Origin of the sequence: Nocardioides sp. GCM10030259 (genome assembly GCF_042666375.1) — a bacterium.
GTDB lineage: Bacteria > Actinomycetota > Actinomycetes > Propionibacteriales > Nocardioidaceae > Nocardioides.
In genome coordinates this window covers 167,284-222,765 of sequence record NZ_JBHTDF010000003.1, presented here as the reverse complement: position 1 = coordinate 222,765, position 55,482 = coordinate 167,284, and the positions used below count along the sequence as shown (strand labels likewise).

54 protein-coding genes and 1 tRNA gene (1 of these 55 only partly in view) are annotated in these 55,482 nt (G+C 72.2%); 23 read left to right on the top strand and 32 right to left on the bottom strand.

The genetic code is table 11. The features are described 5' to 3' along the window. Window position 1: 1 nt before the first annotated feature. Window positions 2-1,624: a GMC family oxidoreductase gene (locus tag ACFQQI_RS03750; protein ID WP_378558126.1), complete on the bottom strand. Its 1,623-nt coding sequence runs from the start codon at window positions 1,622-1,624 to the stop codon at window positions 2-4. Window positions 1,625-1,718: 94 nt separating this feature from the next. Between ACFQQI_RS03750 and pdxY the strand changes: the two genes are divergently transcribed. Next, on the top strand, window positions 1,719-2,570 hold the full coding sequence (pdxY, locus tag ACFQQI_RS03745) for a pyridoxal kinase PdxY (RefSeq protein ID WP_378558123.1): 852 nt from the start codon (window positions 1,719-1,721) through the stop codon (window positions 2,568-2,570). 3 nt (window positions 2,571-2,573) lie between these two features. On the opposite strand, the gene frdD is transcribed toward pdxY, so the two are convergent. The 7 genes from frdD to ACFQQI_RS03710 form a co-directional block, all read right to left on the bottom strand. Then, window positions 2,574-2,948 carry a fumarate reductase subunit FrdD gene (frdD, locus tag ACFQQI_RS03740; RefSeq protein ID WP_378558120.1) on the bottom strand — a complete coding sequence of 125 codons (375 nt, stop codon included), beginning with the start codon at window positions 2,946-2,948 and terminating at the stop codon, window positions 2,574-2,576. Continuing rightward, window positions 2,945-3,334: a fumarate reductase subunit C gene (locus tag ACFQQI_RS03735; RefSeq protein WP_378558117.1), complete on the bottom strand. Its 390-nt coding sequence runs from the start codon at window positions 3,332-3,334 to the stop codon at window positions 2,945-2,947. The genes frdD and ACFQQI_RS03735 overlap by 4 nt, the downstream gene beginning before the upstream one ends. Continuing rightward, window positions 3,331-4,074: a succinate dehydrogenase/fumarate reductase iron-sulfur subunit gene (locus tag ACFQQI_RS03730; protein ID WP_378558114.1), complete on the bottom strand. Its 744-nt coding sequence runs from the start codon at window positions 4,072-4,074 to the stop codon at window positions 3,331-3,333. The genes ACFQQI_RS03735 and ACFQQI_RS03730 overlap by 4 nt, the downstream gene beginning before the upstream one ends. A gap of 2 nt (window positions 4,075-4,076) precedes the next feature. Then, window positions 4,077-5,831, bottom strand: a complete 1,755-nt coding sequence (frdA, locus tag ACFQQI_RS03725; RefSeq protein ID WP_378558111.1) for a fumarate reductase (quinol) flavoprotein subunit — start codon at window positions 5,829-5,831, stop codon at window positions 4,077-4,079. Further along, entirely contained in the window at window positions 5,824-5,982 is a 159-nt protein-coding gene (locus ACFQQI_RS03720) for a hypothetical protein (protein ID WP_378558108.1), read from the bottom strand. The genes frdA and ACFQQI_RS03720 overlap by 8 nt, the downstream gene beginning before the upstream one ends. A 178-nt stretch (window positions 5,983-6,160) precedes the next feature. After that, window positions 6,161-6,233: transfer RNA gene (locus ACFQQI_RS03715), tRNA-Thr, on the bottom strand. Window positions 6,234-6,257: 24 nt separating this feature from the next. Further along, the gene (locus ACFQQI_RS03710; RefSeq protein ID WP_378558105.1) at window positions 6,258-6,989 is read right to left on the bottom strand and encodes an SDR family NAD(P)-dependent oxidoreductase; all 732 of its coding nucleotides are present in this window, start codon (window positions 6,987-6,989) and stop codon (window positions 6,258-6,260) included. Window positions 6,990-7,127: 138 nt separating this feature from the next. Between ACFQQI_RS03710 and soxR the strand changes: the two genes are divergently transcribed. Genes soxR through ACFQQI_RS03695 form a run of 3 tightly spaced genes read left to right on the top strand, consistent with a single transcriptional unit; the run spans window position 7,128 to window position 10,640 of the window. Beyond that, the gene (soxR, locus tag ACFQQI_RS03705) at window positions 7,128-7,574 is read left to right on the top strand and encodes a redox-sensitive transcriptional activator SoxR (protein ID WP_378558102.1); all 447 of its coding nucleotides are present in this window, start codon (window positions 7,128-7,130) and stop codon (window positions 7,572-7,574) included. After that, window positions 7,571-9,421: an alpha-amylase family glycosyl hydrolase gene (locus tag ACFQQI_RS03700; RefSeq protein ID WP_378558099.1), complete on the top strand. Its 1,851-nt coding sequence runs from the start codon at window positions 7,571-7,573 to the stop codon at window positions 9,419-9,421. The genes soxR and ACFQQI_RS03700 overlap by 4 nt, the downstream gene beginning before the upstream one ends. Window positions 9,422-9,431: 10 nt before the next feature. Continuing rightward, window positions 9,432-10,640, top strand: coding sequence for a DUF4032 domain-containing protein (locus ACFQQI_RS03695; protein ID WP_378558096.1), 1,209 nt, complete (start codon window positions 9,432-9,434; stop codon window positions 10,638-10,640). A gap of 6 nt (window positions 10,641-10,646) precedes the next feature. Here ACFQQI_RS03695 and ACFQQI_RS03690 read toward each other — a convergent pair whose 3' ends face one another. Beyond that, window positions 10,647-11,555 carry a homocysteine S-methyltransferase family protein gene (locus tag ACFQQI_RS03690; RefSeq protein ID WP_378558093.1) on the bottom strand — a complete coding sequence of 303 codons (909 nt, stop codon included), beginning with the start codon at window positions 11,553-11,555 and terminating at the stop codon, window positions 10,647-10,649. Between the two features lie 75 nt (window positions 11,556-11,630). On the opposite strand from ACFQQI_RS03690, the gene ACFQQI_RS03685 reads away from it, so the two are divergent. From ACFQQI_RS03685 to lysA, 4 genes are all read left to right on the top strand, one after another. Further along, window positions 11,631-12,221, top strand: coding sequence for a TetR/AcrR family transcriptional regulator (locus ACFQQI_RS03685; protein ID WP_378558090.1), 591 nt, complete (start codon window positions 11,631-11,633; stop codon window positions 12,219-12,221). A 97-nt stretch (window positions 12,222-12,318) separates the two neighbouring features. Beyond that, on the top strand, window positions 12,319-13,752 hold the full coding sequence (locus tag ACFQQI_RS03680; protein WP_378558087.1) for an amino acid permease: 1,434 nt from the start codon (window positions 12,319-12,321) through the stop codon (window positions 13,750-13,752). 15 nt (window positions 13,753-13,767) lie between these two features. Then, the gene (locus tag ACFQQI_RS03675) at window positions 13,768-14,682 is read left to right on the top strand and encodes a universal stress protein (RefSeq protein WP_378558341.1); all 915 of its coding nucleotides are present in this window, start codon (window positions 13,768-13,770) and stop codon (window positions 14,680-14,682) included. 6 nt (window positions 14,683-14,688) lie between these two features. Continuing rightward, the gene (gene lysA / locus ACFQQI_RS03670; protein ID WP_378558084.1) at window positions 14,689-15,957 is read left to right on the top strand and encodes a diaminopimelate decarboxylase; all 1,269 of its coding nucleotides are present in this window, start codon (window positions 14,689-14,691) and stop codon (window positions 15,955-15,957) included. A gap of 13 nt (window positions 15,958-15,970) precedes the next feature. On the opposite strand, the gene ACFQQI_RS03665 is transcribed toward lysA, so the two are convergent. The 9 genes from ACFQQI_RS03665 to cysS form a co-directional block, all read right to left on the bottom strand. Next, on the bottom strand, window positions 15,971-16,540 hold the full coding sequence (locus ACFQQI_RS03665) for a hypothetical protein (RefSeq protein ID WP_378558081.1): 570 nt from the start codon (window positions 16,538-16,540) through the stop codon (window positions 15,971-15,973). Next, window positions 16,540-18,291, bottom strand: a complete 1,752-nt coding sequence (locus tag ACFQQI_RS03660; RefSeq protein ID WP_378558078.1) for a choice-of-anchor P family protein — start codon at window positions 18,289-18,291, stop codon at window positions 16,540-16,542. The genes ACFQQI_RS03665 and ACFQQI_RS03660 overlap by 1 nt, the downstream gene beginning before the upstream one ends. After that, the gene (locus ACFQQI_RS03655; protein WP_378558075.1) at window positions 18,288-18,995 is read right to left on the bottom strand and encodes an ABC transporter ATP-binding protein; all 708 of its coding nucleotides are present in this window, start codon (window positions 18,993-18,995) and stop codon (window positions 18,288-18,290) included. Before ACFQQI_RS03655 ends, ACFQQI_RS03660 begins: the two co-directional genes overlap by 4 nt. Beyond that, window positions 18,992-19,753, bottom strand: a complete 762-nt coding sequence (locus tag ACFQQI_RS03650) for an ABC transporter ATP-binding protein (RefSeq protein WP_378558072.1) — start codon at window positions 19,751-19,753, stop codon at window positions 18,992-18,994. Before ACFQQI_RS03650 ends, ACFQQI_RS03655 begins: the two co-directional genes overlap by 4 nt. Further along, entirely contained in the window at window positions 19,734-21,704 is a 1,971-nt protein-coding gene (locus tag ACFQQI_RS03645) for an ABC transporter permease (RefSeq protein ID WP_378558069.1), read from the bottom strand. Before ACFQQI_RS03645 ends, ACFQQI_RS03650 begins: the two co-directional genes overlap by 20 nt. A 6-nt stretch (window positions 21,705-21,710) precedes the next feature. Next, window positions 21,711-23,228 (bottom strand): ABC transporter substrate-binding protein, encoded by a 1,518-nt coding sequence (locus ACFQQI_RS03640; RefSeq protein ID WP_378558067.1) that lies wholly within the window; start codon window positions 23,226-23,228, stop codon window positions 21,711-21,713. 74 nt (window positions 23,229-23,302) lie between these two features. Next, window positions 23,303-24,829, bottom strand: a complete 1,527-nt coding sequence (locus ACFQQI_RS03635; RefSeq protein WP_378558064.1) for a metallophosphoesterase — start codon at window positions 24,827-24,829, stop codon at window positions 23,303-23,305. A gap of 14 nt (window positions 24,830-24,843) precedes the next feature. Then, window positions 24,844-25,788, bottom strand: coding sequence for a 23S rRNA (guanosine(2251)-2'-O)-methyltransferase RlmB (rlmB, locus tag ACFQQI_RS03630; RefSeq protein ID WP_378558061.1), 945 nt, complete (start codon window positions 25,786-25,788; stop codon window positions 24,844-24,846). A 60-nt stretch (window positions 25,789-25,848) separates the two neighbouring features. Next, complete coding sequence (gene cysS / locus ACFQQI_RS03625; RefSeq protein ID WP_378558058.1) at window positions 25,849-27,222, bottom strand: cysteine--tRNA ligase; 1,374 nt, start codon at window positions 27,220-27,222, stop codon at window positions 25,849-25,851. A gap of 22 nt (window positions 27,223-27,244) precedes the next feature. Here cysS and ACFQQI_RS03620 point away from each other — a divergent pair, with 22 nt between their 5' ends. Further along, a complete protein-coding gene (locus ACFQQI_RS03620; RefSeq protein ID WP_378558055.1) occupies window positions 27,245-28,399 on the top strand; it encodes a C39 family peptidase in 1,155 nt (384 codons plus the stop codon). Between the two features lie 115 nt (window positions 28,400-28,514). Here ACFQQI_RS03620 and ACFQQI_RS03615 read toward each other — a convergent pair whose 3' ends face one another. After that, on the bottom strand, window positions 28,515-29,294 hold the full coding sequence (locus ACFQQI_RS03615) for an SDR family NAD(P)-dependent oxidoreductase (RefSeq protein WP_378558052.1): 780 nt from the start codon (window positions 29,292-29,294) through the stop codon (window positions 28,515-28,517). Beyond that, window positions 29,287-30,861 (bottom strand): molybdopterin-dependent oxidoreductase, encoded by a 1,575-nt coding sequence (locus ACFQQI_RS03610; protein WP_378558049.1) that lies wholly within the window; start codon window positions 30,859-30,861, stop codon window positions 29,287-29,289. Before ACFQQI_RS03610 ends, ACFQQI_RS03615 begins: the two co-directional genes overlap by 8 nt. Before the next feature lie 23 nt (window positions 30,862-30,884). Here ACFQQI_RS03610 and ispF point away from each other — a divergent pair, with 23 nt between their 5' ends. Further along, window positions 30,885-31,364, top strand: coding sequence for a 2-C-methyl-D-erythritol 2,4-cyclodiphosphate synthase (gene ispF / locus ACFQQI_RS03605; RefSeq protein ID WP_378558046.1), 480 nt, complete (start codon window positions 30,885-30,887; stop codon window positions 31,362-31,364). Window positions 31,365-31,433: 69 nt separating this feature from the next. On the opposite strand, the gene nirD is transcribed toward ispF, so the two are convergent. Beyond that, window positions 31,434-31,787 carry a nitrite reductase small subunit NirD gene (gene nirD, locus ACFQQI_RS03600; RefSeq protein ID WP_378558043.1) on the bottom strand — a complete coding sequence of 118 codons (354 nt, stop codon included), beginning with the start codon at window positions 31,785-31,787 and terminating at the stop codon, window positions 31,434-31,436. A 121-nt stretch (window positions 31,788-31,908) separates the two neighbouring features. Between nirD and ACFQQI_RS03595 the strand changes: the two genes are divergently transcribed. Further along, a complete protein-coding gene (locus tag ACFQQI_RS03595) occupies window positions 31,909-32,589 on the top strand; it encodes a 2-C-methyl-D-erythritol 4-phosphate cytidylyltransferase (protein WP_378558040.1) in 681 nt (226 codons plus the stop codon). Here ACFQQI_RS03595 and ACFQQI_RS03590 read toward each other — a convergent pair. Further along, the gene (locus ACFQQI_RS03590) at window positions 32,576-33,127 is read right to left on the bottom strand and encodes a 2-C-methyl-D-erythritol 4-phosphate cytidylyltransferase (RefSeq protein ID WP_378558037.1); all 552 of its coding nucleotides are present in this window, start codon (window positions 33,125-33,127) and stop codon (window positions 32,576-32,578) included. The genes ACFQQI_RS03595 and ACFQQI_RS03590 overlap by 14 nt on opposite strands. A gap of 65 nt (window positions 33,128-33,192) precedes the next feature. After that, a complete protein-coding gene (locus tag ACFQQI_RS03585) occupies window positions 33,193-33,678 on the bottom strand; it encodes a CarD family transcriptional regulator (RefSeq protein WP_275746066.1) in 486 nt (161 codons plus the stop codon). A gap of 199 nt (window positions 33,679-33,877) precedes the next feature. On the opposite strand from ACFQQI_RS03585, the gene ACFQQI_RS03580 reads away from it, so the two are divergent. The 3 genes from ACFQQI_RS03580 (at window position 33,878) to ACFQQI_RS03570 (ending at window position 36,073) form a co-directional block, all read left to right on the top strand. Further along, complete coding sequence (locus ACFQQI_RS03580; protein ID WP_378558033.1) at window positions 33,878-34,699, top strand: hypothetical protein; 822 nt, start codon at window positions 33,878-33,880, stop codon at window positions 34,697-34,699. Between the two features lie 77 nt (window positions 34,700-34,776). Further along, window positions 34,777-35,307 (top strand): hypothetical protein, encoded by a 531-nt coding sequence (locus ACFQQI_RS03575; protein WP_378558030.1) that lies wholly within the window; start codon window positions 34,777-34,779, stop codon window positions 35,305-35,307. Between the two features lie 19 nt (window positions 35,308-35,326). Next, window positions 35,327-36,073, top strand: coding sequence for a phosphoglyceromutase (locus ACFQQI_RS03570; protein WP_378558027.1), 747 nt, complete (start codon window positions 35,327-35,329; stop codon window positions 36,071-36,073). Between the two features lie 95 nt (window positions 36,074-36,168). Here the strand turns inward: ACFQQI_RS03570 and phoU are convergent, their stop codons facing one another. Next, on the bottom strand, window positions 36,169-36,825 hold the full coding sequence (gene phoU, locus ACFQQI_RS03565) for a phosphate signaling complex protein PhoU (protein WP_378558024.1): 657 nt from the start codon (window positions 36,823-36,825) through the stop codon (window positions 36,169-36,171). Between the two features lie 123 nt (window positions 36,826-36,948). On the opposite strand from phoU, the gene ACFQQI_RS03560 reads away from it, so the two are divergent. From ACFQQI_RS03560 to ACFQQI_RS03550, 3 genes are all read left to right on the top strand, one after another. Next, a complete protein-coding gene (locus tag ACFQQI_RS03560) occupies window positions 36,949-38,097 on the top strand; it encodes a sensor histidine kinase (RefSeq protein WP_378558021.1) in 1,149 nt (382 codons plus the stop codon). After that, a complete protein-coding gene (locus tag ACFQQI_RS03555) occupies window positions 38,094-38,771 on the top strand; it encodes a response regulator (RefSeq protein ID WP_378558018.1) in 678 nt (225 codons plus the stop codon). Before ACFQQI_RS03560 ends, ACFQQI_RS03555 begins: the two co-directional genes overlap by 4 nt. A gap of 87 nt (window positions 38,772-38,858) precedes the next feature. Continuing rightward, window positions 38,859-39,821 (top strand): DMT family transporter, encoded by a 963-nt coding sequence (locus tag ACFQQI_RS03550; protein ID WP_378558015.1) that lies wholly within the window; start codon window positions 38,859-38,861, stop codon window positions 39,819-39,821. 24 nt (window positions 39,822-39,845) lie between these two features. Here the strand turns inward: ACFQQI_RS03550 and ACFQQI_RS03545 are convergent, their stop codons facing one another. From ACFQQI_RS03545 to ACFQQI_RS03535, 3 genes are all read right to left on the bottom strand, one after another. Next, entirely contained in the window at window positions 39,846-40,346 is a 501-nt protein-coding gene (locus ACFQQI_RS03545) for a YbjN domain-containing protein (protein WP_378558012.1), read from the bottom strand. Beyond that, complete coding sequence (gene mshA / locus ACFQQI_RS03540; protein ID WP_378558009.1) at window positions 40,343-41,617, bottom strand: D-inositol-3-phosphate glycosyltransferase; 1,275 nt, start codon at window positions 41,615-41,617, stop codon at window positions 40,343-40,345. The genes ACFQQI_RS03545 and mshA overlap by 4 nt, the downstream gene beginning before the upstream one ends. Before the next feature lie 65 nt (window positions 41,618-41,682). Further along, the gene (locus ACFQQI_RS03535) at window positions 41,683-42,060 is read right to left on the bottom strand and encodes a hypothetical protein (protein WP_378558006.1); all 378 of its coding nucleotides are present in this window, start codon (window positions 42,058-42,060) and stop codon (window positions 41,683-41,685) included. A 106-nt stretch (window positions 42,061-42,166) separates the two neighbouring features. On the opposite strand from ACFQQI_RS03535, the gene ACFQQI_RS03530 reads away from it, so the two are divergent. Further along, window positions 42,167-42,922 carry an SDR family NAD(P)-dependent oxidoreductase gene (locus ACFQQI_RS03530; protein ID WP_378558003.1) on the top strand — a complete coding sequence of 252 codons (756 nt, stop codon included), beginning with the start codon at window positions 42,167-42,169 and terminating at the stop codon, window positions 42,920-42,922. A 19-nt stretch (window positions 42,923-42,941) separates the two neighbouring features. Here ACFQQI_RS03530 and ACFQQI_RS03525 read toward each other — a convergent pair whose 3' ends face one another. Then, window positions 42,942-44,255: a protealysin inhibitor emfourin gene (locus ACFQQI_RS03525; protein ID WP_378558000.1), complete on the bottom strand. Its 1,314-nt coding sequence runs from the start codon at window positions 44,253-44,255 to the stop codon at window positions 42,942-42,944. Next, window positions 44,252-44,722 carry a PPOX class F420-dependent oxidoreductase gene (locus ACFQQI_RS03520; RefSeq protein WP_378557997.1) on the bottom strand — a complete coding sequence of 157 codons (471 nt, stop codon included), beginning with the start codon at window positions 44,720-44,722 and terminating at the stop codon, window positions 44,252-44,254. The genes ACFQQI_RS03525 and ACFQQI_RS03520 overlap by 4 nt, the downstream gene beginning before the upstream one ends. Before the next feature lie 70 nt (window positions 44,723-44,792). Here ACFQQI_RS03520 and typA point away from each other — a divergent pair, with 70 nt between their 5' ends. From typA to ACFQQI_RS03505, 3 genes are all read left to right on the top strand, one after another. Next, window positions 44,793-46,685 (top strand): translational GTPase TypA, encoded by a 1,893-nt coding sequence (gene typA / locus ACFQQI_RS03515; protein ID WP_378557994.1) that lies wholly within the window; start codon window positions 44,793-44,795, stop codon window positions 46,683-46,685. Window positions 46,686-47,026: 341 nt separating this feature from the next. Further along, window positions 47,027-48,010, top strand: coding sequence for a sulfotransferase family protein (locus ACFQQI_RS03510; RefSeq protein ID WP_378557991.1), 984 nt, complete (start codon window positions 47,027-47,029; stop codon window positions 48,008-48,010). Next, window positions 47,989-48,912 carry a hypothetical protein gene (locus tag ACFQQI_RS03505; protein ID WP_378557988.1) on the top strand — a complete coding sequence of 308 codons (924 nt, stop codon included), beginning with the start codon at window positions 47,989-47,991 and terminating at the stop codon, window positions 48,910-48,912. Before ACFQQI_RS03510 ends, ACFQQI_RS03505 begins: the two co-directional genes overlap by 22 nt. On the opposite strand, the gene ACFQQI_RS03500 is transcribed toward ACFQQI_RS03505, so the two are convergent. After that, window positions 48,895-50,862, bottom strand: coding sequence for a glycosyltransferase (locus tag ACFQQI_RS03500; protein WP_378557985.1), 1,968 nt, complete (start codon window positions 50,860-50,862; stop codon window positions 48,895-48,897). The genes ACFQQI_RS03505 and ACFQQI_RS03500 overlap by 18 nt on opposite strands. Window positions 50,863-50,930: 68 nt before the next feature. Between ACFQQI_RS03500 and ACFQQI_RS03495 the strand changes: the two genes are divergently transcribed. Together ACFQQI_RS03495 and ACFQQI_RS03490 are read left to right on the top strand one after the other, a co-directional pair. Beyond that, complete coding sequence (locus tag ACFQQI_RS03495) at window positions 50,931-52,766, top strand: glycosyltransferase (RefSeq protein ID WP_378557983.1); 1,836 nt, start codon at window positions 50,931-50,933, stop codon at window positions 52,764-52,766. Then, window positions 52,763-54,214, top strand: a complete 1,452-nt coding sequence (locus ACFQQI_RS03490) for a glycosyltransferase (protein WP_378557980.1) — start codon at window positions 52,763-52,765, stop codon at window positions 54,212-54,214. The genes ACFQQI_RS03495 and ACFQQI_RS03490 overlap by 4 nt, the downstream gene beginning before the upstream one ends. Window positions 54,215-54,220: 6 nt before the next feature. On the opposite strand, the gene ACFQQI_RS03485 is transcribed toward ACFQQI_RS03490, so the two are convergent. Together ACFQQI_RS03485 and ACFQQI_RS03480 are read right to left on the bottom strand one after the other, a co-directional pair. Next, a complete protein-coding gene (locus ACFQQI_RS03485) occupies window positions 54,221-55,375 on the bottom strand; it encodes a family 16 glycosylhydrolase (RefSeq protein WP_378557977.1) in 1,155 nt (384 codons plus the stop codon). Further along, a protein-coding gene (locus tag ACFQQI_RS03480; RefSeq protein ID WP_378557974.1) for a family 16 glycosylhydrolase crosses the window boundary here: on the bottom strand, window positions 55,372-55,482 show its final stretch. 1,062 nt of this gene lie beyond the right edge of the window; the window shows 111 of its 1,173 coding nt (coding positions 1,063-1,173); its start codon lies off the right edge, out of view — the gene reads right to left on this strand; its stop codon occupies window positions 55,372-55,374. Before ACFQQI_RS03480 ends, ACFQQI_RS03485 begins: the two co-directional genes overlap by 4 nt.

Genomic DNA, 55,482 nt, shown 5'->3' with positions numbered 1-55,482 from the left:
CTCAAGCCCTCCCGAGCACGAGGTCGGCGCCGCGCTCTCCGATCATGATGGCGGGCGCATTGGTGTTGCCGCCGGTGATCGACGGCATGATCGAGGCGTCGCAGACCCGCAGGCCCTCGACGCCGCGGACCTTCAGGTCCGGCGCGACGACCGCCAGGTCGTCGACGCCCATCCGGCAGGTGCCGACGCCGTGGTAGACGGACGTGGCCCGGTTGAGGATCTGGTCGCGCAGCTCCTGCCCGCGCACGACCGTGCCCGGGTGGATCTCCTCCTTGACCGCACCGCGGAACGCCGACGACGAGAAGATCTCGCGGGTCATCTCCGATCCTTCGGCGAGCACGTCGAGGTCGGCCTTGTCGGCGAGGTACTGGAAGTCGATCAGCGGGGCCGCCGCCGGGTCGGCCGACGCGAGCCGCACCGTGCCGCGGCTCTTCGGGTAGATCAGCGTCGCCAGCACGGTCAGCGCGGTGCGCTTGTCGACGTCGTGGCGGATCGGCTCGTCCTGGTTCGGCGAGACGTAGGCCCACGGCAGCAGGTGCAGCTGCAGGTCCGGTACGTCGGTCGCCTGCGACGTACGCAGGAACGCGACAGACTCGAAGACCGAGTTCGCGAGGAACGTCCGTCCGGGCCGCACCGTCTCCTGCAGCACGCCCTTGGCGAAGTACGCCGGCGTGCCGCGCATCTTCGTCGACGTGACGTGGAAGGTCAGCGCGTGGAACAGGTGGTCGTGCAGGTTGTCGCCGACCGGGAGGTCCGCGAGCACGTCGAGCCCGTGGTCGCGCAGGTGCTGCGCCGGGCCGACGCCGGAGAGCATGAGCAGCTGCGCGGACCCGACGAAGCCGGCGGAGAGGATGACCTCCTTGCCGGCGCGGACCGTCCGACGAGAGCCGTCCTTGTCGGTGACCTCGACCCCGGTGGCACGACCGTTCTCGATGACGACCTTGCGGACCAGCACCTCGCTCTGGAGCTCGAGGGTCGGTACGTCGAGGTGGTGGAGGTAGCCGCGCGATGCCGAGTAGCGCAGCCCGCGCGCGGCGTTCTGCTGCATCCGGCTGACGCCCTCCTGGGAGGCCGCGTTGTAGTCGTCGAGCACCGGTACGCCGAGCGTCTCGGAGGTCGCCTGCAGGAACTGCAGGGTGCCCTCCTGCGGCATGCCGTTGCGGGTCACCTTGATCGGCCCGCCGGCGCCGCGGAACTCGTTGGCGCCGTCCTCGAAGTCCTCCATCCGCCGGTACGCCGCGTTGACCTCGTCGGCCGACCAGCCGGTGCAGCCCTCGGCGGCCCAGGAGTCGTAGTTGGCGCGGTTGCCGCGCACGTAGACCATGCCGTTGATCGAGCTCGAGCCGCCGACGACCTTGCCGCGCGGCACCGGCATCCTCCGGTCCAGCAGGTGCTTCTGCGGCGTCGAGTACAGGCCCCAGTCGACGCGCCGCTTGAGCTTCGGCTCGGCATGCATCGGGCCGATCATCCCCGGCTTCTTCACCAGGTACTGGTTGTCGCTCCTGCCCGCCTCCAGCACGATCACGCTGGCGCCGGACTGCGCCAGGCGCCCCGCGATCGTCGCGCCGGAGCTGCCCGAGCCGACGACGACGTAGTCGGCCTCGCTGCGGTGGTTCTTCGCCACGGGTACCTCTTCACATACCGAGAGAATGTCCGGAGAAGGCAACTGTAACTTGTTCTAGTTTGCGGGTACAGGGCGACCCCGGAAGGATCGGCGCGTGAAGATCCTGTCGATCCAGTCCTCGGTCGCCTACGGCCACGTCGGCAACTCCGCGGCGGTCTTCCCGCTCCAGCGGCTCGGCCACGAGGTCTGGCCGGTGCTCACGGTGCACTTCTCCAACCACACGGGGTACGGCGCGTGGCGCGGACCGCTGCTCGCGGCCGACGACGTCCGCGAGGTGATCGCCGGCATCGGCGACCGCGGCGTGCTCGGCGAGGCCGACGCGGTGCTGTCCGGCTACCAGGGCGACCCGGCCGTCGGCGGGATCGTCCTCGAGACCGTCGCGCGCGTGATGGAGCTCAACCCGGACGCTGTCTACTGCTGCGACCCGGTGATGGGCGACGTCGGCCGCGGCATGTTCGTGCGGCCGGGCATCCCGGAGTTCATGCGCGACACCGTCGTACCCAGGGCCGACATCGTGACGCCCAACCACTTCGAGCTGGACTTCCTCGCCGGTCGCGAGACCTCGTCCCTGGCCGAGGTGCTCGCGGCCGCCGACGAGGTGCGCGACCGCGGCCCCCGCGACGTGCTCGTCACGAGCGTGGTCCACGGGGACGTCCCCGAGGGCCGGATCGACATGGTCGCGGTCTCCCCCGAGGGAGCCTGGGCGGTCGAGACACCACTGCTGCCGATCACCCCGAACGGCGGCGGCGACGTCACCGCCGCCCTCTACCTGGCCCACCTGCGCACGACCGGGTCGGCCCCGACCGCGCTCGCCCGCACCGCCTCGTCGGTCTTCGCGATCTTCGAGAAGACCTTCGCCGCCGGCACCCGCGAGCTCCAGATCGTCGCGGCCCAGGACGCCATCGCCGACCCGCCGATGACCTTCGAGGTGCGCCGGCTCCGCTGAGGGTCAGTTCACGGCGGACCACAGGACTGCGACCGCGGCGACCGAGCCGACGACGGCCGACCCGTAGCAGAGCACCGCGACGGTCCGCTCGCTCTTGATCTGGAGCCCGTCGTACAGCGTGTACCGGAAGCGATGGGCACTGTGGACCAGCAGGACCACGAACACGCCCAGCAGCACGATCGCCGTGAGCGGATGGCCGACGACCGCGAGCAGGTGCTGGTGGTCCGGTGGGTCGAGCCACCCCAGCGGGAAGGCCAGCGCGAACAGGAACGCCAGCACGGGCAGCAGCACCGCCGCGAGCACGCCACCGCCGCTGAACATCAGCCACACCAGCGGCTCGATCCGCCGTTTCGTCGGCATCGCCGGCGCGGTGGTCATCGGGTCACCAGCCAGATCACGAAGGCGGACACCACCGCGAGCCCGGCGTACTGCGAGGCGACGACCAGCGCGGCCGGCGCCTGCTGGCCGCGGACCCGCACGTCCATCGCCTGCGGCGTGAGGTTGAACCAGGTGACGACGTGCAGCACCAGGAAGGCCGATGCCACGACGTCGAGCACCACGACCCATGGTGTCGCCGCCCAGTCGAGGAAGTCCTCGTACGCCGACGAGCCCTGCCCCACGGCGTACACGAGCATCAGCAGGTAGACCACGAGCCAGGCGATGAAGATGCTGCTGAGCTCTCGCATCACGAAGACGAAGTAGGTGCGCTTCCGCGTCCACCACCACGTCGAGACTCGCGGACGGTAGACGCGCACCTCGGTCATCGCGCACCCCGCGGCAGCAGGAAGGCCTTGACGTTCTCCTTCGCGGCCTTCAGCTTGTAGCGCTGGATCGCGCCCGCCGGATCGACGTGCTTGGGGCACACCCGCGTGCACTCGCCGACGAACGTGCAGCCCCAGACGCCCTCGTGCTCGATGAGCACGTCGAGCCGCTCCCGCGCTCCCCTGTCACGCGAGTCGAGGTCGTACCGCTCGGCCAGGGCGATGGCGGCCGGCCCGATGAACTCGGGGTCGAGGCCGTAGACGGGGCAGGCGGCGTAGCACAGCATGCAGTTGATGCACATGCTGAACTGCTTGTAGGCATCGAGCTCCTCGGGCGTCTGGAGGTACTCGCCGTCGACCTCGGTCACGTCGTCGTCGCGGATGATCCACGGCTTGACCCGCGGGAGCTTCTCCATGAAGTCGTCGAGGTCCACGACGAGGTCGCGCACGACCGGGAAGTTCGCGAGGGGCTCGACCCGCACCGGCCCGGGCTGGTAGTCGCTCAGGAACGTCGCGCAGGTCAGCCGGGGCTCGCCGTCGACGTTCATGCCGCAGCTCCCGCAGATGCCCATCCGGCAGGACCACCGGAACGAGAGGGTGGTGTCGACCTCGTCCTTGACGTGGTTGAGCCCGTCGAGGACCGTCCACTCCTTGCGCAGCGGTACGTCGTACTCCTGGAGTCGTGGTGCGTCGTCGCTCTCGGGCCGGTAGCGGGTGACCTCGAGCCGGATGCTGTCCGACATGACTACCTCCCGTAGACGCGCTCGCCCGGCGGCCAGCGCGTGATGGTCACCGGATGGGGTTCGATGCGCGACGTCCCGTCGTCGCCCCGGCGCGCCAGCAGGTGATGGAGGAAGCGCTCGTCGTCGCGCTTCGGGAAGTCGGTGCGCTGGTGCGCCCCGCGCGACTCCTCGCGCTGCAGGCCGGACTGGAGGATGCACTCGGCGATGTCCAGCATGTTGGCCAGCTCCAGCGCCGCCAGCAGCTCGGTGTTGAACGACCTGCTCGTGTCGGCGATCCCGACCTTCCGGACGCGCTGCTGCAGCTCGCGGATCGCGTCCAGGCCCTTGGTCATGGCCGGTCCCGTCCGATAGATGCCGGCCGCCTCCTCCATGGTCGCCTGCATCTCGTCCCGGATCGTCGACGTGGTCTCGGCGCCCGGATCCCTGCCCAGGAGGTCGCGCTCGAGCCGGCGCACCTCGTCGGCGGCCTGGGCCTCGATCGTCGGCGACGTCGGCCCGGCGGTCGAGGCGAACTCCGCCGCGGCCCGGCCGGCACGAGCCCCGAAGACCAGGCACTCCGGCAGCGAGTTCGACCCGAGCCGGTTGGCGCCGTTGATGCTGACGCACGCGGTCTCGCCGGCGGCGTACAGACCCTCGACGGGCGTCGCGCCGTCGATGTCGGTGTGGACCCCGCCCATCATGTAGTGAACGACCGGGCGGACCGGGATCAGCTCGTGCACGGGGTCGATCCGCTCGTACTTCAGGCACAGCTCCCGGACGAACGGGAGCTTGCTGTCGATGAGCTCCTCACCGAGGTGTCGCAGGTCGAGGTGGACGATCGGGCCGTACGGCGAGTCGGACGTGCGGCCCTTCTCGACCTCGTGGACGAAGGCCTGGGAGAGCCGGTCGCGGGGGCCGAGCTCCATGCTCCGCAGCTCGGGGGTCGGCGACGGCTTCCCGAGGTCGTAGTCCTGGAGGTAGCGGTAGCCGTCCTTGTTCAGCAGCCAACCGCCCTCGGCCCGCGTCGCCTCGGTGATCAGGATGCCGGTGAACGGCAGGCCGGTCGGGTGGTACTGGACGAACTCCATGTCCTTGAGCGGGGCGCCGGTGCGGTAGGCGAGGGACATGCCGTCGCCCGTGTTGATGTTGGCGTTGGTGGTGAACGGGAAGACCTTGCCGCACCCGCCCGTGCAGAGGATCACCGCCTTCGCGGCGACCGCCTGGATCTTCCCCGTGAACAGGCCGATCGCGACCGCCCCGTGCACCCGCCCGTCGTCGACGAGGAGGCGGGTGACGAAGACCTCGTCGTACCGCGTGACCTCCCGGTACTTGAGCGTCGTCTGGAACAGGGAGTGGAGCATGTGGAACCCGGTCTTGTCGGCGGCGAACCAGGTGCGCTTCTTCTTCATGCCGCCGAAGGCCCGCACCGCGACGTGGCCGTCCGGCTGCCGGCTCCAGGGGCAGCCCCAGTGCTCGAGCTGCAAGAGCTCACGGGGAGCCTCGCGGACGAACGCCTCGATCGCGTCCTGGTCGCCGAGCCAGTCGCTGCCCGAGACCGTGTCGTAGCAGTGCTCGTCGAGGGTGTCGCCGTCCGCGATGACCCCCGCGGCGCCGCCCTCGGCGGACACCGTGTGGCTGCGCATCGGGTAGACCTTGGAGATCACGGCCACGTCGAGCTGCGGGTCGGTCTCCGCGATCGCGATCGCCGCCCGCAGGCCTGCAGCGCCGCCGCCCACGATCAGCACGTCATGGGCGGCGCGTACAAGGCCGTCACTCACCGCGCAGCTCCTCGTCGAGCAGCACCTTCCCGTGGTGGCTCACCACCATGAGGTGGACGCTGCCGTCGTGGAACTCCTCCTTGGTGGTCCGGCATCCGCACGAGTACCGGCGGTCCTCGGTGATCAGCCCCTGGAGGTCGGTGGTCGTCACGCTCTCGCCATCGTGGGACTTTCCGCAGGGCGCGGACTGGGCCGGGAAGCGGGCCACGGTTGTGGTCACGATGCACCTCCGTCGCGAAGGCCGTTCCCTTGTCAGCGTCCTCCGTCGGGGGCCGATTGGGAAGAGGTGCCGATCAGTCGGACCGGCTCGGGGACGACTGATCGCGAAGAGCCGGTGACAGGAGTCGAACCCGCGACATCCTCTTTACAAGAGAGGCGCTCTACCAACTGAGCTACACCGGCAGCGCGCACATGCTAGTTGATGGGTCAGCTCATGCCGCCGTCGTGGGCGATGACCGCGCCGGTGATCATCCGGGCGGCCGGGGAGGCGAGCCAGACGATGGTCTCGCCGATCTCGGCCGGCTTGATGGCGCCGCCCGGGAGCATCATCATCAGCCGGTCGGCGACGCGGGTGTCGAGGTCGTCGGTGATCTTGTGGAAGACCTGCTCGACGATCGGGGTGTCGACGGTGCCGGGGCAGATCGCGTTGACGCGGATGCCCTCGGGCGACAGCTCGAGCGCGAGCGCCTTCGTGAGCTGGGTGAGCCCGCCCTTGGCGGCGGCGTACGCCGTGGCGTATGGCTGCGGCGCGTTGCCGGCGACGGACGAGACGTTGACGATCGTGCCGGTGCAGGCGCGGAGGTGCGGCAGTGCGGCCTGGATCAGGAAGAACGGGCCACGGAGGTCTACCGCGTGCACCCGGTCCCACTCGGCCTCGGTCACGGTCTCGATGCGGCCGAACTGCACGATGCCGGCGACGTTCGCCAGCACGTCGATGCGCCCCTCGGCCGCACAGGTCGCGATCGCCGCGTCGACGGCGGCCTTGTCACCGACGTTGCACTCGACGTACGTCACGCCGACGGGGACCGTCGGGTTGATGTCGAGCCCGTAGACGGTGTCGCCGAGGTCGCGGAAGAGCTCCGCCGTGGCGTAGCCGATGCCGGACGCGGCCCCGGTGATGACGACGACACGACTGCCGGGCTGGTTCGACTGCTGCACGAGCGGGACGGTACTAGAACGCGTTCTATTGGGATAGTCCGTCACCTTCTGGTCGCCGATCGGCCGTGGAGGGCGACCAGAACGTGACGGACTATCCCAAAACTTGAACGATGGTTGAAGTTCGGGAAGGCTGGGCGCATGACGCAGCTGACCATCGGCCACCTGGCCGAGCGCGCCGGGGTGGCGACCTCGGCGATCCGGTTCTACGAGTCCCGCGGCCTGATCTCGTCGGTCCGGACGGCCGGCAACCAGCGACGGTACGCACAGTCGACGCTGCGCCGCATCGCGTTCATCCGTACGGCGCAGCGCGTCGGGCTGACCCTCGAGGAGATCGGCGAGGCGCTGGCGACGCTGCCCGACGGCCGGACGCCGACGAAGTCCGACTGGCACCGGCTGAGCCTCGCCTGGCGGCCGCGGCTGGACGAGCAGATCGAGCGGATCGAGCGGCTGCGCGACCGCCTCGACAGCTGCATCGGCTGCGGCTGCCTGAGCCTCAAGACCTGCGCGCTGAGCAACCCCGGCGACGAGATGGCGGCGTTCGGCCCCGGGCCGGTGTTCCTCGAGCCCCGCGGAGCCGCCCGATGACGTTGCTCCGCGAGCCGCACCACGACGGCTCCCCGATGTACGTCAACGACGAGGCGCCGGCACCCGGCTCCGTCGTCACGGTCCGACTGAGGACCGACCCCACCGACCCCGTGGAGCAGGTCTGGCTGCGGACGACGTACGACGCGGAGCCGACGTACCACCCCTGCGCCCGCACCCGGCATGACGGGCACGACGGGCACGACGAGCACGCCGTCTGGTGGGAGGGCGAGCTGCCGGTGCACAACCCCGTGACCCACTACCGCTTCCTGCTCCACGGCCCCGACGGCCAGCGCTGGCTGACGGCGACGGGGGTCGTCGACCACGACCCGCCCGACGCGTTCGACTTCCGGCTCAGCTCCCACGACGCGCCGCCCGACTGGGCGCGCGACGCGGTCGTCTACCAGGTCTTCCCGGACCGCTTCGCCCGCTCGGCGGCGGCCGACGAGCGCGAGGTCCCGGCGTGGGCGGTGCCGGCCGGGTGGGACGACGAGGTGGTGTTCGAGGGCTTCGACCCGCGCACGCCCCTGCAGTTCTACGGCGGCGACCTCGACGGCATCACCGAGCGACTCGACCACCTCGCCGAGCTCGGCGTGAGCGTCGTCTACACGACGCCGGTCTTCCCCGGCGAGAGCAACCACCGCTACAACGCCTCGACGTTCGAGTCGGTCGACCCGCTGCTCGGCGGCGACGCGGCGTACGTCCGGCTCGCGACAGCCGTCCACGAGCGCGGCTGGCGCATCCTCGGCGACCTCACGACCAACCACACCGGCGACACCCACGAGTGGTTCGTCGCCGCGCGCGACGTCGAGGGCGCGCCCGCGCGGTCGTTCTACTACTTCCTGCCCGACGGCTCCTACGAGTGCTGGATGGGTCACGGCACGCTGCCGAAGCTCAACCACGCCGATCCCGCTCTCCGCGCGGCGATGGTCGACGGGCCGGACTCCGTGGTCGCGCGCTGGCTGCGCCCGCCGTTCGACCTCGACGGCTGGCGGGTCGATGTCGCCAACATGACCGGCCGCCTGGGCACGACCGACGTCAACCACGAGGTCGCGCGCCTGGTACGCCGCACCGCGCAGGCCGAGCGTGCCGACGCCTTCGTGATCGGCGAGCACAACCACGACGCCTCGACAGACCTCGACGGCGACGGGTGGCACGGCACCATGAACTACTCCGGCTTCTCCTGGCCGGTCTGGTCGTGGCTGCGCGACCCGGACTCGTCGGCGCGGGCGTTCGGGCGACCGGTGCCGGTGCCGCGGCGCCCCGGCGGCAGCCTCGTGCGCAGCCTGCGTGAGTGGCAGGGCCGCTACGGCTGGCGGGCGACCACCTGCTCCTGGAACATCCTCGGCTCCCACGACAGCGCCCGGATCCGCACCGTCGTCGGCTCGGGTGCGGTGCACCGCGTGGCCGCCGGACTGCAGTTCACGCTGCCGGGCGTGCCGATGCTCTTCGCGGGCGACGAGATCGGCCTCGAGGGCGTGCTCGGCGAGGACTCGCGGCGCCCGTTCCCCTGGGACAGCCCGGGCGCGTGGGACGACGAGACGCTCGCGACGTACGCCGGGCTGGCGCGGCTGCGCCACGCGACGGAGGCGCTGCGCCGCGGAGGCCTGCGCTGGGCGCACGTCGACGACGACGCGCTGGTCTACGTGCGCGAGCACCCGTCCGGCTCGGTTCTCGTCGCCGCCCGCCGGGACGCCACTGCCGCTGTCGACCTCGACGCCGGTCGGCTCGGGTTCGGCGACGGCTCGCTGCTGCACACGACCGGCACCGACGGCGACCTGGTCGAACGTGACGGCGTCGTCACGCTGCCGGCGGTCGACGGGCCGACGTTCTCGCTGTGGAGCCTCTAGCGTTGGTGCCGTGGCACTCCGCATCGTCGCCAACCGACCCGACCCCGCGCTCCTCGGGCTGCCCTGGTCGACCCCGCTCGAGGAGTGGACCGAGCACGTCGTGCCGCTCCCCCGCGGGCTCTCGCGCCACGTCGTGCGGATCATCCGGCTGGGCGAGAACACCTACGCGGTCAAGGAGACCGTCGAGGCGATCGCGTTCCGCGAGTACCGCATGCTGCGCGACCTCCAGCGGATCGGGCTGCCCGCCGTCGTGCCGCAGGGCGTGGTCACCGGCCGCGTCGACGAGAACGGCGAGGAGCTCCCGGCGGCGCTGCTCACCCAGCACCTGCAGTTCTCGCTGCCCTACCGCAGCCTGTTCTCCCACGGCCTGACCGCCGACAACCTCCCGTCGCTCGTCGACGCGATGGTGGTGCTGCTCGTGCGGCTGCACCTGGCCGACTTCTACTGGGGCGACGTGTCGCTCTCCAACGTGCTGTTCCGCCGCAGCGCGGGCGGCTTCGCGGCGTACCTCGTCGACGCCGAGACCGGCGAGCTCAAGACGTCGCTGTCCGACCGGCTGCGCGAGCACGACCTGAACGTCGCCGGCGAGAACGTCTTCGCCGAGCTGCTCGACCTCCAGGCCAGCGAGTCCCTCGACCACGAGGTGCAGGCGCTCGACATCGTCGAGATGCTGCGCGAGAGGTACGACGCGCTGTGGTCGGAGCTCACCGAGGCCGAGGAGTTCTCGACCACCGAGATGTGGCGCATCGAGCAGCGCGTGGAGCGCCTCAACGACCTCGGCTTCGACGTCGACGAGCTCGACATCGTGACCGACTGGGACGGCGACAAGGTCCACATCCAGCCGAAGGTCGTCGAGGAGGGCCACCACCGGCGCGAGCTGCAGGCGCTGACCGGCCTGAACGTCGAGGACGGTCAGGCACGCCGGATGCTCAACGACATCGCGTCGTTCACCGCCCACCTCGACCTGGGCCGGGAGGACCGTCAGCTGGTCGCCAACCACTGGCTGACCGAGGTCTACGAGCCGATCATGGCGATGGTGCCGCCCAGCGCCCGCGGCAAGCTCGAGCCCGCGGAGCTCTTCCACGAGATCCTCGTGCACCGGTGGTACCTCTCCGAGCGGGCCGGCCACGAGATCAGCATCTTCGAGACCGCCCGCGACTACATCGACAACTTCCTGGTCAAGCGACCCGAGGAGAAGGTCGCCTCCGACGACGACTGAGGCGGGTCAGACGCCCCAGAGCGCCGCGACGTGGCGGGCGTCCGTGCCGCAGCAGCCGCCGACGACCCGGAGCGCGGGAAGCACCGGCCGCAGCTCGTCGTACGACGACCGGAGCAGGCCGAGGTCGCCCTCGTCCAGCTCCTCGGCGGCGTCGAGCTCGGCGTGCGTCTGCGTGGAGGCGTTCGGGTTGACCTGCACGATGCGCGCGAGCCAGTCGCCGCCGGTCAGTCCCGGTGCGATGTGGGTGGGGTGGGCGCAGTTGACCACGAACCCGTCGGGCGCGTCGGCGGCGTCGACCCGCTCGATCGCGTCGCGGAGCGGCGTGCCGTCGGGCAGGCGGCCGTCGGTCTCGACGGTGAACCCGACCAGCACGGGGATCCCCGCGCTCCGCGCCGCCCGGGCCACGCCGATACCCTCCTCGACCCCCGTGAGCGTGTACGACGCGACCAGGTCGGCGCCGGCCCGCGCGAACGTCTCGACCTGGGGCCGGTGGTAGTCGGCCGCCTCGTCCGCGTCGGCGCGCTCGCCCGCGACGTACCCGTCGCCGCGCGGCCCGATGGCTCCGATGATCCGGACGTCGGCGACGTCGCCGTACCCCGCGCGGAGCTCCTGGAGGAACGCGACCGCGGCCGTGTTGGCCCGATCGAGCGCGGCGGCGTCGTAGCCGACGCGGGCGCCCCAGTCGGTGTTGGCCCGCCAGGTCGGTGACTCGAGCGTGAGCCCGGCGCCGGCCCGGCGGGCGACGTCGGCGTACCCGTCGTAGTAGGCGCGGAGCAGGGCCCGGCCTGCGTCGTCCTCGACGAGCGGGAACGACGCGAACTCGGGCAGGTCGACGCCGCGATGGAAGATCAGGTCGGTCTCCAGGCCGCCGTCGCTGACGTAGCCGGCGGCCGGGAGGGTGTGCTGGAGGGACATGGCAAGGCTCCTGGATCGGAAACAGACTGGATGGTCTGTTTTGTAACAGACCATTTGGTCTGGTATCAAGGGCTTATGCCGAAGGACGGGACCGTCAACCGAGCGCGCATCCTCGACGCCGCCCAGGACCTGGTCATCGAGAACGGCTTCGCCGCCACCTCGGTCGACCAGATGCTGAAGGCCGCGGGGACGTCGAAGGGGGCCTTCTTCCACCACTTCGACTCCAAGCACGACCTCGCCCGGGCGCTCACGGAGCGGTACGTCGAGGCGGACATCGGGCAGCTGCAGGCGGGCCTGGACGCGACTGCCGAGGTCGACGATCCTGCGGAGCGGGTGCTCGCGTTCGTGCGGTACTACGAGGACCACGCCGACGAGGTCATGTCCGCGCAGAGCAACTGCCTCTACGTCGCCGTGCTCACCGAGCGCCAGCTGATGAGCGACGGCACGGCCGACCTCGTCGCCCACGCGATCACGACGTGGCGTCGCGAGATCGCCGTCCTGCTGACGGCGGCCGGCCTGGACGACGCGGAGGCGCTCGCGGACCACGTGTTCGTCACCTTCGAGGGCGCGTTCCTGCTCTGCCGGGCGACGGGATCGACCGAGCACATGCGCGTCCAGCTGGGCGTGCTGCGGCGGCTGCTGGCCGCGGCGCTGGGCGCCCACTAGACGGGGTTCGTATTCCCATCTCGCCCCTGTCGGTGCCAGACTCCGAGACGGGCGAGTCGGTGCGGTTCCCTGGCCCTCCCGCCCCGGGGAGGGCGTCATGCCGACTGTGCAGCAGCTGTTCCGTCGCAAGCCGGTGCCAGAGATGGCCGAGGAGACGGGAAGCGACTCGGGCCAGAGCGAGCTGGCCCGGACGATCGGGCTGTTCCAGCTGTCGATGTTCGGCGTGGGCGCCACGATTGGCACCGGCATCTTCTTCGTGCTGTCCGAAGCCGTCCCGGTCGCCGGGCCGGCGGTGATCTGGTCGTTCGTGCTCGCGGGCGTGGTGGCCGGCCTCACTGCCATCTGCTACGCCGAGCTCGCCAGCGCCGTCCCGGTCTCGGGCTCGTCGTACTCGTACGCCTATGCGACCCTGGGCGAGCTGCCGGCCGTGGGCGTCGCCGCCTGCCTGCTCCTGGAGTACGGCGTGTCCGCCGCTGCCGTCGCCGTCGGCTGGTCGCAGTACCTCAACGAGTTCTTCGACAACGTCTTCGGGTTCACGATCCCCGACAGCCTGTCCCAGGCGCCGGAGCAGGGCGGCGTCTTCAACCTGCCGGCCGTGATCCTCGTGGTGCTGTGCGCGCTGCTCCTGATCCGCGGGGCGAGCGAGTCCGCGAAGACCAACGCCATCATGGTGCTGATCAAGATCGGCATCCTCGTGATGTTCATCGTCATCGGGATCGCGGGCTGGGACAGCGACAACCTGACGCCGTTCTCGCCGTTCGGCCTGAACGGCATCACGTCGGCGGCGGGCATCATCTTCTTCTCCTACATCGGTCTCGACGCCGTGTCGACGGCCGGCGAGGAGGTGAAGAACCCCAGGCGGAACCTGCCGCTCGCGATCCTGATCGCCCTGGTGACCGTCACGACCCTCTACATCCTCGTGTCGGTGGTCGCGGTCGCAGCCCAGCCCTACACCGACTTCGAAGGTCAGGAGGCCGGGCTGGCAGCCATCCTCGAGGACGTGACCGGGTCGTCCTGGCCGGCCACCGTCCTGGCCGCCGGCGCCGTCGTCTCGATCTTCAGCGTCACGTTGGTGGTGCTCTACGGCCAGACCCGGATCCTGTTCGCGATGTCGCGCGACGGCATGCTGCCCGAGCTGTTCCACAAGGTGAACCCGCGCACGCTCACGCCCGTGCCCAACACGGTCATCGTCGCCGTGGTCATCGCACTGCTGGCCGGGTTGATCCCCATCGACTTCCTCGCCGAGATGACGAGCATCGGCACCCTGGTGGCGTTCCTGGTCGTCTCGATCGGCGTGATCGTGTTGCGGCGGACCCACCCCGAGCTGCCCCGTGGCTTCAAGGTGCCGGGCTACCCGGTGACCCCGATCCTGTCGATCGCCGGCTGCATCTGGATCATCCAGGACCTCCGCGTCGTCACCATCTGGGTGTTCCTGATCTGGGTGGGCGTGGCGCTGATCTGGTACGCCGTCTACGGGTTCAGGCATTCGCACCTGGGTCGGCACGAGCACGTCGGGCTGATCCACGACTAGGAGCACGCCGTGACGATGATCGTGGGTCACGCGCCCGACGAACGCGGGAAGGGAGCCCTGCGCCTTGCTGCGACGCTGGCGCGCTCGGCCGGCGACGACCTCGTGGTCTGCTGCGTCGTTCCGGCTCCCTGGGCCCCCGGGATGGCGCGTGTCGACGCCGAGTACCGCGAGGAGCTGGACCGGACGGCGGACTGGGCGCTCGAGACGGCCCGGAGCAACCTCCCGGACGACGTGCCGGCCACGTTCGTCCGGCACAGCGCGCGTTCGGCTCCGGCCGGCATCCTCGAGCTCGCCGGGCAGCACGCGGCCAGCCTGATCGTGCTCGGGTCGTCGTCGGCCGGTGGCTTCGGGCACGTCGCCCTCGGCAGCGTGACGGACCGGCTGCTGCACAGCTCGCCGGTCTCGGTCGCGCTCGCCACCCGTGGGTACCGCGCCGCGCCCGACGCCAGGATCACCCGCGTGACGGCGGCCTTCGGCGGGTCGGGCAGCGCGGGTCAGCTCGTGGTCGCGGCGGCCTCCGTCGCGGCGCAGGTGAGTGCGACGATGCGGATCGCGTCGCTCGCCGTGTGGTCGCGGCCGCCGTACACGACGCGGCTCGGCGCCGACTCCGAGGACCAGGTGTTCCAGGAGTGGTCGCGCGAGGTCAGGAAGGCGGCGGATGCCGCCCTCGACCAGGTGAAGCAGCTCGAGGCGAGACCCAGCGACGTCGAGATCGTGACCGGTCGCGGGAACGACTGGGGGGAGGCACTCGACGACCTCGGCTGGCACGACGGCGACATCATGGTGATGGGGTCGAGCACGCTCGGGCCGATCGCGCAGGTGTTCCTCGGCTCGCGGGCGACCAAGATACTGCGCCACTCGCCGGTGCCGGTCGTGGTGATGCCGCGCGCCCGGGCGGAGGAGCTCGCCGGAAGGGCAGCCAGGACCTGATCGCCCATGCCCGAGGCCGACCACCTGCTGCAGCTGTTCCCGCCGGGCAGCGAGCTCGACCCTGACGGCATCCTGACGATCGGCGGTTGCCGTGCCGACGACCTGGCCGGCGAGTTCGGGACGCCGGTGCTCGTGGTCGCCGAGGATGCGCTGCGGGCTCGGGCGCGTGAGTACGTCGCCGAGCTGGCCGACCGCTGGGAGAGCTCGCGGGTCGTCTTCGCTTCCAAGGCCTTTCCGTGCACCGCCGTGCAGCGAGTGATGGTCGAGGAGGGGCTGGGGCTCGACGTGGCTGGTGGGGGCGAGGTGCTGACCGCCCTGAAGGCAGGTGCGGACCCGGCACTGATGGTGCTGCACGGCAACGCCAAGACGGGCGAGGAGATAGGCATCGCGCTGGAGCACCACGTCGGCCTGGTCGTGGTCGACAACCCCGACGACGTCGACCGGCTCGAGGCGGCCGTCCTCGATGGCGCGACCCAGGACGTGCTGGTGCGGATCATCCCCGGCGTCACCGCGGACACGCACAGCCACGTGCTGACCGGCCACGCGGGCTCCAAGTTCGGTCTCGTCCCCGAGGACGCGAGGCCCCTGATCCGGCGGATCGAGCAGAGCGCGAAGCTCGCCATGCGGGGACTGCACGTCCACGTCGGATCCCAGATCCTCGACGTGGAGCCGTTTGCCGCGTCGGTTGCGCCCCTTGCCGCCCTCGGCGAGTTCCCGGTCTACGACCTGGGTGGGGGCCTGGGCGCGCGGTACACCTGGTCGGACGACCCGCCGACCGTCGGCGCCTACCTCGATGCGCTGGTCGGTGCGGCGCGGCAGCACCTTCCGGCCGACGCACAGATCATCATCGAGCCCGGCCGCAGCATGGTCGCCGAGTCAGCAAGCACGCTCTACCGGGTCACCACCGTCAAACGGGGGGCGGTCACGTTCGTCGCCGTCGACGGCGGGATGGGCGACAACCTCGAGGTGGCGCTCTTCGGTCAGCGGTTCGAGGCGGGCATCGTGGGTCGATTCGACGGCGTCGGGGTCGAGCGTGTCACCGTCGTCGGTCGGCACTGCGAGAGCGGTGACGTGCTCATCGACGGGACGGACCTGTCCAGCCCCGCGGTGGGCGACGTGCTGGCCGTCGCGGCCACCGGGGCCTACTGCTTCACGATGGCCAACAACTACAACGGCACTCGCCGGATCCCTGTCGTGTTCGCGCGGGAGGGGCGCGCCCGGCTCGTAGTCCGCCGCGAGACGTGGGACGACCTGATGGCGCGGGACCGGGAGTGAGACGCGCGGGGGATCAGGGCCTGCAGACCCGGCAGGGCGTGAGGTGGCCGTTGGCCTCGCCGACGGGGTGCAGGTCGTCGCGGTGGGCGATGAGGGCGCAGTCGCGGCGGTGCAGGGTGGTGCCGTCGCCGGCGGTGACGGGGAGGCCGGACGTGTCGACGCCGTCGGTGGTCGTCGCCGCGCGCGACGTGACGTCGGCGAGCACGAGCAGGGTGTCGGCGAGCCGGCGGGCCGACTCGCGGTTGTCGGACGCGATCCGGGCGAGCCACGCGCCGAAGTACAGGAACCCGCCGGCGAAGGTCAGGCCGAGGCCGAGGAGGCCGCCGGAGACGAGGTAGGACAGCTGGTCGTACTGGTACGGCGTGTTCGCCGCGCCGTACCAGCCCAGCACGATCACCACGAGGCCGAGCGGGAGCAGGATCGCGCCGGCCCAGAACAGCACCAGCTGGAGAAGCTGGTAGTGGTTGTCCCGGAGCGGAGCCGCCCCGGAACCGGAGGAGCTGCCGCCCGCGCGGGGCAGCGCGATGGAGAGCTGCTGCGAGGTCGCGGGGCCGGGCGACGCGTGGGTGTTCAGGGTGGTCATCAGCGGGCCTTTCGCAGGTCGGGGAGGCCCCGGTCGAGGCCGTGGGAGCAGGACCCGGCGCCGCCGAGGGCGAGCACGCCGGCGCGCCGCAGCCAGGAGCCGCCGAGGGCGCCGAGGGCGAGGCCGCCGACGAGGATCGCGCCGGGGATCGAGTAGAGGGGCGGCAGGCCCGAGCCGGTGAGCGCGGCGCCTCCGAGGTCGCCTGCTGCCGGTGCGTCGCCGCCCGCAGCCGCTGGTGCGCCGGCCGTGCCGGGCGTCGAGGCACCGCCGGCCGGAGGCGTCCCGCCGGTGCCGCCGGGCGGAGCCGCGGCGGCGCCGCCACCGTCGCCCTTCGAGCCGCCCGGCGCCTCGTCGCCGGCGGCGTCGTCGGGCGGCAGCTCGACGGGGATCTGGATGCGCTGGACGGTGTCGACCGTGGTGGCCGCGTTGCCCAGGGTGAGCACCACCCGGGACGAGAGCCCCGCAGCGGCCTGCAGCAGGTTCTTGAGCTCGCCGGCCTGGCTCGGGATCGCCCCGATGATGCTGTCGAGCGGGATCGCGTCGAGCTGGGTCAGGACCTTGCCGAGGTCGAGCTCGAGCCGCATCCCGGCGAGCTCGCTCTCGGCCTTGTCCTTGACCTGGGCGAGCTCGGGAGCCGGCAGCTCGAGGTGTACGCCGAGCTGGTCGAGCGCCTGGACCAGCTGGTCCGGCATCGCCGGAAGGGCGCTGGCCTGTCCGGCCGCCACGAGCCCGTCGGGGCCGAAGCCGAACTCCTGTCCCGCCACCGTCATGCCGCCGATGCGGGCCTTGCCCCGGGGCGTGCCGGTCGTGCCGTCGCTGGAGCTGACGCTGGTGACGACGAGGCCGTGCAGCCTGACCACGCCGCCGAGCAGCGAGACCTCGCCGAGCGCGGACCGGGCGGTGCTCACCACACCGGCCGGGGTGCGCACCGTCTTGCTGGAGGAGGCGTAGCCCTCGACGTCGACGAGGGCCGCGAGCTCGGGCGGCAGCCCCGGCACCGCGGGCGCTCCCGGCTCGGCCGGCGCCGGTGCCGCCGGGTCCTGCGCGGCGGCCGGCGCGGGTGCGAGCGGGTCCGGCAGGCCGACCGAGCCGGTGATCGCCTGCCCGAACTCCTGCAGCCCGCCGAGGTCGGTGGGCAGCCCGGTCAGTCCGGGGATCCCGGGAAGGCCCGGGACCCCCGGGAGGGCGGGTGCGCCGGGCGTGCCTGCGCCCCCGTCCTCGCCCCCACCGGCCTGCCCGGCCACGTCGCTGCCGTCGCCGACCGCCCCGTCTGGCGAGTACCCGACCTGGGCGAGGGTCGTGTCGTCCGCCGCGCTGGTGCGCATCACGGCACCGGGGAACGGCTCGTCCGCCTGGGCCGCCTCGCCGCTCGGCTGCGCGGCGTTGACCTGCACGGGGTAGCCGTTCTCGCCGAGCTGCGGCGGTAGGCCGATCTGCTCGACGAACGTCTTCATGCCCTCGCCCACCGGGTCGCCGGGCCAGAGCCAGCTGGCCCGACCCTGGGAGCTTCCGGAGTCCGCCTCGACGGTCGAGTAGCCCAGCTCGAGCTCGAGCTGCGGGTTGGCGGGGATCGGGATCGTCGGCTCGTAGAGCTCGATCTTCACCGGCGCCGCCCAGGCCTCGGCGGTGAAGCCGCCGAACGCCGCCTTCGCGTCGGCGGGCGCCGGCGCACCCGAAGCCGGTGCGAGCGGGAGCATCGTCCCGGTGATCGCCGCCGCGGCCAGTGGGACCAGGATCTGCCTGGGCTTCATGCTGCGCCTCCGAGGATGACGTCGGACATCGTGTCGAGGACCTCTGCGGGCTCACCGGTGGCGACGATCCGTCCCCCGGTCATCACGGCCGCGTAGTCGGAGACCCGCAGCGCCGTACGCGCGAACTGCTCGATGCAGAGGATCGAGACGCCGCTCTGCGCGATCTGCGCGACGGTCTCGTAGAGCTCGTCGACGATCAGCGGCGCGAGGCCCATCGACAGCTCGTCGAGCAGCAGCAGTGCGGGATCGGAGGCCAGCGCCCGCGACATCGCGAGCATCTGCTGCTCGCCGCCCGACATGGTGCCGGCGAGCTGGTGGCGGCGCTGGTGCAGCCGCGGGAAGTAGGTGTACGCCGTCTCGAGCACCGCGTCGACGCCGACCCCGGCGTAGGACATCAGCGTGAGGTTCTCCTCGACGGTCAGGTTGGGGAAGACCGACCGCCCCTCGGGCACCGTGCACAGGCCGAGCCGGGCGAGCTGCTCGGGTCGGGCGTCCTGCACGTGGACGCCCCCGAGGTGGATGTCGCCCGAGGTCGCCTTCTTCTGGCCGCTGACGACCTTGACCAGCGTGGACTTTCCGGCGCCGTTGGGCCCGAGCAGCGCCACGACCGCGCCCTTCGGCACGCGCAGGTCGACGCCGCGCAGCACCTCGATCCGGCCGTACGCCGCGTGCAGCCCCACGATCTCCAGAATGGGAACGCTCATCGGACTGCCTCGATCTCCTGGGTGTGGTCGCCCTCGTCGGCATAGCCGAGGTAGGCCTTCTGCACCTCGGGATTCGCGCGGATCTCGGCCGGCGGGCCGGACGCGATCACCCGGCCGAAGTCGAGCACGTGGATGTCGTCGCAGACCGCCATCACCAGGCTCATGTCGTGCTCGACCATGAGGACCCCGCGCCCTTCCGCGGCGAGCTCGGCGAGCAGCACACCGAACGCTTCCGTCTCGGTCTCGTCGAGGCCGGAGGACGGCTCGTCGAGGAGGAGCAGCCGGGGGTCGCAGGCCAGGCAGCGCGCGAGCTCGAGCAGCCGGGCGGTGCCGGTGGGGATCGAGTCGGCGCGCTCGTCGGCGTACGCCGCGATGCCCACGCGCTCGAGCAGGCCGTCGACGTCGGCCCGGGACGGGCGCACCAGCCCGGCGAGCCCGCGGTGGATGTCGCGCGCGACCCGCACGTTGTCGCGCACCGAGAGCGACCCGAACGCCTCGAGCCGCTGGAACGTGCGACCCATCCCGCGGCGGCCGCGCCGGTGCACGGGCAGCCGGGTGATCGCGTGGCCGTTGAACCGGACCTTGCCGTGGTCGGGCTTCTGCAGCCCGCTGATCACGTTGAAGCAGGTGGTCTTGCCGGCGCCATTGGGCCCGATCAGGCCGGTGATCCGGCCCGCCTCGGCGACGAAGCTCGCGTGGTCGACCGCGGTCACGCCACCGAACTGGACGACGACGTCCTCAACCTCGAGCAGCGGCATGCGCGCCCACCTCCTGCAGGTCCTCCATCAGCGGGACGGCGGTGTCGTCGTCGCTCGCCGCGCGGTCGCGCGGCAGCGGCAGCAGGGGTACGGCGCGGCGCACGGTGTCGCCGAAGCGGTGCTCGAGCCGGCGGCCCAGGCCGAACGCGAGGTTGGCGAGCCCGTTGGGGTCCCGGCCCAGCGCGACGGCGCCGAAGCCGAGCACCGCGAAGACCAGGCCCGCGAGCTCGGGACGCGAGCTCTGCAGCACCGGCAGCAGCATCAGGCCCACGCCGCCGAGCGCGGCACCGGACACCGACGTGACCCCGCAGACCACGGCGAGCAGCAGCAGGGGCAGGCTGTTGAAGAGCTGGAAGTCGGCCGCGCCGATCGTGCCGCGCAGCCCGGCGAAGAGCGCGCCGGCGAGGCCGGCCATGGCGGCCGAGAGGCCGAAGAGCGCGACCCGGAACCACCGCAGGTCGAGGCCGAGCGTGCCGCACGCGGCCGGGCTGTCGCGCATCGCGATCAGCAGGCGCCCGAGCACGCCGCGGCGCAGCACGAGCAGGCCGATCCCCATCAGCACGAAGAAGACGGTCATCACGACGACGTAGCCCGCGATCGACGAGATCGAGACCCCGAGCAGCGACAGGCGCTCCGCCTGGAGCGCGCCGTTGTAGCCGAACGCGAACTCGGCCTGGAAGACCATCTTGTCCATCAGCACGCCGAAGGCCAGCGTCGAGAGCGCCAGGTAGAGCCCGGTCAGCCGCAGCACCGGCAGGGCGACGAGCGCACCGACGGCCCCGGCGATCAGCGCGGAGAGGAAGAGCCCGTAGAGCGTGGGCTGGTCGAGCTTGGCGTAGGACAGGGCGCCCACGCCGGCGAACGTGAACTGGGCGAGCGAGACGTGGCCGCCGTACCCGGTCAGCAGCACCAGGGACAGCATCACCATCGCGTACGTCGCGGCGGTGCCGACCAGCAGCAGGCGCGAGTCGGACATGGCGGCCGCCAGCACGAGCACCAGTCCGAGCAGCACGACCCCCGACCCGGCCGAGCGCCGGAGCGACGGGACGGGCGCGGACACGATGCCCTTGACCTGGCCGATCCGCAGCTGCGCCTGGGGCATCGCGATGATCACGACGAAGAGGAAGAGCGCGGGCACGACCGCGCGCAGCCCGGCGAGGCTGCCCTCGGTCGGCAGGTAGGCGACCGCGAACGACTGGAGGATGCCGAGCCCCATCGCGCCGACGAAGGTCAGCGGCAGGCTCTTGAGCCTGCCGAGCATCGCCGCGGCGTACGCGTTGATCACCAGCAGCGTCAGGTCGTAGTAGGAGAGCCCGATCACCGGTGTCAGCAGGATGCCGGCCAGGGCGGCGAGCGAGATGCCGATCGCCCACGACAGCGAGGCGACCCGGTCGGGGTTGCCGCCGAACAGCCGCAGCAGCACGGGGTTGTCGACCGACGCGCGCATCGCGGTGCCGATGCGGGTGCGGTTGAGCAGCAGGTAGAGCAGCGCAGCCACTGCGACCGAGAGCGCGATCGTGATGATCTGGTGGGCGGTGACGTAGGTGTCGCCGATCGCGATCCCCTTGTCGGGCAGGAACGGCGGCAGCGTGCGCGGCTCGGGCGGCCAGACGTACTGCGCCAGGCCGATCAGGCCGACGAAGAGTCCGACGGTCACCACCAGCGAGACGCTGACCGGGGCGTCGCCAAGGCCGCGCGTGACGAACCGCTGCACGAACCAGCCGGTCGCCGGCGCGACCACTCCCAGCACGAGCACGAGGGACAGCCACGTCGGCATGCCCTGGCGCTGGCTGAAGTCCCAGAAGGCGAAGGCCATCACCATGCCGAAGGCGCCGTGGGCGATGTTGAAGACCCGGGTGGTCGTGTAGGTGAGCACCAGTCCGCTGGCGGCGATGGCGTACGCCGCGCCCGTGAAGAGGCCGAGGATCGTGAACGAGACGATCGTGCCCATCGCGGCCTACCCGCCCTTGACCAGGTCGCCGCAGAGGTACTCGCCCTCGGACACCTGCGACCACGCGCCGTCGTTCAGCTGGATCATCGCTCCGCAGTTCGCGGTCACCTTCGCGCCGACCTGCTGCGGGACGTGCAGCCCGTTGCCGGTCCAATCCTTGACCCCGGCGAGAGAACTGACGAGCGACTCACGGTTGAGCTTGCCGCCGAGGCCGACCGCCTGCTCGACGAAGAGCCGAGCCGCCGACCAGGCGTAGAGCCCGTAGAAGTTGGGGGTCGCCCCCGGCTTCACCTGGTCGAGCCACGAGCGGTAGAGCGCCATCTCCTTGACGTTGAAGTCGTCGAAGAGCTTCGTCGTCGTCCACGAGAAGACGCCGTTGCCCAGCTCGCCCGCCTCCTCGACGAACCGCTGGTCGTAGATCGTGGCGTCCTGGTAGAAGGCGTCCGGCTTGTAGCCCTGCTGCTGCATGGCCTGCAGCAGCTTCACGGTGTTCTGGTAGGGCCCGAGGTAGGCGACCAGCTTGATGCCCTTGTCCTTCAGCTGCTGGACGTAGGGCGCGTAGTTGAACTCCGCGACGTCGATGCCCTGGTAGTAGTCGACCTTCCAGCCGGCAGCGCCGTAGGCGTTGCGCATCAGCTCCGCGTTGACCGCGGCCGCGCCGGCGTTGATGTAGAGGAGCGCGGCGTGCTGGCTGGCGTCGGCGTACTTCTGGATGAACCACTTCGGCATGGCGCCGTTGATGAGCGTCGGGTCGACCGCCTGCGCAGCGAAGCAGGTGGCGCAGTCGCGCCGCTCGGGCGTGGTCGTCGTCGACCGGATGTCGGGGAGCCCGCAGCCCTGAGCCGTCGCGGCACCACCTGAGTCGAAGGCCGACATCGAGCCGACCGCCGCGAACGCCTGCTCGCACGCGGCGGTGTAGCCCTGCTGGTCGGCGCCCGCGTCGGCGCGGCTGTCGAGGAGCTGGACGGCGAGCTTGCGGCCGCAGAGGTCGCCGGTGGAGTTGAAGTACTCGGCGTAGGCGCGCACGGCCTGCTGCGCCGCCTCGAAGATGCCGGGCACGGGGCCGGAGATGTCGGAGATGTTCGCGATGGTGATCGTCGTGTCGGTGATGCCCGGCCCGTTCTGGAAGCCGTCGCAGCTGCCGGCCTCGCCGGCGCCCGCCGCCGCGTTGTCGCCGCTGCCCTGCTTCCCGCCGCCGCCACCCTCGCCGCCGGAGCCGCCCCCCGCGCCTCCGGTCGCGCCGCCGCCCGTCGACGTCGACCCGCCCGTCGTTGCGCCCGACCCGCCGGTGATCGAGCTGCCCGATCCCCCGGTGGTGCCCGGGCCGCCCGTGCTGCCGGGCAGGCCGGTGCCGTCGGGGACACCCGTCCCGGGATCGACCCCGCCGACGCCGCCCGTCGTGCCGCCGACCGCACCTCCGGACCGGGCCACCGTCTCGGGCTCGAGCTGGGATCCGCAGGCGGCGAGCGCCAGGCACACGCCGGCGACCGCGAGCACGCGGGCTGGAAGGACGAGCCTGGCCACGGGGGAACCTCCCGGAATGAGAACGTGTTCCACCCCACAACGAGGGTCGTTCCGAAAGGTGACGCGGCCCACACTCACTCGGGGCTGGGGCCGAGGGACTCCCGCTCGCTCTCGCCGTCCGGGAAGCGCAGCGGGACGTACGAGCCGACCTGGAAGACGCCGTTCGGCTGCAGCGTCACCCACTGGATGCCGGCCGGCCGCCCGTCGCGGTAGGTCACCAGGCTGACGTCGGCGTTGCGCCGCGGCTTGCTGCCGATCGCGATGGCGTACGCCGCGCCGCCGGTGGTGCCGGTCGTGTACGTGTAGCCGGTCTCGCCGTTCTCGCCGTCGACCCGGGTGGGGCCGGTCCGGACGTGCAGGTGCCCGCCGAGCACGAGGTCGACGCAGCCACGGGACAGCGCCTCGCGACCGAGGTTCGCGTCGTGGACCAGCATCGTCGTCAACCGCTCGTCGGCGTCGCAGGCCGCGTCGGCCAGGCGCTGCTCGACCTCGTCGAAGCTCAGCCCGGTCTCGTCGCGCCACGACCCCAGGCCGCTGGAGCGCGGGTCGTCGACGCCGAGCAGGGTGGTGCCGCCCGGTCCGTCGACGACCTCGCCGTCGAGCATCGTCCAGCCCTGGTCGGCGAGGTAGTCGTGCACGAAGGTGCCGTGGTCGTGGTTGCCGGCGACCGCCCAGCGGTCCAGCCCGCTGAACGCCTCGGACACCGAGTCGAGCGAGAACGCCTCCCAGCCCTTGCCGTTCGACGTGTCGTCGCCCCCGTCGTAGACGGCGGTCGCCCCGGCACGGTCCGAGATCGCCCGCGCCACGACGTCCATGCCGATGTTGTCGTGCCGATCGGAGACGAAGGCGACCACCGTGTCGCCCTCGCGTGGCTCGCGCAGGTCGAGCTCGGCCGCGTCCTCGGCCGCCTGTGCGTAGAAGACCTTGCTCTTCTCGTAGGTCTCGATCGCGCTGTCGATGAGCCGCCGGGTCTGGGTGGTGGTGACGTCGCCGCGCACCTCGACGTCCTCGAGGCCGTCGGGGACCGGCACCTGGGGACCGAGGAAGTCCTCGAGCGCCACCCACGTGAGGTCCTCGTCGGGAGCCGCGTCGTCGGTCCACGGCTGCACGAGGCACGCGCCCAGCACGACGGTCGCGCCGGCCACGATCGCCAGCTGTGGCAGGTGCACGCGGGCGGCGAGCTCGTGGCGCCGCCGCGCGCCGACGAGCACCCAGACGCCCACCGGCACCAAGCCGAGCACGGCCCCGCGCAGCGCGGCGTCGAGCAGCATGTCCTCGAGCGCGCCCGCGACCTGGGCGACCTGGCCGTCGGGCTGGCTGGCGATGTAGGCGTAGCGGCGCACCAGCTCGTCGGTCGACGTGGCGTCGGTCTTGTCCAGCCGGATGTCGACGCCGACCACGCCGGTGCCGGCGATGCGTACGTCGGGGATCACCGGCCCGGTGAGGAGCACGGCGTCGCCGGAGAGGTTGGGGCGCACGACCGCGTCGTGGCTGGCGACCTCGACCGGCCGGCTGCCCGTGAAGAACAGCGCGGCGGTGATCGCGAACGCACAGACGAACCAGACCCCGACGTAGGCCAGGATCCGGAGCGGTCGTCGCACGATCGCCCGCACGATCAGCGGCGCGCCTCCGCGATGGCGTAGAGCGCCACCGAGGCGGCGACACCCGCGTTGAGTGACTCGAGCTGGTTGGCCATCGGGATGGACACGAGCTGGTCGCACGTCTCGGCGACCAGGCGGGACAGCCCGTCGCCCTCCGACCCGACCACGACGACCAGCGGACCGTCGGCCAGGTCGAGGTCGGGCAGGCTGACGTCGCCGTCCGCGGCCAGGCCGACGACCATGCAGCCGGCGTCCTGGTAGCTCTTGAGCTGCCGGGTCAGGTTGACCGTCTGCGCGACCGGGATGCGCGCGGCGGCGCCGGCGCTGGTCTTCCAGGCGGCGGCGGTCATGCCGGCCGAGCGTCGCTCGGGGATCACGACGCCGTGCGCGCCGAAGCCGGCCGCGCTGCGGATGATCGCGCCGAGGTTGCGCGGGTCGGTGACGTGGTCGACCGCGACGATGAGCGGCTTCTCGGCGTTCACCGCAGCCGCGTCGAGCAGGTCGTCGGCGTGGGCGTACTCGTACGCCGGGATCCGCGCGGCCAGGCCCTGGTGCACGCCGCCACCGACCATCCGGTCCATCTCGGACTTCGTGACCTCGAGCAGCTTGATGCCCTTGTCCGCCGCGAGCTGGAACGCCTCGCGCAGGCGGCCGTCGCGCTCGGCACCCTCGGCGACGTACAGCGCGTTGACCGGGACGCCCTCGCGCAGCGACTCGACGACCGGGTTGCGGCCGATGATCCACTCGGCGTCGCTCGACGTGCGTCGCTTCGGCTTGGTCGCGGCGGCCTTCTCGGCACGCTTCGCGACCTTGTGGGCCTTGTGGTACTCACGGTCCTTCGCCTTCGGCGTCGGGCCCTTGCCCTCGAGCCCACGGCGCACTCGGCCGCCCGACCCGGCGGTCGGGTTGCCCTTGCCGGTCTTCTTGATCGCGCCCTTGCGCTGTGAATTGCCAGCCACGTCAGTGTCCTTTTCGGTGGTTGAGGAAGGCGCTCCGCGCCTGTCTCGAAACCCCTGCCACTAGCTGAGGCTCCACTTCGGTCCGTCGGGGGTGTCCTCGACCTCGATGCCGGCCGCCTTGATCCGGTCGCGGATCGCGTCGGCGGTGGCGAAGTCCTTGTCGGCGCGGGCCTGCGCGCGCTGCTCGAGCAGCCCGGCCACCAGCGCGTCGACCGCGTCGGTGAGCCGCTGGTCGTCGCCGCCGGCACCCCAGGCGGGGTCGGCGGGGTGGAGGCCGAGCACGTCGAGCATCGCCAGCACCTGCGCGGCGAACGGCTTCGGGTCGTCCGCCTTGTTTCCCTCACGCACCGTGTCGTAGAGCACCGCGACCGCGGCGGGGGTGCCGAGGTCGTCGTCCATCGCGGCGACGAAGGCGTCCGGCAGCTCGCCGGCCCCGACCGTGCCCGCGCGCTCGAGGAAGCCCTCGATGCGCCGGAAGCCGACCGCTGCCTCGTCGAGCGCCTCGAAGGAGAACTCGACGTGGCTGCGGTAGTGCGCCGAGACGACGTAGTACCGCAGCTCGATGCCGCGGTAGTTCTCGAGCACGGCCGGGATCGTCAGCGAGTTGCCGAGCGACTTGCTCATCTTCTCGCCGGCGGTGGTGATCCAGGCGTTGTGCATCCAGTAGGACGCGAACGGGTGGCCGGCCGCGCGCGACTGGGCCTGCTCGTTCTCGTGGTGCGGGAAGCGCAGGTCGACGCCGCCGCCGTGGATGTCGAACGCCGAGCCGAGGTACTTGCCCGCCATCGCCGAGCACTCGATGTGCCAGCCCGGCCGGCCGCGGCCCCACGGGCTCGGCCACGACGCCGTCTCCGGCTCGGACTCCTTGCGACCCTTCCAGAGCGCGAAGTCACGGGGGTCGCGCTTGCCGCGCGGGTCGGCGTCGCCGGCCGCCTCCATGTCGTCGATCCTCTGGTGGGTGAGCTCGCCGTACTGCGGCCACGAGCGGACGTCGAAGTAGACGTCGCCCGAGCCGTCCTCGGCGGCGTACGCGTGCCCCTTCGCGATGATCTCCTCGATCAGCTCGATCATCTCGGGGACGTGGCCGGTGGCGGCGGGCTCGTACGTCGGCGGCGCGACGTTGAGCGCGGCGTACGCCCTGTCGAGCTCGCGCTTCATGTCGTAGGCGAGGTTGTACCAGGGGCGACCCTGCGCCTCGGCCTTGCTGAGGATCTTGTCGTCGATGTCGGTGACGTTGCGGATGAACGTCACCTCGTAGCCGGAGCGGCGCAGCCAGCGCTGCAGCACGTCGAAGTTGACGGCCGAGCGCACGTGACCGACGTGCGGCTCCGACTGGACCGTGAGACCGCAGACGTAGAGACCCGCCTTCCCCTCCTCGAGGGGAACGAAGTCACGGACTTCGCGGGTCGCGGTGTCGTACAGCCTGAAGGTCACGTGCCGAGTCTAGAGTTTGTGGGTGCGCCGCCTGACATCCGCGATCGCCGCCGTGGTCGCCCTCACGCCCTTCCTCGCCGCCACGCCCGCCTCGGCCGCGCCGGCCCGGCAGATCACCTACACGCAGTGGGACTCCCCTGCCCGCCTGCGCGCCCTGCCCGCGGGCGTCGACCTCCGCTCGTGGAGGTCGCCGTGGACGAGCCCCGGGTTCGCGCTGACCCGGCTGATCGCGTCGTGGGACGCGTTCACCCCGGGCGACAGCCGGGTGCGCGTCGACGTGCGCGGACGCTCGGGCTCGACGACGTCGAGCTGGGACACCTTGGCGGTCTGGTCGCAGGGCGACCGCTTCTTCAAGCGGACGTCGCGGGGCGAGCAGTCCGACGACCTCGGCTCGGTCAGCGTCGACACGTGGGTCGTGCCCGCCGGCGTCACGTCGTACCAGCTCCGGGTCACGCTGGCCCGGCGCGCCGGGCAGAAGGCGTCACCCCGGCTCGACTCGGTCGGCGCGGTGGCCTCGCGACTGCCCGCCGTCTCGTCGGTGAAGACGTCTCGCCCCGGTGTGGCACGCGGGGTGGTGCTCGACGTGCCGGCGTACTCCCAGATGATCCACCGCGGCCACTCCCCGGAGTACGGCGCGGGCGGCGAGGCGTGGTGCTCGCCCACGTCGACGTCGATGGTCCTGGGCTACTACGGCGCGCTGCCGGCGGCCAAGGCGTACTCCTGGGTGGGCGAGGGGCACCCCGACCCGTGGGTCGACCACACCGCGCGGATGACCTACGACTACGCCTACGACGGCACCGGCAACTGGCCCTTCAACACGGCGTACGCCGCGACGCGCGTCGACCGCGCGTTCGTCACGCGGCTGCGGTCGCTCAGGGAGGCCGAGATCCTCGTCAAGGCCGGGATCCCGGTGGTGGCGTCGATCGCGTTCGGGCGGGGCGAGCTCACCGGGGCGCCGATCTCGGCATCGAACGGCCACCTGCTGGTGATCGTCGGGTTCACCGACACCGGCGACGTGGTGGTCAACGACCCCGCGGCGCGCACCGATGCCGAGGTGCGGCGCACCTACGACCGCGGCGAGCTCGAGAACGCCTGGCTCACCACCTCCGGCGGCACCGCCTATGTCATCGCGGACGCCGCCCACCCACTGCCGCCGAGCCCGCGCGGGAACTGGTAACGGAGACGCGCCAGCGGATCCGTTGACGGTGGTCGTTTCGACAGGCTCAACGCAAGGAGCGTGTCGAGGCCCGGCGGGCAGCGGGACCACGGCAAGCAGCGGGACCACGGCGACCTTACGTGCCGTAGCCGCCGTCGACGTCCAGCTTCTGCCCGGACACGAACCCCGCCCGGTCCGACGCCAGGAAGCAGACGGCCTCGGCGATGTCGTGCGCGGTGCCGAAGCGGCGCAGCGGGATGTTGCGGCGGGTGACGGCGAGCGCCTCCTCCGACAGCTCGCCGGAACCGATGAGCCTGGCGGCCATGCCGTCGGTGAGCATGCCGGGCCCGACGGAGTTGACGCGGACGCCGTACCGCCCCTCCTCGGACGCGAGCGCGCGCACCATCGCCTCGACGGCGGCCTTCGGCGCCGACGAGAGGCCGTCGCGCACGGGGAAGCGGGTCGTGGCCGCGGTCGTCACCGCCACGATCGAGCCCTCGGTCGCGCGCAGGTGCGGCAGCGCCGGCTGCGCGACGGCGAAGAAGCCGGCCGCGTCCGCCGAGAGCTGCCCGGCCATCGCGCCGGGATCGACGGTCGACAGGTGGGTCATCGGCACGTGCGGGCCCGCGGCGTACACCAGCGTGTGCAGGCCGCCGTGCGCCTCCGCGGCCTCCGCCACGAGCCGGGCGGCGTCCTCGGCTGCGGTCGGCGCCGCGAGGTCGAGGGGGTACGCCGACGCGTGGACACCCCACTCGCGCGCCGCGTCCACCACCTTGGCGCCGGCCTCGGGCCGCGACCGGTAGGTCACGGCCACGTGCGACCCCCGGCTCGCCAGCATCCGCGTGATCGCGACGCCCAGGCCACCGCTGCCGCCGACCACCAGGGCGGCACCCGCCCGGTCGCTGAACTCACCCATCCACCGTCTCCTTCGCCTCGAACGTGATCGTGTGCCACCCGGTCGCGCCGTCGGGCACCGTGTCCTGGACCTCCCCCGTCTGCACCTCGCCGTCGGCGTCGTGCGCACGCACCGCGAGGGTGTGCTCCCCGGGCTCGACGTCGAGCGTCGCGGCCCACTGCACCCAGGTGTCGACCGTCGGCACCCGGCCGAGCTCGGCGCGCTGCCAGGGCCCGTCGTCGACCGAGACCTCGACCGCGGAGATGCCCGTGTGCTGCGCCCACGCGACACCGCCGACCCGGCCGCCGGCGGCCACGAGGTCGCCGCCGTCACCGGGTACGTCGATGCGCGACGACATCTTCACGGGGCCCTCCTCGGCCCAGCCGCGCTGGGTCCAGTAGGCCTCGATGTCGGCGAACCTGGTCACCTTCATCTCCACCACCCACTTGCACGCCGAGACGTAGCCGTAGAGGCCGGGCACGATCGTGCGCACCGGGAAGCCGTGGTCGATCGGCAGCGGCCGGCCGTTCATCGCGACGGCGAGCATCGCGTTGCGGTCGTCGGTCAGCGCGGCGAGCGGGGTGCCGCAGTTCCAGCCGTCGTCGGAGACCTGCAGCACCGCGTCGGCACCGGCATGGACGCCGGCCTCGGCGAGCAGGTCGGCCACGCGGACCCCGCTCCACCACGCGTTGCCGATCAGGTCGCCGCCGACCTGGTTGGAGACGCAGTTCAGCGTCACCCAGGCCTGGGTGACGCGGCGCGCGATCAGCTCGCGGTAGGTCAGCACGAGCTCGCGGTCGACCATGCCGTGGATGCGCAGCTGCCAGTTGTCCGGGTCGATCGTCGGCACCACGAACGCCGTGTCGATCCGGTAGAAGTCGTCCGCCGGGGTCATCCAGGGCGTGACCTCCTCGACGCCGACCCGCACCCCGATCGGCAGCCGCGGCTCGGTGACGCCCGGCAGCCGCAGCAGGCGGCGCGCCTCCTCGACGTGCCGGCGGCCGGTGCCGACGGCTCGGCCGATCACGCCCGCGACGGCCGCACCCGCGACGATGACCCCCGCGCGGATGAGGAACGTACGACGCGTGTGGTCCGCCGACTCGGCCTCGGGCGGCGGCTCGGTCTCCGGGGCGGCGACCGCCCGATCGTGGCGACGCAGCGGCTCCGTCAGCAGCGACAGGCAGACCAGCCACGTCGCGAACCCGACCGCGATGGGCAGCAGGTCGATGGTGCCGGCGCCGCGCTGGGCCGAGACGGCGACACCGCCGACCACGGCGAGCGCGGCGTACACGATCACCGGCGCCCACCACGACCGCCGGGCGAGCAGGCCGGCCCACGCGAACGCGATGCCCGACAGCAGCAGGATCATCAGCAGCAGGAAGGGCTTGTCCCAGTGCCCGAGGATCCGGATGGCGCGCTCGACCACCGGCCCCGGCGTCAGCCGGGTGACGCCCTCGGCGACGGCCGTGACCGGTGCCTCGCGCGTGGTCAGTGCCATCGCGAGGCAATAGCTCACCGCCAGGCCGGCGAACCCGGCCACCAGCCCGGCGACGAACCAGCTGCCGCGGGACGTCCTCACCGGAGTCATTCTTGCTCAGGCATGATCTGGACGTGCAGCAACTCCCACGGGTCGGCATCGGCACCGACGTCCACCGCCTCGTCGACGGCGTCCCACTCCACCTCGCCGGCCTCGCGTGGCCCGACGAGCCGCAGGGCCTCGACGGCCACTCCGACGCCGACGTCGCCGCCCACGCGGCGTGCGACGCGCTGCTCTCGGCCGCGGCGCTCGGCGACCTCGGCTCCAACTTCGGTACGTCGGAGCCGGAGTGGGCCGGCGCCTCGGGCGCCGCACTGCTGAGCGAGAGCGCCGCCCGGGTCCGCGCCGCGGGCTTCGAGATCGGGAACGTCGCCATCCAGGTGATCGGCAACCGGCCGCGCCTGGGCCCGCGCCGCGCCGAGGCCGAGGCCGCGCTCGCCGCGGCCGTCGGGGCTCCCGTCAGCGTCTCGGCCACGACCACCGACGGGCTCGGCCTCACCGGCCGCGGCGAGGGGGTCGCGGCGATCGCCACCGCGATCGTCTGGGCCGCCTGACAGCTGTAACGGGGTGTTGTGGCATCTACAGGCCCGTTGTGACGGGCCGGCAGATGCTCTAACACCCCGTTACAGCCGGCTGCCGACCTGCACCACCCCGTCGACGACCCGCACGTCGTACGCCGGAACCGCGACGTGGTGGTCCTCGAGGCAGCGGCCGGTGCGCAGGTCGAAGGCGTGCTTGTGCAGCGGCGACGCCACGAAGGGCACGCCGTCCCGGACCCCGACGATGCCCTTCGCGATCACGGACGCCCGCGCGAACGGGTCGTGGTTGCCGAGGGCGTAGACCCGGTCGTCCTGGGTCCGGAAGATCGCGATCGCCTGCCCGTGCACCAGCGCCGTCGCGCCGCGCTCGACCTCGAGCTCGGCGACCCGGCAGACGGGCTGCCACTCGGCCGCACGCTGGTCCGTCGCAGGCGTCATCTGGGTGCCTTTCCGAGTGCCCCTTCCTGTGGCTCGAACGTAGGACCGGTGCGTCAAGCCGCTGTTTCGCCGTGTAACGGCCGTGAAAACACTCCCTCTCGGACGTCCGTAGACTCCCCGCGTGCCCGCCGCCGTCGTGATCCTCGCCGCCGGGGTCGGTGCCCGCGTCGGCGCGGGCTCCAACAAGGTGCTGCTGCCGCTCGGCGACCGCCCGGTGCTGGCGTGGTCGGTGCAGGCCGCGCTGGCGCTCGACGACGTACGCCGCGTCCTCGTGGTGGTCCGCGCCGGCGAGATGGACGACGTGGCCGCGGCCCTGGAGCCGCACCTGGGCGCCGGCGAGATCGGCCTGGTCGAGGGCGGCGCCACCCGGCACGCCTCTGAGTGGGCGGCCCTGCAGGCCCTCGCCCCCGAGATCGAGGCCGGAGGGCTCGACGTCGTCGCGATCCACGACGGAGCCCGGCCGCTGGCCGGCCGCGACCTCTTCGCCGCCACCATCGCGGCGGCCCGCGAGCACGGCGGCGCGATCCCGGGCGTCCGGCTCAGCGGCCTGCTCCCGCTCGACGGCCGCGAGCTGCCGGCCGAGCTCGACGGCGTGCAGACGCCGCAGGCGTTCCGGGCGCGCGACCTGGTGACGGCGTACGCCGCCGCCGCGGCCGACGCGTTCGAGGGCACCGACACCGCCGCGTGCTGGTCGCGCTACACCGACCTGCCGGTCGTCCGGGTGCCGAGCAGTCCCGCCAACCTGAAGGTCACGTTCGCCGAGGACCTCGACGTCGCGACCGCGCTGCTCACCGGGCGGTGAGGGCCTCCAGCAGGCGGATGTCGTCCTCGGTCGCCACGCGGCGGGCCGCGGGCGGTGCGTCGACGAGCTCGAGCGGATAGCGCCGGCGCAGGTCGGCGACCAGCGCGGTGAAGTCCGTCGTCGGCAGCCCGTCGAGCGCCGCGACGATGCCTGGAGGCAGCACGATGGGTGACACCACGCAGACCAGTCCGTCGCGGTCGACGGTCTCGCCGACCAGGCCGCCGTCGACGACCTTGACGGTGTCGGTGACCGGGCGCACCCCGACCACCACGCACTGGCGGTCCACGGCGCGCGCGACGCAGTCGGCGACGAAAGCCGGCGGCGTCATCGGGCACAGCGGGTCGTGCAGCACGAACGGCTCCCCGGACTCGACGAGCGCCGCCCACGGCGTACCCGCGTCGACCGGCGTCACGCCCGCCTCGCCCAGGGCCCAGGCCGCCGCGGCGACGAGCGCCTCACCGTGGACCAGTGCGTACGGCAGGTGCCCCCGGCCCTCGTCGACCACCGTCCCGAGCGCCGGCTCGGTCTCCTCGTCCACGCACCGACCCTAGACGCAGCAAGGCCCCCGGCGAACCGGGGGCCTTGCCAGCAGATTGCCGAGACTCAGGAAGCGAGCACCTCGTCGAGGAGGGCCTCGGCCTTGTCCTCGTTGGTGTGCTCCGCGAGCGCGAGCTCGGAGACGAGGATCTGGCGGGCCTTCGCCAGCATCCGCTTCTCGCCGGCCGAGAGGCCGCGGTCACGCTCACGGCGCCACAGGTCGCGGACGACCTCGGACACCTTCATCACGTCGCCGCTGTGCAGCTTCTCGAGGTTCGCCTTGTACCGCCGCGACCAGTTGGTCGGCTCCTCGACGTGGGCCGCCCGCAGGATGTCGAAGACCCGGTCGAGCCCGTCCTTGTCGACGACGTCACGCACGCCGACGAGGTCGAGGTTGCACGCCGGCACGCGGACCACGAGGTCCTGCTGTGCGACGATGCGGAGTACGAGGTACTGCCTGTCCTCTCCCTTGATGGTGCGTGTTTCGATGTCTTCGATGACCGCAGCCCCGTGATTTGGGTAAACAACCGTTTCGCCGACGGTGAAAGTCATATGTCAGGTACCCCTTCCTAGATGAAGATTCTAACACGGCTCCGGGTGGACTCCCGGATCGTTTGCGCAGGTCAGGGGCACAATGCGGGCTTGACAGAATCGTAGTTGGTGTGGTGGCGCACCCCACTCGGGCGGCCGTCGCGACACTCGTGGGGCCGAACAGGCATAGCCGGGAGCCCGCTGGTCGATACTGCGTGGTATGCCGCCCACCCTGCACCGACGGAGGAACGAGCCCGCCGTCACGGAGGCGTCCGACCCGGAAGCCGCGGACGACGCGCCGCGGCCGTCGCGCCGCCGCGAGCGCCGCCGCACGACGCTCGCCCACACGACTCCCGTGCTGCTGCTCCGCGCCGCCCATCCCCGGGTCGGCGCCCTCACCGCGGGCGGCCTCGCTATCGCGGCCGCGATCGCCGGGCGACCCGGCCGCGAGGTCGGCCTGGTGTTCGTGACGGCGCTCGTCGGCCAGACCCTGCTGGGCTGGTTCAACGACCTCGTCGACCAGCGCCGCGACGCGCGCCGGCTGCCGAGCGGCAAGCCGATGGCCGACGGCTACCTCGACCCCGGCACCACCTGGTTCCTGTTCGTCTGCGGCCTGCTGGTGCTGGTACCGCTGGCGATCACCAACGGCGTGATCGCCGGCTGCGCCTACCTGGGCGCGGTCGCGATCGGCCTGCTCGGCAACGTCGTGCTGCGGACGGGCTGGTTCTCGTGGGTGACGTGGGCGGCGTCGTACGCGCTGCTCCCGGCGTTCCTTTCGTACGGCGGGTGGGGCGGCCAGGCCGAGGGCAGCCCGCCCGAGGTCGCGATCGTCGTGGTCGCCGCCCTGCTCGGCGTCGGGGTCCACGTGCTGTGCGCGCTGCCGGGCCTGGTCGCGGACCACGAGGACGGCTACCGGCACCTGCCGTTGCGCATCGCGCTGCGGATCGGCGCGACCCGCCTGCTCGTGCTCGCGCTGATCTGGACCGGGCTCGCCCTCATCGGCCTCCTCGTGGTCGGCGATGCGGTCGGGCTCAGCCGCTGACCCTGCTCCCCGCGAAACCGCGCGCGATGGATAGGGTGTGGCTGCACGCCACCTGCCCACACGTGAAGGCCCTGAAGATGCAGCTTCGCCGTTCCGCTCGCCTGCTCACCGCCGCCGGAGCGCTCGTGCTCGCCGCGACGGCGCTGACCTCCTGCGGCTTCAACTATGCGACCGACCGCGTCTACACCCCGGGTGCCGGCACCAACGACCGCGACACCGACGTCGACGTGCTCTCCGCGGTGGTCGTGAGCGCCGAGGACGGCTCCGGGACCCTGGTCGCGACGTTCTCCAACAACCTCGAGGACGAGGCGGTGACCGTCGACTCGATCGAGGGCGAGGGCCTGACGTTCGGCGACTTCTCCCCGATCGAGGTCGAGCCCGGCGGCTACGTCAACCTCGCCGAGGAGGAGACGCCGATCACCGTCGAGGGCGACTTCGAGCAGGGCGACTTCCTGTCGATGTCGTTCACCTTCGGCGACGGCAGCACCGCGACGATGGACGTCCCGTCGGTCTCCGACTGCTTCGAGTACGCCGGCCTCGACTCGACTGCCGAGACCGGCACGCCCGAGGACGAGTGCGTGGCCGAGGCGCCCGAGACCGAGCACTGACCGCTTCGAGGGAGGCGCGATGACCTACCAGCTCGTCCTGCTCCGCCACGGCGAGAGCGAGTGGAACGCCAAGAACCTCTTCACCGGGTGGGTCGACGTCCCGCTCAACGACAAGGGCTACGCCGAGGGCATCCGGGCCGGTGAGCTGATCCGCGACGCCGGCCTCGAGCCCGACGTCCTGCACACCTCGCTGCTGCGCCGGGCGATCAACACCGCCAACCTCGCGCTCGACATCGCCGACCGGCACTGGATCCCGGTGCGCCGGTCCTGGCGGCTCAACGAGCGCCACTACGGCGCGCTCCAGGGCAAGAACAAGAAGGAGACCCTCGAGGCGTACGGCGAGGAGCAGTTCATGCTGTGGCGCCGCTCCTTCGACGTACCCCCGCCGCCCCTCGACGACGACAGCGAGTGGTCCCAGGTCGGGCACGCCCAGTACGCCGACCTCAGCGACGACGAGATGCCGCGCTCGGAGTGCCTCAAGGACGTCATCGTCCGGTTCCTGCCCTACTGGGAGTCCGCGATCGTCCCCGACCTGCGGGCCGGCAAGACGGTGCTCGTCGCCGCCCACGGCAACAGCCTGCGCGCGCTGGTGAAGCACCTGGACGGCATCAGCGACGAGGACATCGCCGGCCTCAACATCCCCACCGGCATGCCGCTGGTCTACGAGCTCGACGAGGCGCTCCAGCCCGCCGTCCGCGGCGGTCGCTACCTCGACCCCGACGCCGCCGCCGAGGCCGCTGCGGCCGTCGCCAACCAGGGCCGCTGAACCGGTAAATAGGGATAGTCCGTCACGTTCTGGCCGTCCGAACCGCGGATCGGGCGACCAGATCGTGACGGACTATCGCGAAGGCGGCACTGGCCTCAGCCGTCCACCGAGGCCGGGTTCTCGCCGGTGACGACGAAGACCACCCGGTTGGCGACGGAGACGGCGTGGTCGGCGATCCGCTCGTAGTAGCGGCCGAGCAGGGCGACGTCGACCGCGGCCTCGACACCGTGTGACCAGTCGGCCGAGAGCAGCTCGGCGAAGCTGGCCCGGCGGAGCTGGTCCATCTCGTCGTCGGCGTGGACGAGCGCGAGCGCGTCCTCGACGTTGCGGTCGGTGATGATCTTGGAGACCCGGCCGACCATGTCCTCGGCGACCGCCGCCATCCGCTCGATGATCGGGCTGACGTCGTGCGGCACGGCGAGGTTGGGCACCCGGAGGCGGGCGATCTTGGCGACGTGCACCGACAGGTCGCCCATCCGCTCGAGCTCACTGACCATGCGCAGCGCGGCGACGACCGTCCGGAGGTCGCTCGCGACCGGCTGCTGGAGCGTCAGGAGCAGGAACGCCGAGTCCTCGACCCGCTCGGTCGCGCGGTCGATCTCGACGTCCGCGCTGATGACCCGCTCGGCCGTCTCCGCGTCGCCGCTCAGCAGCGCCTGGGTCGCCACGCGCACGGCTGTCTCGACGTTGCTGCAGATGGTCGCCAGGTCTTGGAACATGCCGTCGAGCTGTTCGTGGAAGGCCTCTCGCATGGGGCCGAGCCTAGGCAGGCAAGGTGCGCTTCGGGGGACATGCCGTGAACGGCGGATGAAATTCCGGCAGCCGAGCCCGCCTCCCGGCCAACCCCGGGTGAATGCACTCGTACGATTCACAGTGTGGATGCGACGACGCAGGCGTTCCTCGCCGCGCTCATCGGCGCCGTCGTCGCCGGCGGCGCCGTGCTCGCGTGGCACGTCAGCGACCGGCAGCAGCACCCTGCACAGGCCGTCTCCGACGAGCCCGTGGTGCCCGCCGGGGTCGCGACCGTCCTCTCCGTGCTGCGCAGCAGCGCCGTCGTCGTCGACGACAACGACACCGTGCTGAAGGCGTCGGCGCCGGCGTACTCCATGGGCCTGGTGCGCGGCCAGCAGCTGGTGTCGGCGGACCTCGCAGCGATGGTCCAGCAGGTACGCCGCGACGGGCAGATCCGCGAGACCGAGCTGGTGATGGCGCGGCCCGGCTCGCCCTCCCGGCACGTCACGGCACGCGTCGCGCCGCTCGGCGCCCGGGTGGTGCTGGCGCTGGTCGAGGACCGCACCCGCGAGCGCCGGGTCGAGGCGGTCCGCCGCGACTTCGTCGCCAACGTCAGCCACGAGCTGAAGACGCCGGTCGGCGCGATCCGCCTGCTCGCGGAGGCCGTGCACGACGCGGCCGACGAGCCCGAGGCGGTACGCCGCTTCTCGGCCCGGATGCTCACGGAGAGCGACCGGCTCTCGCGCCTGGTCCAGCAGGTCATCGAGCTGTCGCGGCTCCAGGGCGACGACCCGCTCGACGGCCCGGAGCCGGTGCCGATCGACGAGGTGATCCGCGTGGCGGTCGACACCAGCGCGATCGACGCCGCGTCGAAGCAGATCTCCGTCGTGACCAGCGGCCCGCAGGACCTCCACGTGCTCGGCAACCACGAGCAGGTGACCGCCGCCGTCGCGAACCTCGTCGCCAACGCGGTGTCGTACTCCGAGCCCGGATCCACCGTGCTCGTCTCCACCAAGCTGGACGAGCCCAACCTCTCGATCTCCGTCGTCGACCAGGGCATCGGCATCCCGCCCGACGAGATCGACCGGATCTTCGAGCGGTTCTACCGGGTCGACCCGGCCCGGCACCGTTCCACCGGTGGCACCGGCCTCGGCCTGTCCATCGTCAAGCACGTGGCCGCGTCGCACGGAGGGGACGTCCACGTGTGGTCAGTCGAGGGCCAGGGGTCGACGTTCACCCTGACCCTCCCCCGTTACAGCCCCGTGAGGGAGAGCCAGGAGGCAGGCCGGTGACCCGGGTACTCGTCGTGGAGGATGAAGAGAGCTACAGCGAGGCCCTCGCCTACATGCTCCGGAAGGAAGGGTTCGAGGTCGCGATCGCGGCCGACGGCAACGCCGCGCTGGCGGAGTTCGACCGCAACGGCGCCGACATCGTGCTGCTCGACCTGATGCTGCCGGGGATCCCGGGCACCGAGGTGTGCCGCCAGATCCGGCAGAGCTCGAGCGTGCCGGTGATCATGGTCAGCGCGAAGGACGACGAGGTCGACAAGGTCGTCGGGCTCGAGCTCGGCGCCGACGACTACGTCACGAAGCCGTACTCCCCGCGCGAGCTCGTCGCGCGGATCCGCGCGGTGCTGCGGCGCGGCCAGGAGCCCGACGCCGCACCGGCGACGCTCGAGGCGGGGCCGGTCCGCATGGACGTCGAGCGCCACGTCGTCACCGTCGACGGCGCCGCCCAGCGGCTGCCGCTCAAGGAGTTCGAGCTCCTCGAGATGTTCCTGCGCAACCCCGGCCGGGTGCTCACCCGCGGCCAGCTGATCGACCGCGTGTGGGGCTCCGACTACGTCGGCGACACCAAGACCCTCGACGTCCACGTGAAGCGGCTGCGCGCGAAGATCGAGCCCGACCCGAGCGTGCCGAAGTACCTCGTCACGGTCCGCGGCCTGGGCTACAAGCTCGACATCTGACACCTGCCGGCGAACGTGGCAGCACATCGCGCAACGACGTCCGTAATCCGCGTGTCGACTGTCGGTGGTCGTCCCTAGAGTGAGGCCGTGACGAGCACGACTACCTCCACGACACATCAGCCGAGTACCTCGCCGGCGGCATGGCTGCCGCTGGCGGCGGTCGGGGTGACGCTGGTGTTCTGGGCGTCGGCCTTCGTGGCGATCCGGCACCTCGGGCACGACTTCTCACCCGGTGCGCTCTCGCTCGGCCGGCTGCTGGTGGGCGCCGTCTGCCTGGGAGTGGTCGCGGTCGGCTTCCAGCGAGGTCGCGGGCTCCCGCGACCGACCGGCCGGCAGTGGGTCTCGATCGTCACGATCGGCGTGCTGTGGTTCGGCGTCTACAACGTCGCGCTCAACGCGGGCGAGCGTCGCGTCGACGCGGGCACCGCGGCGATGCTGATCCAGATCTCTCCGGTCCTGATCGCCGTGCTCGCGTCCATCTTCCTCAACGAGCGCTTCACGGCGTACCTCGCGGGCGGACTGGCGCTCGCGTTCGCCGGCGTCGGGCTGATCAGCCTCTCGACGACCCAGTCATCAGCACAGGGCAGCAACCACGACGTGCTCGGCGTCGCGCTGTGCCTGCTGTCGGCGCTGGTCTACTCGGTCAGCCTGATCCTCCAGAAGCCGCTCGTGGCCAGGCTCCCCGCCATCCACGTCACTTGGCTCGCGTGCACGGTCGGCGCGGTCGTGTGCCTGCCGTTCCTCGGGCAGCTCATCGACCAGGCGCAGGACGCGCCGGTCTCGTCGACCCTCTGGCTGGTCTACCTCGGCGTCTTCCCGACGGCCATCGCGTTCACCACCTACGCCTACGCCCTGCGCCACATGACCGCCAGCAACCTGGGCGTCACCACCTACCTGGTCCCGCCGATCACCATCGTGATGGGCCTGGTCTTCCTCGACGAGGCGCCGCCGTCCATGGCGTACGTCGGAGGCGCGCTCGCCCTCGTCGGCGTCGCCGTCGCCCGGGGCAAGCCGCGCACGGTCGCCGAGGAGCCCTGCCCTCCGGCGTGACCGAGGTCTGACGAGTTCTGAGGCTCACGCCTCGGGGTCGTCACCGGCCTCGAGCCAGCCGCGGAACGCCTCGAGGTTCTGCGTCGGCTCACCGCGCAGCTTGCGCCACTCCCACTCCTTGCGGATCGAGGAGGCGAACCCGAGCTCGAGGATCGTGTTGAACGACTCGTCCGCGTAGGTCAGCACCGAGCCGAGCAGCCGGTCGAGCTCCTCGGGCGTGACGGCCACGAGCGGCAGGCGTCCGTCGAGGTAGATGTCGCCGAGCCGGTCGACCGCGAACGCGACGCCGTACATCCGCAGGTTGCGCTCGAGCAGCCAGCGGTAGACGCGCTCGTGGTTCTCGTCGGGCTTGCGGCAGACGAAGGCGTGCACCCCGAGCGCGTGCGACCCGACGTCGAGGCGGACGGCCGTCTGGAGCTTGCGCTCGCCGGGCAGCGCGAACGAGAAGACGCCGTCGGCGACCTCGTCGTACTCCACCTCGGCGGAGGCGAGGTGGTCGCGGACCACCTGCGCGGGGTCGGTCATGACACCGTCTCGCGGAGGTCGGCGCGGGCGCGGTGGTAGACCTCCAGCGTCCGCTCGGCGGTGCGCTCCCAGGAGAAGCGACGGGCCTGCTCGAGCGCTCCGGCCTCGAGCCGCAGCCGCAGGTCGGTGTCGGTCACGATGCGACGGAGCGCGGTCGCCCAGTCGCGCGGGTCGTGGGAGTCGACGAGCAGGCCGCTGCGGCCGTCGCGCACGACGGTGGACAGGCCGCCCACCGCGGCCGCCACGACCGGGGTGCCGGTGGCCTGGGCCTCGGCGGCCACCAGCCCGAAGGACTCGTTGTACGACGGGACCGCGACCAGCGTCGCCGCCGAGCACCAGCGCGCCAGGTCGGCCTGGGCGACGGGCGGGACGAACCGCACCACGTCGTCGAGCCGGAGCTCGGCGGAGAGCTGCGCGAGCGACTCCGGGTGCTCCAGGCCGCTCCCGGACGGGCCGCCCACGATCGGGACGACGAGCCGCGAGCGCAGGTCGGGCTGCTGCGCGAGCAGCTCCGCGACCGCGCGCAGCAGCACGTCGGGGGCCTTGAGCGGCTGGATCCGGCCGGCGAACATCAGCACGGTGGCGTCGGGCGCGAGGCCCAGCCCCGCGCGGACCTCGGCCTTGTCGTGCGGCCGGAACACGTCGAGGTCGACGCCGGGGTGGACGACCTCGACGCGCGCGGGCTCGGCGTCGTACAGGTTGATCAGCTGCTTGGCCTCGATGTCGGTGTTGGCGATGAGCATGTCGGCGGCACCGACCACCTGCTCCTCGCCGATGATGCGGGCCGCGGGCTCGGGGGTGTCGCCCTCGGCGAGCGCGTCGTTCTTGACCTTGGCCATCGTGTGCATCGAGTGCACGAGCGGCACGCCCCACCGGTCGCGGGCGAGCGCGCCGACCTGGCCGGAGAGCCAGTAGTGGGAGTGCACGGCGTCGTAGTGCCCGAGCGGCTGCGCGGCCTCGGCGCGCAGCACCTCGCGGGCGAAGACGCACAGCTGGCCGGGCAGCTCGGCCTTGGTCAGGCCCTCGAACGGGCCGGCGTGGATGTGCCGCACCGAGACGCCGTCGTCGGCGTCGACGACCGGGTCGAGCGCCGAGCTCGTGGCCCGGGTGAAGATGTCGACCTCGATGCCCTGGCCGGCGAGCCGGCGGGCCAGCTCGATCACGTAGACGTTCATGCCGCCCGCGTCACCGGTGCCCGGCTGGTCGAGCGGGGAGGTGTGCAGGCTGATCATCGCCACACGCCGGATCGGCTCCACAAGCACCTCAGTCATCTGTCACGGCCCGTCGACACGCGACAACAACGTACCCACGGCCTTGATTCCCAGCTGCGGTCCGGTCAGCGGGCGTGCGCTCCGCGACGGTGGCTGGACGGCTCGTTCTCGCGCCTCGGCCGGCGGCTGAGCACGGCGACGGCGATGACGGCGGCGGCCGCCCCGACCACCGCGTGGACGAGGCCCTCGTCGGCGCCGTCGGCGATCAGCTGGACCACCGACCAGACGAGCACGGCGAAGCACACCCCGACGATCGTGCGCAGCCACGTCGTGGTGCGGGTCACGAGGCTGCCCCCGGCCGCCGCAGCGGCCACGAGGAGGAGGACCAGGCCGGCGACGTCGATGACGTCGGCGAGCGTGGGACGGTCGGCCTGCTCCAGCAGGAACGCCGCGATCCATGCGAGTCCGCCGACGAGCCCCGCGAGGGGGGCGAGGATGCGCACCGGTCATTCTCCTTCCGGCCGTCGACCCGGGACGACGACTTGTCAGCATCCCTCGGCTGAACGCCGGTGAAACGTGTTCTCGTCGGGGATCCCCGAGAATGATGACATGACCTCCCCCACGACCACGTCACGGTCCGCCGTCGTCACCGGTGCCAGCAGCGGCATCGGTGCCGCCACCGCCCGCCAGCTCGCCGCCGCCGGCTACCACGTCTACTGCGCCGCGCGACGCCTGGACCGGATCGAGGCCCTGGCCGCGGAGATCGGCGGTACGCCGGTGGCGTGCGACGTGACGAGCGAGGAGTCCGTCGCGCACCTGGCGACCGTGGTCGGCGACCGGCTCGACGTACTCGTCAACAACGCCGGCGGGGCGTTCGGGGCGGCCTCGGTCGCCGAGGCGGACAGCGAGGACTGGCGGCGGATGTACGAGGTCAACGTGATCGGGCTGATGCAGGTCACCCGCGCGCTGCTGCCCGCGCTGGTCGCCAGCGGCGCCGGCGCGATCCTCAACGTCGGCTCGACCGCGGGCCGGATCGCGTACGAGGGCGGCGCGGGCTACACCGCGGCCAAGCACGGCACCCAGGTCGTCACGGAGACGCTGCGGCTCGAGCTGTGGGACCAGCCGGTGCGGGTCATGGAGATCGCGCCCGGGATGGTCAAGACGGACGAGTTCGCGCTGGTGCGCTTCGACGGCAACCGCGAGCAGGCGGACGCGGTGTACGCCGGCGTCGCGGAGCCGCTCACCGCCGAGGACATCGCCGATGCGATCACGTGGATGGTCACCCGCCCGCCGCACGTGAACGTCGACGAGCTCGTGATTCGCCCGCGTGCGCAGGCGGCCCATCACAAGGTCCACCGGGCCTGACAGCAGGCCCCGTTTGCGATCAGTCGCGCCAGCGGGCGCCAGGCGGGTCGGTGCGGGGCGGGTCGAGGACGAGGTCGGCGAGGCGGCGCAGGTCCGAGGTGAGGTGCTGCTCGGGGACGGTGGCGCAGTCGCCGCAGAGGTCGAAGTCGTAGACGAAGCGGTCGGGCTGGGGTGGTCCCCCGGCGACGGCGGCGAGGTCGACGCGGTCGACGAGGGCGGCGACCTCCGGGCCGCGCGGGTCGTCGCCGTCGAGGTCGACCTCGCCGGCGGTCCGGAGGCCCGCGAAGCCGCCGGTACGCCGTACGGCGACCCGCCGCGACGACCCCGGCGGGCGAGGGACAGCGGGCGCCGGGGCGGACGACGACGGTGTGACACCGACCGCCTCCCAGGCCGACCCGACGGCGTCGGCCGACGTCCCGGCGGCGGCGATCATGGCCGCGGCGAAGCCCGCGAACTCGGTGTCCGGACCGATCGCGCCGCCGGTGAGCGCGGCGTACCAGATCCGCCCGGCGCCCTCCCACGCCGCGCCGCCGATCGCGAGGGCGGCGAGGTGGAAGGCGCGGTTGGGGATGCCGGAGTTGATGTGGACGCCGCCGTTGTCGTCGGTGGTCGAGACGAAGTCGTCCATCGACCCGACCTGCGGGTCACGGCCCAGCACCGGGTCGTCGTACGCCGTGCCGGGGGCCGCCATGTCACGCAGCGCCCGCGCCTGCACGCCGGGCAGGAAGAGACCCTCGCCGATCAGCCAGTCGGCGCCATCGGCGGTCTGGCCGAGCAGCCGCTGCTTGAGGCAGGAGGCGAAGACATCGGACACGGACTCGTTGAGCGCCCCGGGCTGGTCGCGGTAGACCAGCCCCGCGCTGTACTCGGTCACCGCGTGGGTGAACTCGTGGCCGAGCACGTCGACCGGCCTCGTGAACCGCTCGAAGACCCGCCCGTCGCCGTCGCCGAAGACGAGCTGGACGCCGTCCCAGAATGCGTTGTCGTAGTCCTGGCCGTAGTGCACGGTCAGGCTGACGGGCGCGCCGGCACCGTCGTACGACGAGCGCCCGTAGACCTCAGCGAACAGCGCGAGCGCCCCGACGATCCCGTCGGCGGCCTCGTCGACCGCGACGTCGCCCGTCGGCCGGTCGCCTGCGGACCGCACCGCGCGGCCCGGCAGGTCGGTGGTGCTGTCGGCGGTGTGGACGGTCCACGCCGGGGCTGCCACCGGGAGCACCGGGCTCCGCGCCGGCACCGGCACACCGCGCCCTGCACGCAGCGCCTCGTCGACCGCGAGGCTCGACGGGGCGACCCGCGCGAGCAGGTACGGCGGGACGAAATGGCACCTCACTGCGGCGCCCGGTCGGGCGGGAAGCCACCGGTCGCCACCGGGCCCCAGCCGTCGACGGTGATGCGGATGAGCGACTTGCCCTGGCTGCGCATCGCCTGGCGGTACTCGTCCCAGTCCGGGTGCTCGCCGGCGATGCACCGGAAGTACTCCACCAGCCCGTCCTCGGCCTCCTGCGCCGGCATGTCCAGCACCTCGGCGGTGCCGTCGACCTGCACCCAGGCGTCGTCCCACTCGTCGGAGAGCACGAGCACGGCGGCCGCGGGCCGCTTGCGGAGGTTGTTGGCCTTGGCCCGGTCGGGGTAGGTCGAGATGACGATCCGGCCTGCCTCGTCGACCCCGCCGGTGACCGGCGAGACCTGCGGCCGGCCGTCGGCCCGGGTCGTGATCAGGACCAGGTGGTGCCGGGTTCGCACGAAGTCGAGGAGCTGATCGCGGTCGACCCGGTCGGCGGTGGCGATGCGAGGCATGCCGTCACGGTACGCCGGGGCGCCCGCACGATGCGGCCGACGGCGTACGCCGCCACTAGACTCGACCCTCGTGTCTACCACCACCCGCTCCGACCTCCGCAACGTCGCGATCGTCGCGCACGTCGACCACGGCAAGACCACCCTCGTCGACGCGATGCTCCGCCAGGCGGGAGCCTTCACCGAGCACGAGGCCGAGAGCGTGGCGGACCGCGTCATGGACTCCGGTGACCTCGAGCGCGAGAAGGGCATCACGATCCTCGCGAAGAACACCGCGGTGCACTACGCCGGCCCCGCCGCCGACGGCAAGCCGATGACGATCAACATCATCGACACCCCCGGCCACGCCGACTTCGGCGGCGAGGTGGAGCGCGGCCTGTCGATGGTCGACGGCATCGTGCTGCTCGTCGACGCCAGCGAGGGGCCGCTGCCGCAGACCCGCTTCGTGCTGCGCAAGGCTCTCAACGCCGACATGCCGGTGATCCTGGTCGTCAACAAGACGGACCGCGGCGACGCCCGCATCGCCGAGGTCGTCGACGAGACCTACGAGCTGTTCATGGACCTGCTCGACGAGCACCACAGCCAGGACGCGCTCGACTTCCCCGTCGTCTACGCGTCGGGCCGCGCCGGCGTCGCCGGCCTCGAGATGCCGGAGAACGGCGCGCTGCCGGACTCCACCGACCTCGAGCCGCTGTTCAGGACCATCCTCGAGACGATCCCGGCCCCGACGTACGACGAGGGCGCGCCGCTCCAGGCCCACGTCACCAACCTCGACTCCTCGCCGTTCCTCGGCCGGCTGGCGCTGCTGCGCATCAAGCAGGGCAACCTGAAGAAGGGCCAGACCGTCGCGTGGATCCGCCGCGACGGCGAGGTCAAGAACGTCCGCATCACCGAGCTGCTCGTCACCGAGGGCCTGGAGCGCAAGCCGGGCGAGTCCGCCGGCCCCGGCGACATCGTCGCGGTCGCGGGCATCCCGGACATCACCATCGGCGAGACGCTCGCCGACCCCGAGAACCCGATCGCGCTGCCGCTCATCCACGTCGACGAGCCCGCGATCTCGATGACCATCGGCACCAACACCTCCCCGCTGGTCGGCAAGGTCAAGGGCGGCAAGGTCACTGCCCGCCTCGTGAAGGACCGTCTCGACTCCGAGCTGGTCGGCAACGTGTCGCTGCGGGTCCTCCCGACCGACCGTCCCGACGCGTGGGAGGTCCAGGGCAGGGGCGAGCTCGCGCTGGCGATCCTCGTCGAGCAGATGCGCCGCGAGGGCTTCGAGCTGACCGTCGGGAAGCCGCAGGTCGTCACCAAGGAGATCGACGGCAAGGTCCACGAGCCGGTCGAGCGCCTCACGATCGACGCCCCCGAGGAGTACCTCGGCGCGATCACCGAGCTGCTCGCGACCCGCAAGGGCCGCATGGAGCAGATGACCAACCACGGCACCGGCTGGGTGCGCATGGAGTTCCTGGTCCCGGCCCGCGGACTGATCGGCTTCCGGACCGAGTTCCTCACCGATACCCGCGGCACCGGCATCGCCCACCACATCTCGGAGGGCTACGAGCCGTGGGCCGGCGAGATCCGGTCCCGCAACTCGGGCTCGCTGGTGGCCGACCGCAAGGGCGCGGCCACGGCGTACGCCATGACGAGCCTCCAGGAGCGCGGCGTCATGTTCGTCGAGCCGACCACCGAGGTCTACGAGGGCATGATCGTCGGCGAGAACTCCCGCGCCGACGACATGGACGTCAACATCACCAAGGAGAAGCAGCAGACCAACATCCGGTCCGCGACCTCCGACAACTTCGAGAAGCTGATCCCGCCGCGCAAGCTCTCGCTCGAGCAGTGCCTGGAGTTCTGCCGCGACGACGAGTGCGTCGAGGTCACGCCGGAGACGGTCCGGATCCGCAAGGTCGTGCTCGACCAGAACGAGCGGGCGAAGATTGCGAGCCGAGCGCGTAAGGCGAGCAAGTAGGGCCCGGAGCGAGGAACGAGCGGAGGGTTCTACTTGGTCGTCTTCTGCGAGGCGAGCAATTGCGCGACGAAGTCGCGCCGATTGCGAGCCGAGCGCGCAAGGCGAGCAAGTAGCCGACTGGACCAGCTGCCGGGTACGACGCCCACCCGCCGCGCAACCGGCGGCCCGGGCGTGGCAATGTGGCAGTTGCATGCAACCGAAGATGCGCGCGGAGCGTCCTCTGTATCATGCTGGCACATGTCCACAACGGCACCGGACTACGGTCGTACCGACCATCGCCACCGCGTGACGGAGGCGCGCCCGTGGTCGGGCTAGCTCCACGACAGGACTCGGGGGAGACCATGGCGGAGGCGCGGCGCAACGCCGTGCTCGTACTCGGCGCGGAGGCCTCGGGCCCCGCGACGGTGGCGGGCGTGCTGAGGATCCTCGGCATGCACGCACCGACGCTCGAGCAGGACGGCTCCGCTCGCTGGGTCCCCGAGATGCACGAGCGGCTGCTGGCCCGGGCCAACGTGGCGACCGACGACGCCCGCCCGGAGGCGTGGTTCGACGCCGGCCGGATGAGCACGCAGGACCAGAACCGCGAGCGCGTGGAGCGCTGGCTCGACGCGGTCTTCACCGACGAGGTCGACGAGATCGTCGTCGCCGACGCGGGCCTGCCGTGGTTCCTCGACCTGTGGGCGGGCGCCGCATCGCGCCTCGACATCGACGTCGCCTACGTGCTGACGGTCACCCCGCCCTCCGAGGTGATCTCGGCCGGGCGCGACGACCGCAGCCCGCTCGGCCAGGCGATCGCGTGGCTCAACTTCGTGCTGCACACCGAGCGCGCCACCCGCGGCGGCCGCCGCGTGGCGATCCGCCAGGCGGACCTCGTCGAGGACTGGACGGTCCCGATCTACTCGCTCGGCGAGCAGTGGGGCCTGCGGTCGGTCGTCGAGGCCAACGCCCGCGACCTGCGCGCGGTCCACGACTACGTCGACAGTGCGCCCCGGCCGGGACCGACCGGCGACCTGCTGCTGCCCGACCCGGTGCAGGCGCTGGTGCAGTCGACCGGTGCCGCCCTCGACCGCCTGGCGGAGGGCAAGGACGACGACCTGCTGCACCGCGAGCTCGACGAGCTCCGCGTCGCCTTCATCGCGCTCTACGAGCAGGCGGCCGAGATCGCCGACTCGTCGGTGCTCGCTGCCGAGCGGCGGCTGCGGCGGGCCAAGGACCGTTTCGAGAAGGAGCGTCGCGAGCTCACGAGAGACCGCGACCAGGGCGGCCCCTCGAGCCGCCTCCCCCTCCGGAAGGGAGGTCGGTCATGGCGCCGACGCCCGGCCTGAGTGCCGTCCCGCTGGACGCCGAGGTCGCCGGCCCGCAGGCGGCGCAGCCCTCCGGCGCGCCGACCCCTGGGGTGACCGCGGTGCTGCGCGTCCGCAACGAGGCCCACTCGCTGCCGTGGTCGCTCCCCCAGCTGCTGCGGTCGACCGACGAGGTCCTGCTCGTCGACAACCGCTCGACCGACGACACCTCCACCATCGCCGTCGAGATCGCGACCCGGCACGGGCTGGCCGACAAGCTCCGTGTGGTCGACTACCCCTACCGGTTGAGCCGGTGCGGCCCCGAGCACCTCGACACGCCGCCGGAGTCGGCGCACAGCCTGGTCCGCTACAACAACTGGGCGGAGTCGCTCGCGACCACGTCGTACGTCGTGAAGTGGGACGGCGACATGGCGCTCACCCGCGACGGCGAGCGGGCGCTGTCGGCCTTCGGCTGGCAGGTGCAGCACCGCCGGATCAACCTGCGGCTCCCCCGCCACCCGCTGTACGTCGAGAGCGACCGGGTCGCCTACCTCGACCTCGCGATGCGCAACCGGGAGCACTTCGGGCACCCCGTGCTGCCGGGCTTCTCCTACGCCAAGGCGTTCGAGTGGGAGTTCCTCCTCTACCCCGAGGGCACGCCGCACCACAACATGCCCGAGGGCTCGTGCGTGGAGCTCAAGCACCTCGACGACGACGAGTTCGGTCACTGGACCGACCCCGACGCGTTCCTCACCAGCGCACGCACCCAGCGCAAGCGCCGCGAGTACATGACGTTCGACGCGGTGCGCTCGGGTGACTGGCAGCAGATCCCCGGCCTGCACCGCATCGAGGCGCCCGAGGGCGTGCACGTCATCGAGTACGTCGTGGAGACCTGGCTGCCCAAGGCTCCGCGGCCGCTCGACGCGTCACTCGCCGCCTCGTAGGTCCCGCACCGCCCGCAGCAGCTCGCGCGCCCGGTCGTCGAAGGAGAGCTCCTCCTCGGCGGCCGGCGGCGGAGGCGCGGCCAGCGCGGCGTCGTACGCCGTCCGCAGGTCGGCCGCGCTGCGGCACACGCGCACCCGGCCCGGGAACATCTCCGCCACGCCCGCCACCTCGTCGCACAGCACCTGTGCGCCGCTCGCGACGGCGTCGAAGACGCGGTTGGCCACGAACCCCTGGCGCGCCATGTCGGGCCAGTGGTCCGCGATCACGACCGCGTGCGACCGGTAGAGCTCGCCCAGCCGGTCGTTGGGCAGGTGCTCGGCGCGCCAGGCGTCCCGCGGCAGGCCGTCCCAGCCGCGGCCGTACACCTCGATCGGCACCCCCGCCTCGACGGCCCAGTGCACCATCGGCCGGGTCCGGTCCTCGGCGCTGCCGACGAAGACCGCCGTCGGCGACCGGTCACCGCCGCCGGCGACCTCGGGCAGCGCGGTCGCCTGCAGCAGCGGGCGCGCCGACCGCGCGGCCGCCCACGGCACCGACGCGGCGAAGACCAGGTCGAAGTCGGCCAGCTCCTCCGCCGTGACCTCGTCGGGGTGGCTGATCACCCAGACGACCGAGGTCTGCCCCGGCGCGGGACGTCCGCGCTCGCGGCCGCGGATCACCAGCGACACGTCGTCGTACGCCGTCGCGGCGGAGTCGTGTGCGTCGCGCCGGTGCACCACGGCGTCCTGCCCGAGGCGGCGCAGGGACCCGGCCAGCTCCTCGGCGAAGTGGGTGTCGCCCCACTGGTCGCCCCAGTGGCCACCCGTCGACGGGATCCGGATCCCCCAGCGCAGCCGGTCGGGATCGCGGCGGAGCCGGCCGGCGACCGCGACGCGGCCGTCTCCGTCCAGCGTGACGTCCCAGCCGAGCGCGGCGTACACGTCGGACGCGGGGTCGGGCGAACCGGAGGTCAGGACCCCGTCGGACAGCGGTTCGTCGCGGGTGACGAGCGCGTCCGGCGCGACCCGGAACCCGCCCGGACGTGTGGCGAGGCCCGCCACGCCACGGACGAGGTCGGCGGCGCGCAGCGCGAGCGCATCGGCGGACACCGCCGCGAATCCGCGACCGGCGACATCGGCGGCGTCCGCCCGCGGATGCCCGGCCAGCAGTGGCCGCAGCGGCCCGTCCGGCTCAGCGACGAGACCGGCCGCCTGGATCGTGTCGTCGCGGTTGAGCAGCAGTGCCTGCACACCGACCACGTCGGGGTCGGCGAGCGGGGCGAGCAGGGCCGGCAGCCAGCCCCGCCGCACGCGGCTGTCCCGGGCGAGCAGCACGACGTGCTCACCGGTCGTCGCCGCGATCCCCGCGTCGGCTGCCGCCGCGGCACCGGGGTCGGCGTCCAGCCGGAGGAGGCGCACGGTCTCGCGGGTGGCGCACCGGGCGGCGAGCGCGAGCCCGACGTGTGGTGGGGATCCGCGGTCGACCACGACGACCTCGACGTCGGCGTCAGCGCGTTCGTCGAGCACGGCGGCCAGGGCCCGCGCGGTCTTGAACCAGTCCTCGTCGGTGGTGAGCACCACCGAGGTGCGACCCGCGACCGGGGCGCGGTCGAGTGGGGCGTCCGTGAGGGTGCCGGCGACAGCCCGTGCCGCTCGCAGCATCGCCGCGCGGGCCTCGCCGCGGTCGGCAGCGCCGGCCAGCGGCCCGACCTGGTCGCCCTCGAGCTCGCGCAGCACCACGCCGACCCGCCCGGACCGCCAGGCCCGGCGAAGGTGCTGCGGGAGGCTGACGAAGTCAAGGAACGGGCTGACCGACAGCCGTCGCGACATCCCCTCGGTGACGGCGTGCACCGCGGCCGCGTGCTCGGACTCGAAGTCGACACCGGTCAGCGCGGAGTAGAACTCGACGTCGAGGATCCCGGATCGCAACAGCCGTGCCGCGCGCCGCTCGACCGGCTCCGTCTCCGCCACGCCGCAGACCCTACGCCGGACACGCCGCTGCTCGGGCGAGGGCGGCTGTTCACTAGGATCGCGAGGCGATGGCTGACCCGGCACTGACGAAGCTCATCGACGGCGCCTCCGAGCCCGTCGTGGTCCTCCACGACCCCTCGGTCGGCGGCCAGCTCCAAGGGCTGCCGCCCGGCGTCGGGCTCTCGACGACCGGCCACGACCTGCCGGACCTGCCGCACCGCTGGGGCCTGGTCGTGCTCGCGTGCGCCGACGTGCTGTCGCTTCGCCGGTGGGCGTCGGTGCTGCCCGGGCTCGGCCGCACGCGCACGATCGCGTGCTGGATCGCCGAGGCAGAGCAGCCCCTGGCCCTGGTCCCGCGCCGCGAGTGGCCGCCGCTGACCGCCCTCAACGCCAGGCGGACGCCCACCGGGGCATCGCTGACGGTGGTCCGCTTCGAGAGCGGCGTGCGCGCCGAGCTGGTGCTCCGCGAGCTGGCCCGCTCGGTGGCGCCGGGGAGGCCGTCGTACGCCGGCCTGCTGGCCGCCACCGCGCAACCCGACCCCGCCACGGCGCCCCCGGTCGACCCGAGCGTGCAGGTGCTCGACCGGGTGGCCGACGCCGTCGATGCCGACCGGACCATCCCGCCGGACGTCGTGCTCGGTGCCACCGAGGCGCTGCCGCCACAGCACGTCATCGACCGGTCGCCGGCCACGACGACCGACCCGCTGCTGCTCCGGGCGCCGATCGACGAGGGCGTCATCAACCCGGCCGGCTACCTCAAGGACCCCGAGCAGCCGATGGCGGCGCTCGAGGCCGCACCGGACGGCCGTCTGTCGCTGCGCGCCAAGGGTCTCGACCACTCCCTGCGCGCCGAGCAGGGAGTGACTCCGACGGCCGTGCGCCTGCTGCGCCCGCACATCGGCGTGCGCGTGACCTGGCCGGCGAACGCCCCGGAGCGCCTGGCCCTCACCGTCGCCGGCCTGGCCGCTGCGGGCGTGCCGCTCGTGGCGGACGACGTGCCTGCCGCGGCGCGAGCGGAGCTCGGCGACCGGCTGGCCGACCTCCTGCTCGCCGGTCCGGACCTGCAGGCGCCTCTGCTCCGCGACGAGCACAGCGTGCGCCTGCGTCGGGTCGGGCTGCTGGAGCACTCCTCGATCGCCTGGCGTGCCCGGCTGGCGGCCGTCGCCGGTCTGCCCTTCCGGCCGTTCCCCAGCGTCAGCGTTGTGCTGGCGACCAAGCGCGAGCACATGCTCGAGCACGCCCTCCACCAGATCGCCAAGCAGCGTGGCGCCGACATCGAGGTCGTCGTGGCGGCCCACGGCTTCGAGGCCGACCCGGGCCTGGTGCGTGAGCGCGTGGGTGACCACGCCGTCCTGCGCACCTTCGCCGAGCCGACGTACTTCGGCGACGTGCTCAGCGCTGGTGCCGCGGCCGCTTCGGGCGACGTCGTGCTCAAGATCGACGACGACGACTGGTACGGCCCCGACTTCGTCGCCGACCTGCTGCTCGCCCGGCACTACTCCGGCGCCGACATCGTCGGCTCCACGGTCGAGTACGCCTACCTCGCGCCGATCAACCGCACCATCCGCCGCCGCGACGACGCCGAGCGGATCGCCCAGTTCGTCGCCGGCGGCTCGATCATGATCGACCGGCAGTCACTGGCGGAGGCGGGGCGGTTCCGTCCGGTGCGGAGGTACGTCGACGCGCAGCTGCTCGACGCAGCCCGCTGGCGCGGCCAGTCGATCTACCGCACGCACGGGCTCGGCTACATGCTGCGGCGCACCGACTCCGGCCACACCTGGGACCCGGGTCTCGACTACTACCTGTCCGAGGAGCGGCTCGAGGAGTCGTGGGACGGCTTCCGGCCCAGCGAGCTGCTCGAGCACGACGCGTCCGAGGTCCCCGCCGAGGCGAGGACGGCATGAGCGCCCAGACGCGCGTCAGCGCCAACGACTGGGGGGCCCTCGACCCTCCGGCGCTCGGCACCTGGGATCCCCGGCTCTCCGTCAGCGTCGTCATCCCGGCGTACGACGCACCCGCGCTCCCGTGGGTCCTCGCCGGCCTGGCCGCGCAGAGCTATCCCGGCCACCTCCTCGAGGTGGTCGTGGTCGACGACTCCCCCGGGCCCGAGCTCACGCTCCCGGACGTGCGCCCCGAGCGCACCCGCGTCGTGAAGACCCAGCACGGCTGGGGCCCGGGCGCCGCCCGCCAGACCGGCGCCGAGACGGCCGAGGGCGACGTGCTGCACTGGCTGGACGCCGACATGGTGCCCGGCCGGCACGAGGTCGAGGCGCACCTGCGTTGGCACCACCTCATCGACTACGCCGTCGTCCTGGGCGACAAGTCGTTCACCGACGCCGATGCGCTGGCCGGCCTCGACCCCCAGGCGCTGCAGGCGGCGCTCGCCGGGGGCACGCCCCTGGCCGAGCTCGCCCGGCGGCCGATCGACACGCGCAATTGGATCGAGACAGTCCTCGCGGAGACCGACGGGCTCCGCGCCGCCGGGCCGCGGGCCATGCGCGTGCACGTGGGTGCGTCCGCGAGCGTGGCGCGCTCCCTGCTGGGCGCGACGCGCGGCTGGCCGGTCGACCTGGTGCGCGGCGAGGACATCGTGGTCGGCTACCGGCTGCGCGAGGCCGGCGCGGTCTTCATCCCGGACGCCGCGGCGCACAGCCTGCACCTGGGACCGTCGACGCTCATGCGCGACGCCGAGGCGGTCAACCGCTACACGAAGCCTTCGCTGACCCAGCACGTCCCCGAGTTCCGGGGTCACCGCCTGCAGGTGCACCGCTCGTACGCCGTGCCGTACGCCGAGGTCGTCGTGCCCGTCGCAGGCACGACGTACGAGGACGTGCGCGCGGTGGTGGACGCCCAGCTGACCGGCGGGATCCCCGACGTCGTCGTCACCCTGGTCGCCCCGTGGTCGACGCTCGGCGACGACCGGCGCCCGGTCCTCGCCGACCCGGACCTCGACCTGCGACTCGTGCAGGCGGCGTACGCCGGCGAGCCCCGCGTCCGGCTCGTCGACGAGCCGTCCGAGCGCTCAGACGCGACGTTCCGGGCCACGTTGCCCGGCACCGCGGAGTTCCCCGCGGGACGGGGCCTGGCGCCCCTGCTCAGGCGCATGGAGCTCGATCACCTCGGGTGCGTCGACGTCGACCTCGCCGCCGGCACGGCGCGCGTGGTGCGCACCGCGGCCCACGCCCGCGCGCTCCGGACCTGCGCCGACGCCGCGGAGTACGAGACGGCGCTGCGCGCCTGCTACCCGACGGACCGGGCGACGGCAGCCGACGCCGGGTTCGTCGTCGCCGCCGACGCCCCGCCGGTCAAGCAGGTGCGCGGGCTGGGCGCGTGGGGTGGACGGTCCGGCTAGCCCGGGTCAGAGGTTCCAGACCCGGACCCAGTCGACCTTCATGGTCTGGGGCAGGTCGTCCTCGGACGGCAGATGCCTGAGCTCGTAGTCCGAGCTGAGGTTGCTGAGGAGCAGGAACTGCGGCACGCCCGAGATCGCCTCGTCGATCACCGAGGTGACCTGGCCGTCGATCCGGAAGATGTAGGCGTCGGGCGTCCACTCGACCGAGAAGACGTGGTACCTGTCCCACCACTTGTCGCCGTACTGATCGGGGTCCGCGATGAAGTCCCCGATCTTCACGGACTCGCCGTCCTCGTCGGTGTAGTGGACGTAGCTCGCGAGGCTCGGGCTCTGGCGACGCCCGAACCACTCGATGATGTCGATCTCCGCACCGGACGTGTTCGGGTCGCCGTCATGGACGGCCGTGGCCGGCTGCAGCCAGAACGCCGCGTGCTGGCCACGCTTCTCGTGGAACTTGATCCGCGCGGCGGCGTACCCGTAGCGGAAGTCGAAGCTGCCCTGGGTCCCGATGTTGGCGTTGAGCCGGTAGCTGTGCTCCTCGCCCTCGTAGCGGCACTCGTCGTCCGAGCGGTCGGGATCGAGCGCGACCGACAGGCCGGCGACGTCGTCGCCGACGTCCACCATGGACTCGTCCGGACGCGAGCACGACCGCGACCCGGCGTCGTACCCCTGGAGCCGATGGAACCACCGCGGGCCGAGGGAGGTGCGCTCGAACAGGTCCTCGAACTCCAGCTTGTCCTGCCAGACGCCGGTGTCGAGCGCGTTGCTCTTGTCGTCGCCGGCGACCAGCCGGTAGCTCTGGGTCTCCTTCTCGACGAGGTTCGGCGCGATGAACGCGACCCGGCCCTCTTCGTCCTGCTTGGCTTGGTCGAGCTCGGTCCACTCGCCGTCCTGCTGCACCTGGAGCGTGACGGGCTCGCCCTCGGCGGCCGGCTCGACACGCCCCTCGACCACGACGTCGGCCCGCTTCGCCTTGCGCGGCTTCTTGCCGGAGTCGGCGATGGGCGGGAGCAGTCTCGCCTCGATCCCCGAGCTCGGGCCCGAGGGGGGCTCCTCGTCGTCGGTGGAGCAGCCGGCCAGACCACAGACGACGGTTGCCGCGGCCACGAGGGCCGCGGCAACCGGTCGACGCGAGTGCGCCGTGCGTCCGTGCAGGATCACAGGCCCCAGGCTCGGACCCAGTCGACCGACGAACCCTGCGGCAGCTTGTTCTCGTTCTTCATGTACTCCAGCTGGTAGTCGGAGCTCAGCTGGCTGAGGATGAGGAA

Excerpts from the sequence above, each read along its gene's own strand:
- ACFQQI_RS03685 (WP_378558090.1), top strand. The coding sequence starts at position 11,631 with ATGCCGAAGGACGGGACCGTCAACCGAGCGCGCATCCTCGACGCCGCC.
- ACFQQI_RS03645 (WP_378558069.1), bottom strand. The coding sequence starts at position 21,704 with ATGGGCACGATCGTCTCGTTCACGATCCTCGGCCTCTTCACGGGCGCG.
- ACFQQI_RS03615 (WP_378558052.1), bottom strand. The coding sequence starts at position 29,294 with ATGGGTGAGTTCAGCGACCGGGCGGGTGCCGCCCTGGTGGTCGGCGGC.
- ACFQQI_RS03675 (WP_378558341.1), top strand. The coding sequence starts at position 13,768 with ATGATCGTGGGTCACGCGCCCGACGAACGCGGGAAGGGAGCCCTGCGC.
- ACFQQI_RS03730 (WP_378558114.1), bottom strand. The coding sequence starts at position 4,074 with ATGTCGGACAGCATCCGGCTCGAGGTCACCCGCTACCGGCCCGAGAGC.
- nirD (WP_378558043.1), bottom strand. The coding sequence starts at position 31,787 with ATGACGCCTGCGACGGACCAGCGTGCGGCCGAGTGGCAGCCCGTCTGC.
- mshA (WP_378558009.1), bottom strand. The coding sequence starts at position 41,617 with ATGACTGAGGTGCTTGTGGAGCCGATCCGGCGTGTGGCGATGATCAGC.
- ACFQQI_RS03490 (WP_378557980.1), top strand. The coding sequence starts at position 52,763 with ATGAGCGCCCAGACGCGCGTCAGCGCCAACGACTGGGGGGCCCTCGAC.
- ACFQQI_RS03505 (WP_378557988.1), top strand. The coding sequence starts at position 47,989 with ATGGCGCCGACGCCCGGCCTGAGTGCCGTCCCGCTGGACGCCGAGGTC.
- lysA (WP_378558084.1), top strand. The coding sequence starts at position 14,689 with ATGCCCGAGGCCGACCACCTGCTGCAGCTGTTCCCGCCGGGCAGCGAG.
- ACFQQI_RS03575 (WP_378558030.1), top strand. The coding sequence starts at position 34,777 with ATGCAGCTTCGCCGTTCCGCTCGCCTGCTCACCGCCGCCGGAGCGCTC.
- ACFQQI_RS03690 (WP_378558093.1), bottom strand. The coding sequence starts at position 11,555 with ATGTCCCTCCAGCACACCCTCCCGGCCGCCGGCTACGTCAGCGACGGC.
- ACFQQI_RS03650 (WP_378558072.1), bottom strand. The coding sequence starts at position 19,753 with ATGCCGCTGCTCGAGGTTGAGGACGTCGTCGTCCAGTTCGGTGGCGTG.
- frdD (WP_378558120.1), bottom strand. The coding sequence starts at position 2,948 with ATGACCACCGCGCCGGCGATGCCGACGAAACGGCGGATCGAGCCGCTG.
- ACFQQI_RS03735 (WP_378558117.1), bottom strand. The coding sequence starts at position 3,334 with ATGACCGAGGTGCGCGTCTACCGTCCGCGAGTCTCGACGTGGTGGTGG.
- ACFQQI_RS03680 (WP_378558087.1), top strand. The coding sequence starts at position 12,319 with ATGCCGACTGTGCAGCAGCTGTTCCGTCGCAAGCCGGTGCCAGAGATG.
- ACFQQI_RS03665 (WP_378558081.1), bottom strand. The coding sequence starts at position 16,540 with ATGACCACCCTGAACACCCACGCGTCGCCCGGCCCCGCGACCTCGCAG.
- ACFQQI_RS03610 (WP_378558049.1), bottom strand. The coding sequence starts at position 30,861 with ATGACTCCGGTGAGGACGTCCCGCGGCAGCTGGTTCGTCGCCGGGCTG.
- ACFQQI_RS03545 (WP_378558012.1), bottom strand. The coding sequence starts at position 40,346 with ATGACCGACCCCGCGCAGGTGGTCCGCGACCACCTCGCCTCCGCCGAG.
- ACFQQI_RS03520 (WP_378557997.1), bottom strand. The coding sequence starts at position 44,722 with ATGCCTCGCATCGCCACCGCCGACCGGGTCGACCGCGATCAGCTCCTC.
- ACFQQI_RS03700 (WP_378558099.1), top strand. The coding sequence starts at position 7,571 with ATGACGTTGCTCCGCGAGCCGCACCACGACGGCTCCCCGATGTACGTC.
- ACFQQI_RS03660 (WP_378558078.1), bottom strand. The coding sequence starts at position 18,291 with ATGAAGCCCAGGCAGATCCTGGTCCCACTGGCCGCGGCGGCGATCACC.
- ACFQQI_RS03580 (WP_378558033.1), top strand. The coding sequence starts at position 33,878 with ATGCCGCCCACCCTGCACCGACGGAGGAACGAGCCCGCCGTCACGGAG.
- ACFQQI_RS03530 (WP_378558003.1), top strand. The coding sequence starts at position 42,167 with ATGACCTCCCCCACGACCACGTCACGGTCCGCCGTCGTCACCGGTGCC.
- ACFQQI_RS03495 (WP_378557983.1), top strand. The coding sequence starts at position 50,931 with ATGGCTGACCCGGCACTGACGAAGCTCATCGACGGCGCCTCCGAGCCC.
- phoU (WP_378558024.1), bottom strand. The coding sequence starts at position 36,825 with ATGCGAGAGGCCTTCCACGAACAGCTCGACGGCATGTTCCAAGACCTG.
- ACFQQI_RS03510 (WP_378557991.1), top strand. The coding sequence starts at position 47,027 with ATGGCGGAGGCGCGGCGCAACGCCGTGCTCGTACTCGGCGCGGAGGCC.
- ACFQQI_RS03655 (WP_378558075.1), bottom strand. The coding sequence starts at position 18,995 with ATGAGCGTTCCCATTCTGGAGATCGTGGGGCTGCACGCGGCGTACGGC.
- ACFQQI_RS03585 (WP_275746066.1), bottom strand. The coding sequence starts at position 33,678 with ATGACTTTCACCGTCGGCGAAACGGTTGTTTACCCAAATCACGGGGCT.
- ACFQQI_RS03570 (WP_378558027.1), top strand. The coding sequence starts at position 35,327 with ATGACCTACCAGCTCGTCCTGCTCCGCCACGGCGAGAGCGAGTGGAAC.
- soxR (WP_378558102.1), top strand. The coding sequence starts at position 7,128 with ATGACGCAGCTGACCATCGGCCACCTGGCCGAGCGCGCCGGGGTGGCG.